We start from the raw sequence: 57,671 nt of genomic DNA, 5'->3' as shown, positions 1-57,671 counted from the left end.
TAATTGTTGTTGAGCATTTAACCAAATCGCACGTTTAGGATCATCACCTGTTTGACCATCGACACGTTTATAATCGTGGGTACTGAAGAATCCACCCAGTTTATATTCACCAGATAAGCCATTCAGCTTTTTGGTTTTCCACGCCAGTTCGACTGGAATAAGTGTACCTTTGGCATCACTTAAATCCATATTGAAGTTCTGTTTACGATATTCACCCGTGGTTTTTAAGTTTTCTGGATTATTTTCATAAACCCCTGCACCAATCGTCCACTCTGGCAAAAACTGGTATTTGGCATTCATTGCCCAGCCACTCACAGGGCCGTTATACCACACATCGCCTTGGCTTTTACCGACTTGTCCACCACATAAAATCAAGCTTTGAAACTCACATTGAGAACCATTAAAGTCCTCTGACATGCCCATCCGACCTGCTTTAACTTGTAAGGTATTATCGAATAATCCCGTTTTCACCCAAGCTTGCGTTAAGCGCCAGATGTTGCCACGGCCATAAATTTCTGTTGGGCTACCCTGCATGCCAATATCATTGGCAAGATTACGACCATCTCGCTTGGTTACACTTAAAGCCGCTGTTGTATTTTTCCAGCCTAAAATACGGTTTAAGTCAAAATTTGTACCCAAGGTCACTTGGTTGGCGTTACGGGTTTGATGGTTATCATTTTTTCCACCATCGAGTACCGTAGCCGTTTGGTTCATCACACTAAAATTGAACTTATAGCCTAACTGCTCAAGTTGTTGGCGTTCACCATTCCAGTCACCCAATAACCATTGGCGATCCTGTGACCAGAATTCGTTTGCCATTGCCCCTTGGCTCATTAAAATTGCGAGCGAAACTGCGCCCATTTGCATTAAATTACATCTTTTCATCTTGCCTTTCCTTAGCCTAATAAATTAAGCGACGCAACTTTATACTAAAGTCTATATATTTCACTATTTAAATTGTGCTGATTGGCTAAGTTCTGAACTAGCGCCAACGTGATTGGTGATATTTGCGGTGTAATTGGCAAATTTGATGTTTGGCTTCCACGTTAGACGTGCCTCTCCTTGCGCATTGGTCGCTACAGTTTCTGCACCAATAAACTGTTCTGCCTCATTAGAACGTGCGTTGTGGTTACCAAAAAATTCTACTCGGTAACGCTGATTCGCTTCGCCTTTAAAGCTCACAACCAACTGTCCCTGACGTGCTTCAAGTTTTGGTGGCTGAATCCATTGGTTTGGCTGAGCATTACACCCTTGCTGATTCGTCGTCGTACAAGTTTTTTGCAAATTTTTCGGATCAATCACAACACCACCACCACGAGAACCCACAAATCCTTCATGTTCTAACGCTGGTACGCCAAAAACGATAGCCCCCAATTTTTGATTTGGCACGCAAGAACCACCCGCTTCACAGCGTTTAATATCTTTACTGTTATCCCAGATTTGGTTTTTGGTGATGGTAATGTGTGCATTGGCATCTTTTTCTGAACGCAAGGCAATCCCGATACGGTTGCCGTGTATTTTATTACTGTCGAGGATATTGCCATCCCCCGTAATATTTAAGCCAATCGAGTTGGCAGTTAATTCGTTATACGCGATGTAATTACGTTTTCCCCAGTTAATTTGTAATCCATCAGAATAATTTTCAAATTTGTTACCCACCACTGCATTATCATTCCCCCACAAAACCTCAATCCCCTGAGAGGGTTCAGGATTGGCTTTGGTGTTGGTAAACAGGTTATTGGCAATCAGGTTAAAGGCTGCGCCACGCGTCAACTCTAAACCATCGCCATTATCCTGAAGAATATTGTCCAGAAATTTATTATTGTTGGTTGTGGTTGCAGTCGGATTACCCTTGCCGTCATCACCTGTAAACATCACACCTGCACCACCATAGTTATTACTAATACGGTTATGCTGAATCAGGTTGTTACTCGAACGATTGACCAAAATACCAATACAGAAGCGATGAATATCTAAGCCTTTAAGTACAACATGATGCGTGTCTCGTAGTACTAAGCCTGGCAGTGTCATGGTACGAACATTGGTGCCATATTGCCCTTCAACTGCGCCAGGACAAGCTTTTGCACCTTCCCCCTTTATATAATTTGAACCGTCAATGGTAATAAACTCACCTGTTTTATCCCATTGTGTGCCCATAATTTTCACAGGCCCTTTAATTTCAGGCAAAGGCGAATTGACCTTGATTTGATAAGGTGCTTTTCCAACTGCTTGAATTAGAATTTCATTATCATCAGATGGATTTGTATTGGACTGTTCAATAGCCCAGCGTAATGATCCTTTATTTTGATCATCCTGATAACGATCAACGACATAAGTGGCCGCAGCCGTCCACCCAGATGCCATTACGCTTAAAGCCAAAACGCTTACTTTTAATGAAGTCACTTTCATTTTAAATTCCTTTTTTCGGTTTTTTTATTATGGTGTCGGTTGAATTGCTTTTAGGAACTGGTGAAGCTGCGTTACATCAATTTGTCCTGGCGCAGACGCTTGACCAATCATTCCGAAACTTAAACTTCCACCCGCACTCGCAGTCGCAACACGGGAAATTGCACCTAAACGTCCCATCGACATGGTAAGTAATGGTTTTTTGCTTTGCTGACTCACTTTTAAAGTCGCATTCATTAAGGTAAATACATCTGCTTTCGACTGTGGCATCACCGCAATCTTAAGAATATCTGCCCCCATTTGATCTTGCTTTAACAACCGATTGACAATTTCCTGTTCGTTTGGTGTTTTAGCAAAATCATGATTCGACATTACCACCAATACATTCTTTTTATGGGCTAAGTCTGTCAGTTTACGCACGACTTTGGCATCACGAAACATTTCAATATCAAGCAATTGCATAAATGGTTTTTGTAAATATGCAGTGTAAAGTTTTTCGTATTCTGCATCACTCACCGCAAGTTTTCCGCCTTCATTTGCAGTACGAATCGTGGCAATGATTGGTTTATCTTTTAAGATTTGATTGAGCTGTTGACCGAGTGCAATCACTTGTTTGCTATCCGCAGCAAAGTTCAATAGATCTATACGAAACTCTGCTAAATCTGCATCTGGATTTGCAGCAATGACTTTTGCCTGCTGAATCGCTTCTTCAGCCGTTTTTGCTGTAATCGGAACGATTGTTTTTACAGGCATTTCCCCAATATCAACATTTTTTACAACGTAGTGATGAGATGCTGGCTGTGCTGCCAATACCATAGACGTAGTCGTCAGCATCGAACATGCCAATGCAATTTGAAGTGCTTTGTGTCTGATTTTCATCATTACCATTCCTTGTGTAATGTGCTGTATGGCAAAAACCATACAGCGTGTTGTGTTACAAAATTAAATATCAAAAAATACGGTTTCGTTTTCGCCTTGAACACGGACATCAAAACGATAAACGACTTGACCATCACGTTCTTCACGTTTAGCCACTAAAGTTTGACGACGAGGTGCCCATTCTATCCCTTTTAAAACAGGATCTTGTGCATTTGCTTCGGCTTCATCTTCAAAATAAACCCGCGTATTTAATCCTATATTGATTCCACGAGCAAAAATAATTAACGCAATATGTGGCGCTTGAGTCGTCCCTTTACGCCCCGGAACTGCACCCGGCTTGATGGTATCGAAATGCCATACACCTGTTTCAAAGTCTGCACCCGCACGGCCCCAGCCCTGAAAATGTGGATCAACCGCTTTACCTTGAATATCGGCCTGACTTGGATAAACACCATTGGCATCTGCTTGCCAGATTTCAACCAATACATCACGTAATGGCAATCCTAGACCATCAAAAACCTGACCTTCTAAACGGATACGTTCGCCTTGGGTTTGTTCCTGCACAAGATTGTTATGAAAGTTATGTTCAAACACTTGAATATTGGCTTGTTTAGGTAATAACCCAATATGAACATACGGCCCACCAGTTTGAGATGGGGTTTCTTTTAATTCCTGAAAATTCCAACCATTCATTTTTATTACTCCATCCATCAAGTTAAATCATTTTCGAAGTAAGTTGCACGACGACCACGCAAAGTAATGTCGAAACGATAACAACGACTATCTGCTTCAATAAAGTTGCTCTTGTCTTCTAAGGCAATCAGCGCACGACGTTGTTCTTCTAAAGGAATCGTTTTAATGATCGGGCATGAATCAATCAGCGTATCACCTTCAAAATAAAGCTGTGAGATCAGACGTTGTGCCCATCCATCTGCAATTAATGAGAAATGGATATGTGCAGGACGCCACTCATTGATACGGTTACGCCATGGATATGGCCCTGGTTTAATGGTGCGGAAAACAAAATAGCCGTTTGCATCTGTTAACATACGACCACAGCCGCCAAAGTTTGGATCAATTGCACCAATAAATTGATCGTTTGGATGACGATAACGACCAGAAGCATTGGCTTGCCATACTTCTAACAAAGCATTTTTAACAGGGCGACCAAATTGATCACGGACATAACCATGTACAATGACACGTTCGCCAATCGGTAAACCATCTTTGGCATAGTTTAAAATCAGGTCGTTATCTTTCGGACCAAACTGATCAGCACTAAAATGTGGTGCTGTGACTTCAGTTAATGTTTCATTAATTGAAATCAACGCATTTTTGGGTGAACGTAATACACTGGTTTTATAACCTGATGTATACGCTGGTGGATGATGGTCTGTATTGCGCTGTGCATATGCACCCCAAATAATCTGAGACATCATATTTCTCCTTCAATTTTTTTTAACATTGCATCCATTACGTTTCTTGACTTGGTGAGATTCCAAGCTCTTTAAATACTTCCTCTGCCATATGCATTGCAGCATTTGCTGCGGGTAAACCTGCATATAATGAGCAGTGAAGAAATAATTCCTTTAAGTCATCGGTCGTTACACCATTGTTAAAACATGCGCGAATATGCATTCGCAATTCATCTTCACGACCAAGTGCTAAAAGGACAGCCATCGTGACGAGGCTTCGGGTATGGCGTGGCATACCCGGGCGCGACCACACCTCCCCCCAAGCAAAACGACTAATAAAGTTTTGAAAATCAGCATTAAAGTCATTCAGGTTTTCTAGTGAACGATTTACGTGTTTTTCACCTAAAACTTCAGTACGGACTTTAATTCCCTGTTTATAGCGTTCTTCATCATTCATAAGAAAACCCTCCATCAGGTTGCATCGGTATGTGCAACAATAGATTTAACAAAAATAGCGACAGCAGCAGCAGCGGCAGGAATAAATAACATGCTGAGAATCATGGTAAATGACCAGTTATTTCCCAAAAGCACCGCACCAATCCACGCTCCAAACACTGCACCAAAACGACCAATACCAGACATCCATGCCACACCTGTTGCACGACATTGGGTTGGATAAAAACGTGCACTTAATACAGGCATTGAAGATTGAGCACCATTCACGGCAACCCCTGCACATAAGATGAATAGCGCCAGTAAAGTTGGGTTAGACAAGCTTTGTCCAACAATCACAGCAAAAATTCCCGCAGCCAGATAGAACCCAGCAATAATGCGGTTTGGATTAAAACGGTCCATCGCCCAGCCAATAAACAACGCACTGAGTACACCACCAAATTGGAACAGACCACCCAAGAATGCTGCACGTCCTAAAGATGCACCCGTCTCACACATTAAGGTCGGCAACCAACTGGTCAATAAATAAATTACGACCAACCCCATAAAATATGTCAGCCAAAGTAACACTGTGCCTTTGATATATTTAGGTGAAAACAGCATGCCAAACACATTGTTCTTTGCGCCTTCCACTTTTTCTTCAGGCACGTGAAACTCTGTAACACCTTGCACTTGTTGTGGTGCTATACGAGCTAAAATTTGACGGACTTTTTCTGTATTTTTACCTTTTACAATCAAGAAGCGATAAGACTCTGGCAAACAAAAGACCACTAAAAGCATTAGGATCAGTGGTGACCAACCACCCAATAAAAATAGGCTGTGCCATCCAAAAGCAGGAATCAACCAACTACTGATAAAACCACCGATTGCCATGCCCAAGTTATAACCGCAGAACATGCAGGTCACGAGCAATGAGCGCATACGTGTCGGACAATATTCTGAAAATAGTGTCGTTGCATTTGGCATTGCCGCGCCAAGTCCAATTCCCGTCAGGAATCGGAAAACAACCAGACTATCAAGATGATTTGCATAGGCGCAGGCTAAGGTAAAACCACCAAAAATCAACATTGATACAGACAAAACAATTTTGCGACCAAAACGGTCTGCGGTTGGACCTGAAACTAAGGCTCCAATAATCATTCCACCTAATGCCGCACTCATCACAGGCCCCAATTGAGAACGATCAATTCCCCAATCCTGTGCTAATGCTGGAGCAATAAACCCCATTGCTGCGGTGTCAATTCCATCTACAAAAACAATAAAAAAACAAACGATTGCAATCAGCCATTGAAACTTACTGAGCGGTGCATTATTAATCAATGCCTGTGCATCTAAACTCGTTTTTTGAGCAGCGTAATCCTGAGACGCCATATCTGCCTCCTTAGGCGAAATTCCTTTTAAAAACAGCTTTTACGAAATCGCTTCGATAAACCGCTGTAGAGCCTGAGTGAATTCGGCTGGTTGTTCAATATTGGATAGATGAGATGCATCAATCACAAAAAGATCACTCCCCTGTATCTTTTGTTGCATAAACTCACCATCTGCTACGGTTGTTACAGGATCAGCAGACCCTGCAATAATGAGGGTTGGGATAGAAATAGACGAGATTTGTTCTCTCAAGTCGGCATTGGCTAAGGCACGACATGCATTGGCGTAACCTTGTGCAGGTGTATTGGCAAGACTTTGAATCGTTTGTTGTGCCAATGCATCATGTTGATAATCAAATTTTTCGCTAAACCAGCGTGTATGCGTTGATACTACTAGATCAGCTAAACCATTTTTTTCGACTACTTCAGCGCGCGCATTCCAGCCTTCAACTGTCCAAATTTTTGCAGCGGAGTTGGCAACCGTAATACTTTGAAAACGTGATGGATGAAAAACACCTAAATACAGTGCTGTTTGCCCACCCATCGAAATACCACAAAAATGCGCTTTTTCAATTTTAAGCGCATCCAAAATATCAATGACATCTTCACCTAAATTTTGCAGTGTTGAGTTTGCAATGACAGCACTTTCCCCATGTCCACGCGTATCATAAGTCACCACTTTGAACTTAGCTTTCAATTGTTCAACTTGCGACTGCCACATCTTGTGGTCAGTCCCCAAAGAATTTGAAAATACAATGGTCGGCGCATGTTCGAGGCCTTCGACATATACCGCTAAATGCTTTCCTTGACGGTTGGTAATTGTGATATTCACTTTGCCTCTCCTATCTTTGCTTCCTGCAAAACTGCATCAATTTGGTCTTGAATATTGCCTAAATATGATTCTGGTTTAAAAATTTCATCAAGTTGTACTGGATTAAAATATGCTGTTACTTCATCTAAATGTTGAATGACTTCTTTTAAATGGCATTGTTCTGCCACTGCGGTTTTACAAGCAGCTTCAACTACATGATGTGCATTTAAACGGCCTATTTTCGGTGCTAAAGCCATCATTACCGCTTCAGCCATAATCAGCCCATGTGTACATTCAATATTGCGCTGCATGTTTTCAACATTGACTTCCATGCCCTGCAACACATCTAAAGTGCGCTCTAATGCACCTGCACAGAGTTGAAAAATTTCAGGAATCGATAACCACTCTGCATGCCATCCACCCAAACTTCTTTCATGCTCTTGCACCATACTTTGATAAATACTAGACATTAATGCAGGCACACGATTGGCAGCCGCCAGTACCGATGCAGCCGCAACTGGGTTTCGTTTATGCGGCATAGTAGATGAACCACCACGACCTTTCGCTGTCGGTTCAAACACTTCTGCAACTTCGGTTTGCATCATCAACGACCAGTCACGAGCCATCTTGCCTAAATTACCCGTGATGATGGCAAGCACACTGGCAATTTCGACTATTCGATCTCGCTCACCATGCCATGTGCAACTTGGAACAGATAAATTGAGTTGTTGAGCAAATGCTGTAACAACTTGCGAGCCTTGATCTTGTAACGATGCCAATGAACCCACTGCACCACCAAGTTGCGCAGTAAAAACTCGTGCTTTCATGGCATTCAAACGATCTAAATCTCGCTTAAAAGCAGATGCCCAACGTGCCAATTTATGTCCTAAAGTAATAGGTAAGGCTTGTTGCAGCCATGTCCGTCCCATCATGACATGGTTGCGGTAGGCCTGAGCCTGAGCAAGGGCAACGTCATAACACTGCTGAACTTGTTTTTGCACAACATCAAGTGCATCACGACACTGTAAAATACAAGCTGTATCTAAAATATCCTGACTGGTTGCTCCCCAATGCACATATCGCGCAGCAGTTTCATCATGATCTTTTACAATTGCAGTGAATCGTTTTACAAAAGGAATCGCAATATTTCCAGCCAAGCCCGTGGCCGTTGCTAAAGCATCAAAATCAAATTGAGACAACGCATGTTCAGCAACTGTTTCAATAATTTTAGCAGCCGTTTCAGGAATAACACCAACACTGACCTGTGCCTTTGCCAAAGCCACTTCTGTTTGAATCATATACGTGATCAAAGAAGCATCGCTAAAAATAGCGGTCACATCTTCTTGATAAAATAAGCTGGCATATAACTGGCTCATATTGAATGCACTCGATCCTTGTTGTACAAATTAATCATTCTGAATTGCATCTGCCAATTGTCGTTTGAATGCGTTCCAGAATGATTAAACCTTTTATATCTTTACTCGTAACAACCCAAATTTACGAAGGTTCACGTTCAATAATCAGCGCAATTCCCTGCCCCACACCAATACACATTGAACATAAACCATAACGTCCTCCACTTTGTTCAAGCTGGTTTAAGGCTGTCGTCACCAGTCGGGCACCTGAGGCTCCCAGTGGATGTCCCAAAGCAATTGCCCCACCATTTGGATTAACTTTGTCACTGTCATCCGGCAAACCTAAATCACGAGTGACTGCTAAAGCTTGTGCTGCAAAGGCTTCGTTTAGTTCGATTACATCCATCTGTTCTAAAGTCAGATGGGCTTGTTTCAATAGTTTTTTTATCGCAGGTGCTGGTGCAAATCCCATAATGCGGGGTTCTACACCTATTGCTGTCGAAGCTATGATTTTAGCGCGTGGTTTTAAGCCATAGCTTTGCACGGCTTCTTCAGATGCAATCAGTAAAGCTGCTGCACCATCGTTAATGCCTGAGGCATTTCCAGCAGTCACCGTACCATCTGCTTTCACCACTGGTTTGAGTTTGGTGAGGGCTTCAAGTGTAGTTGAGGCACGTGGATGTTCATCGGTATCAACTACTATTGAGTCACCTTTGCGTTGTGGGATTTCAACTGCAATGATTTCTTTTTGAAAGAAGCCTTTGGCTTGTGCTGCTGCTGTGCGTTGTTGGCTGTTTAGTGCAAACTGGTCTTGATCGGCACGGTTCACCTTAAATTGTTCTGCTACGTTCTCAGCCGTTTGCGGCATGGTGTCTACACCATACATTTCTTTGAGTTTTGGATTAATAAAGCGCCATCCCATAGTGGTGTCTTCAATTTTTTGGCTGCGACTATAAGCTGTTTCTGATTTTCCCATCACAAAAGGCGCACGGCTCATGCTTTCCACCCCACCTGCAATGATCAGGTTGGCTTCACCAGCTTTAATAGCTCGAGCTGCAATTGCAATCGCATCGAGTGATGAACCACATAAACGGTTAATCGTGGTGGCTGGTACTTGATATGGTAAACCTGCAAGTAAAGCTGACATGCGTCCGACGTTACGGTTGTCTTCACCTGCTTGGTTGGCACAACCATAGATTACGTCATCGATATGTTCCCAATTTACAGTTGGGTTGCGTTGCATCAAGGCTTTTATCGGCAATGCACCTAAATCGTCTGCACGGACAGGTGCAAGACCTCCTGCGTAGCGACCAAAGGGAGTTCGAATGGCATCAATGATATATGCATTTTTCATATTCTTACTTTTCCATTTCTCTAAATTTGTTGCTGTGACTTTCTTAATCACGACGGAGTCTTACAGTATTCGATCAATTGCCAACAGTTAATTCTTATTACTTTTTTAAAAAGTAATCAAAAGCCTTGTCATCAACAATTGCCAACCTAGACTTTAAAACCGAATTTACTATCGCGGTGGCGACATGGATGTCGCCTCGTTGGACGGATGGTATATGGATATACCATCCGTCCAACAAAGGATTGTTGTTACTTTTTATCCCTAAAAAGTAAAGTATTGCCTATACAACAAACTTTTGCTTTAGCCCCTAATTTGTGGCTGTATAAACTTAACCTTGTGTTGCATCAATCAACTTAGCACCTGTCAAATCTTGTAACTCGTCAAACGATAGTCCATCAACCTTCTCTATCACCTTCAATCCATCCTTGGTCACATCAATCACACAAAGGTCAGTATAAATTCGGTCTACACAATGTTTTCCCGTCACTGGATAGCTCAGTTCAGTCACAATCTTCGGTTCACCTTGTTTTGTAACATGGTCTGTGGTGATAAAGACTTTCTTCGCACCTACCGCCAAGTCCATCGCACCGCCAACAGCGGGTATCGCATCCGCTGCACCTGTATGCCAGTTGGCTAAGTCTCCATTGGCTGCAACTTGAAAAGCACCAAGTACCGCAATATCAAGATGACCGCCTCGCATCATGGCAAATGAGTCACCATGATGGAAAAAAGCACCGCCTTGTAACATGGTCACAAATTCTTTGCCTGCATTGATCAGCTCTGGGTCTTCTTCTCCTTTGGATGGTGGTGGGCCAAAAGCCAAGAGACCATTTTCTGAGTGTAAGAATACTTCTTTGTCTTTGGGTAAGTAGCTCGCTATTTTTGTCGGTAAGCCAATCCCTAGGTTTACGTATGCGCCATCTGGAATGTCTTGTGCCACACGTTCGGCAATCTGGTCACGGCTGAGTTTTTGGTAGCTCATGTTCATTTCCTTATGTTGTTATTGCGCTGGTTGTACTTGAATAACGTGTTGTACAAAGATGCCCGGAGTGATGATGTGTTCTGGGTCAAGTGCACCGAGTTCTACTACGTCAGTGACCTGTGCAATTGTAATGTCCGCTGCCATCGCCATAATCGGACCAAAGTTTCGCGCAGATTTTCGGTAGACCAGATTGCCCCAGCGGTCGCCTTGTTGGGCTTTGATTAAGGCGATATCTGCTTTGATTGGATATTCTAAAACGTAGTCTTTTCCATCTATGTGACGGGTTTCTTTGCCTTCTGCAAGCAAAGTACCAAAACCTGTAGGGGTAAATACTGCACCTAAGCCCATGCCTGCCGCCTGAATCCGACAGGCCAAGTTGCCTTGTGGAACAAGTTCCAGTTCGATTTTTCCAGCTCGGTATAATTCGTCAAATACCCATGAGTCAGACTGGCGTGGGAATGAACAAATAACTTTTTTAACCGAACCTGCTTTAAGTAGCTTTGCTAGACCATAGTCCCCATTGCCTGCATTGTTGCTTACAATGGTTAGGTCTTTTATGCCAAGTTCAATTAAACCATCAATCAGTTCTGCTGGTTGTCCGGCTGTACCAAAACCTCCGATCATAATCGTCATCCCATCTCGAATTTGAGATACAGCCTCTATGAGTGACGTCGAAATTTTGTTTACCATTTAACAACTCTCCTGTACAGAATAGACGGATAGATAAATGCTAAAAAATCAGAAGAGAAATTGTTTTCTTGAACTCAATACTCAATCCCGAGTAATTTAATTAGCATTCCTTTACCTGTCCATTCTTGATAATTTTTAAACAAACATCTACATATATTTAAGAGAAGTGTTCGATATACAAAAATCCTGTTCGACTATCGAACAATAGTTCATATCTGTAATACATGTTTAAATATTACTCAATAGATAAATAAGGGAAATGAAATGGATCAGGAAGTTTATCCGTCAGGAGAAAAAATATTACAGAACACCGAAAATAAAAAAATTATTCGGCATGAGGATTTCATTGCTGGTTTAGGAAAAGGGCTGTCCATTCTAGAAAGTTTCGGAAATGGGCGACACCGTTTAAATATTTCTATGGCAGCAGAAAAAACAGGCTTGACCCGTGCAGCAGTCCGTCGCCATTTACTCACATTAGAGTATTTAGGCTACGTAGAACATGATGGAAATTATTTTTATCTTTCACCCAAAGTGCTCAAATTTTCAGGTGCATATCTCAGTGGTGCGCCCTTGCCTAAAATTTCACAGCCATTACTCAACCTTTTGACCAATCAAACCTCGCTCATTTTTTCTGTCATGGTATTAGATGGTTCAGATGCCGTGACTGTAGCGCGAAGCGCAGCACACCAACAAACAGACCGCGTAAATCCCTATGGTTTACATTTAGGTAACCGCCTGCCAGCACACGCAACCTCCTCTGGAAAAATTTTACTGGCACATTTGACAACCGACCAGCGTATTGCATGGTTAGAAAAATATCCACTCAAACAAATGACCAAATATACCCATAGTGAAAATCAGCTTTTTTTACAGCTATTACAAGAAATCAAAGAACAAGACTGGTGTTATTCATCTGAAGAACATGAACTTGGTGTTCATGCTTTAGCAGTACCTATTTACGATGGCTATGCAAAAGTCGTTGCGGCATTAAATATTGTTTCTCCAACCGCAAGAACCACTCAAGATTATTTAATTAAGCAAATTTTACCTTTACTCCAAGAAACAGCGCGCGAATTAAGAAATGTATTGTAATTCTTCTTTTTTATTCAAAATTAACAAAAACATACAACAAAAAACTTCACCCCAAAATTAGATCACACATCCAATTTCAAGGCGAAGTTCAAAAACATGCTATGCAGAGATTAATCTCCTGCATATCCTTTTAGCTTTAAACGTGCTGCATGTAACAGTGGTTCTGTATAACCCGAAGGTTGTTCTGCACCTTTGAAAATTAGATCAGATGCAGCTTGAAATGCATAACCATCAAAGCTTGGCGCCATTGGCGTATATTCTGAGTCATTGGCATTTTGCTCATCAACAATCGCTGCCATACGTTTTAATACTTCTTCAACTTGTGATTTAGTCACAATATTATGGCGCAACCAGTTTGCAACGTGTTGCGAAGAAATACGTAAAGTCGCACGGTCTTCCATTAACCCAACATTATTAATATCAGGTACTTTAGAACAGCCAACTCCTAAATCGACCCAACGAACCACATAACCCAAAATACCTTGACAGTTATTTTCAAGTTCTTTGGTGATTTCTTCTTCAGACCAATTGGTTTCTGCCGCAAGTGGTGGTGTTAATAAGTCATCCAATGGCAACATTTTTTCATTCAAAAGTTCTTGTTGGCGCTTAGAAACATTGCACTGATGATAGTGAATTGCATGAATAACCGCACCAGATGGAGACGGCACCCATGCACAAGATGCACCCGCCTGTGGATGTTCAATCTTGGTTTTATACATATCTAAAAGCATATCTGGTTTAGGCCACATTCCCTTACCAATCTGCGCTTTACCACGCAATCCACATGCCAAACCAATGCCAACATTACGATTTTCATAAGCTGCAAACCATTTCTGATTTTTCACTTCGCCCTTGCGAACCATCGGGCCTGCTTCCATAAAGGTATGAATTTCATCGCCCGTGCGGTCCATAAACCCAGTATTGATGAAAATTGTACGGTCTTTTGCCTGAGCAATAGATGCCTTCAAGTTCACAGAGGTACGACGTTCCTCATCCATAATCCCAATTTTAAGGCTTTTTGGCGGTAATCCGATCAGTTGTTCAGCACGTTCAAATAATTCAACTGCAAATGCAACTTCCTCAGGGCCGTGCATTTTAGGTTTTACGATGTACATCGAACCTGTACGAGAATTCTTAATTTCATTTTGACCTAGAATATCCACCTTAGAAAGTAAAGATGTAATCAACGCATCCATAATTCCTTCGTAGATTTCTTCGCCATCCACCAAAATTGCAGGATTGGTCATTAAATGTCCCACATTACGCAATAACATGAGTGAACGGCCATGAACAGCAGTGGTACTACCTGTTAAGTTTGTATATGTTTTATCTTTATTCAAGGTACGTTTAACGGTTTTACCACCTTTGTCAAACGAGTCTTCCAGAGTACCTTGCATCAACCCTAACCAGTTACGATACCCTTCAACCTTCTCTTCAGCATCTACCGCAGCAACTGAGTCTTCCAAATCCTGAATCGTTGTTACAGCAGCTTCTAGAACAATATCTTTTACACCCGCTTGATCTGTTTGACCAATTGGATTTGTTTTGTCAACTTGAACAATGACATGCAACCCATTACTTTTTAAAACAATTTCATTTGGTGCTTGTGGTTCGCCATTATAACCAACAAATAAAGCCTCTGTTGCTAACCCTGTCTGGTTACCATCCACCAATTCAACGACCAGTTGATTATGCTCAACACTGTATGCTTTGGCATCAGCATGTGAACCTTGTTTGAGAGGGAAATTTTCATCCAAAAAGGCTTTAGCAAAAGCAACCACTTTTGCACCACGTACAGGGTTATACCCTTTGCCTTTTTCTGCACCATCTGTTTCAGGAATAACGTCAAAACCATATAAGGCATCGTATAAAGAACCCCAACGTGCATTTGCTGCATTTAGGCTATAACGTGCATTACGAACAGGAACCACCAATTGTGGACCTGCGATCAATGCAATTTCACTGTCTACATTTTCAGTCGTAATCTGGAAATCTTCTCCTTCAGGTAACAAATAGCCAATTTCGATTAAAAATGCTTTATATGCTTCTAATTCAAATTTATTATTGCGATGCCATTCATCAATTTTTGCCTGAAGTTCATCACGTTTTTTCAATAATGCCTTATTCTTAGGGCTTAGATCGACAACGACTTGTTCAAATCCTTTCCAATAACTGTCACTGTCCAAACCAGAGTTTGGAAGTGCTTCATTTTCAATAAAATCATATAATCCTTTAGCAATCGCCAACTTACCTTTTTGAATACGTATAGTCATTGTCTTTCCTGATAGCGCCACTTATTGTTTATCCAAAAGGAATAAAAAGCTTCATCGCATGATATATGCGTAGAACTATATTTCTTCTATTCCTCAACTGTCTGATTACTATGCTAAATTTATGCCAAGTTTAAAATAAACATCTCATCTTAACGCTGTGCTTTTTTAAACTTTAAGAATAGATTTGCAAAATATCATAAAAAGACTTTATGACAGTTTATAAAGTTTGAACAGTCTAGAAATTAGACCAAAGTGAGAGCAATGAAAAATGACTCATACGTTCAACCACTTATAAAAACTAAGTTATTGATTTTAATAAATTTAAAATTAAGATAAATTTCAAAAAACAACATATAATTTTTAAAATTGTACATTATTTTTTAGATAAATGGTTCTAATTTGCTTGTACTCTCATCTCACAAATGCCTGTTACTTGAACCATATACGACATAACATAATAACTTTAAGTAGTTGAAATAATATTAAATTTTATTGATTTTTAAAAGTGATGATCAACAAAGTGCGGTTAAGACTCACCTGTATCAGCTAAATTATCATTAGAATTTCATGATGATGCTGAACAGGAAAAATATCATTGTTTCAGCGTCAAATTTGGCTGAAGTTATTTTAATCGACAGCACAAATTTTGGATAAAATCCAAACACACTCTAAATTAACCAACTAATAATCACATTCAAATGTAAGAAGACTAAAAGACACGATTTTGTAAATCGTGCCTTTTAATCATCAACTTAACTTATTTACGCAATCGCTTGATCAATTTGGCGATGTTCGGCATTTAGATAATCATCCGACTGCATTTCTAATAATCTTGAACGTGTCCGCTCTATTTCAAATGCCAATCTCTCACCCTGATAAATTTCAATAATCGAGTCTTGTGAAGTTAACAACAACTTGACTCCACGATCATAAAACTCATCAACCAAATAAATAAAACGTCGGGTTGCATCATTAATTTGATCAGTCAAATGAGGCACGCCACTTACAAGAACCGTATTATAGGTATTTGCAATTTCAATAAAGTCTGATGGGCTACGAGGCTTTAAACATAGCTCTTTAAATTCACACCATAGAACATCACTGCTATGCCCTAAATTTTCAATTTGTCGATGATTGATTTCAATCGCTTCATCTGAAATTTGCTGTGATTGTGTCAAGGCAATAAAACGCTCGGAAATCCACTGTTCAGCTTCTGCATTCAAAGGTGTCTTAAACAATTGTGCTTGTTTCAATACGCGTAACCGATAATCCACACCTGCATCAACATTTAACACTTCACAACACTTCTTCACCATTTCGATGGTGGGAATAAAGCGATCACGATGAATCCCGTTTTTATACAAACCATCTGGTGCAATGTTTGAAGTGGCAACTAAGGTAACACCACGATGAAAAAGTTTTTGGAATAAATCGCTTAGAATCATCGCATCTGTGACATTTGATACAAAAAATTCATCAAAACAAATCACAACAGCATTCTTATAAATTTGATCTGCAACCAGATCTAGCGGATCTTGCTTACCCGCTAATTTATTTAACTCTTTATGAACATATTGCATAAAGTGGTGGAAATGCATTCGCATTTTTCGACGAAATGGAATCGACTCAAAAAATTGATCCATTAACCAAGTCTTACCACGACCTACTCCACCCCACATATACACACCACGTGGCGCAGGTTGTTTACGAAAACGTCCTAAAAAAGATTGTGATGCTTTGTAACGCTCGGATAATTCTTGCCATGTTCTATTTAATTCATGCACTGCTTTTGCCTGTGCATCATCGGCAATAAAATGTCCAGAAGCCAAAGCCTGCTCATAACGCTGTGCAGGTGATAAGTGATTTAAATCCGTCATATTCTCTTTGCATCTACAATCTAAAAACAATAATTTTTGTGGTTCGGATCATAAAATGAAACACCCGAAGGTGATCAAATTATTACCTATTAGACAACCTAAGTCATTTAAGCTGACCAACTTTCCATGTCACTTATTCAAAATCTGAACAAACTATTATTCTCTTAAGTCACTCAAAAATTCAAGCATTCATTCTTAAGCGAATAAAATTTGATTGAGAACATGTACATAACAGCATTCTCAATCAATCAATTTTAAGACAATGTAGCTAAAATTTCTTGTAATGTCTGACGTGGATTTTCAGACTTCGTAATTGGGCGACCAATCACAAGATGTGTTGAACCATCTAACATTGCCTGTTTTGGTGTCACAATACGCTTTTGATCATCAGCACTCGAACCTGCTGGGCGAATTCCTGGTGTAACCAAAGAAAAATCTTGTCCAATCAATTGACGTAAAATTTTTGCTTCCTGAGCAGAACAGACAACACCATCCAAACCACTGTCTTTGGTTAATTTCGCCAGACGTTTAACTTGTTCAACAGGTTCAATATCTAAACCAATATCTGCTAAGTCTTCACGCCCCATTGACGTCAGTACTGTAACAGCAATCAATTGCGTCTGATAGTTACCTGCTTTTAAGCGCTCAACACATGTTTCCATCATTTTACGACCGCCAGAAGCATGAACATTAACCATCCATACGCCTAAATCTGCTGCCGCACATACTGCTTGAGCTGTTGTATTTGGAATATCATGAAATTTTAAGTCAAGAAAAACCTCGAAACCCAAAGAATGCAAGGCTTTCACAACCTGTGGCCCTTCATGGGTAAAAAGTTCTTTTCCCACTTTTACACGGCATAACTTCGGATCCAATTGCTCTGCAATTGTTAAAGCGTCATTCTGACTCTTCGCATCTAATGCAACAATAATACTCAAGACGTTTTCCCAACTCAAAAATAAAGCCCATTATAATGGGCTTTTATCTTCTGGGCTAATATCCATAATAGTTTTTTCATGTCTGACATTAGCAGCAGCTTCGGCAGCAGCCGATTGAGCTTGTTGAATCTGTTCTTTTCGTAATCGGTCAATCTCTTTTTGCAAGCGACTAATTTCCCAATGGTTTTGAAAAACACGGAAAACCTGAACACCTAACAGTAAACCGACTAAAATACCTAATGCTAAGGTAATTAAGACCAATAGACCTACTCTCATTTCTGGTACATGATTGAACCATAGATCTACAGATACAGGCGTTCCATTTAATAATACTAATGCCAGTGAATAGACAAATAATACAATGAGTAAAAGAGTTAATATAAAGCGCATAAACCCCCCATGCGAACACGACTTAAGTATTTAATGATTCGTTCACAGCATCACGAAGTGCTTTACCCGGTTTGAAATGCGGCACTGCCTTCGCAGCAACTTCAACAGATCTTCCTGTTTTAGGGTTGCGTCCAACACGTGGTTCACGGTGATGCAATGAAAAACTACCAAATCCACGAATCTCAATACGGTTATCGGAAGATAATGCTTCAATCATTTGATCGATCATTATTTTAACTGCTTCTTCCACCAAAGGTTCCGCTAAGTGTGGATTTTTAAGTGCAATTCGTTGAATTAAATCAGACTTATTTAGAGCTTCGATTGTAGTCATCTATGACCTCATTGATTTATAGCAATTTATCACTATTTTGATAATAACCCGTTTAAATACAAAACGGTAGCGTAATATACGAATACTACGCTACCGTTTACAGTAATTACATATAAAGTATCAATTAGTTACACTAATTTTTACTTTCTGTTATTACTTCATTTGAGCTTTGATCAAATCACCAATAGTCTTAGGACCATTGTCTTGAGAAGCAGATGCTGTACGAAGGTTTGCAACAGCTTCTTTCTCTTCAGCTTCGTCTTTCGCTTTGATAGACAAGTTAATAGAGCGAGATTTACGATCAACATTGATGATCTTCGCTTCAACTTCTTGACCAACTTCTAAGAATTTAGTCGCATCTTCAACGCGATCACGGTTGATTTCAGAAGCTTTAAGTGTTGCTTCGATGTCATCACCCAACTTAACAGTAGCGCCTTTCGCATCAACTGCAGTTACAGTACCTTTAACTAAAGCACCACGTTCATTCGCAGCCAAGAAGTCATTGAATGGATCGCTGTTTAATTGTTTGATACCAAGGCTGATACGGTTGCCTTCAGCGTCTACAGACAAGATAACCGCTTCAACAGTGTCACCTTTCTTGTAACGACGAATTGCTTCTTCGCCTTGTTCGTTCCAAGAAATATCAGACAAGTGAACTAGACCGTCAATACCGCCTGGTAAACCGATGAAGATACCGAAATCAGTAATTGATTTAATCGTACCTGAAACTTTTTCGCCTTTCTCATGCGCTTTAGCAAACTCTTCCCATGGGTTAGCACGAGTTTGTTTGATACCAAGAGAAATACGACGACGTTCTTCGTCAACTTCAAGAACCATAACATCAACTTCATCACCAATCTGAACAACTTTAGATGGGTGGATGTTTTTGTTTGTATGATCCATTTCAGAAACGTGAACAAGACCTTCAACGCCTTCAGCGATTTCAGCGAAACAACCGTAGTCAGTTAAGTTTGTTACACGTGCTTTAACGATAGAACCTTTAGGGTAACGGCTCATGATCGCTAACCATGGATCTTCACCAAGTTGTTTAAGACCTAATGATACACGGTTACGTTCACGGTCAAATTTAAGTACTTTAACAGTAACTTCTTGACCCACTTCAACAACTTCTGAAGGGTGTTTGATACGTTTCCAAGCCATATCTGTGATATGTAGAAGACCATCAATACCACCAAGATCAACGAATGCACCGTAATCTGTAAGGTTCTTGATTGTACCTGTAACTGTTTGACCTTCTTCAAGCTGAGCAAGAAGCGCTTCACGGTCAGCAGAAGATTCAGCTTCCATAACAGCACGACGAGATACAACAACGTTGTTACGTTTAGCATCAAGTTTGATTACTTTAAATTCTAACTCTTTACCTTCAAGGTGAGTTGTATCACGGATAGGGCGAGTATCTACTAAAGAACCTGGAAGGAACGCACGAACTGGACCGATGTCAACAGTGAAACCGCCTTTAACTTTACCAGAGATAACACCAGTAACGATTTCGCCATCTTCAAAGATTTTTTCAAGTTTAGTCCAAGTTTCAGCACGTTTTGCTTTTTCACGTGATAAAACTGTTTGACCCATACCGTTGTCAAGTGCTTCAACAACAACATCAACAGTATCGCCAACTTGAACTTCTAGTTCACGTTGGTCATTTAAGAATTCAGCACGGTCAACAACGCCTTCAGATTTAAGGCCAGTGTCAACAGTTACCCAGTCGTCATCGATGCTTACTACAACACCTTGGATGACTGCACCCTTTTCAACGTTTAGATTTAATTCGCTTTCTTCAAAGAGGGCTGCAAAAGATTCGGTCATGTTATACCTGATAGAGTCTGCGGTCTTGGATCAGACAAGGCCTGTTTAGTTAAGTTTTCATATCGTCTTTAGTTAATCTGATCAAGCGATACGTCAACTGAAAATCTAAGTTTATGCTAATTTTGAATCGATATATTGAACCATCATTTGGAACACCTGATCGATATTCATCTCTGAACTATCAATCAAGAAAGCATCTTCTGCTGGCTTCAATGGCGCTATAGATCGCTCCATATCGCGCTGATCTCGATCTTGTATATTAGCTAAAATGCTATCCATTTTAGCATTCATCCCCATAGCCTGCAACTGTTTTACACGACGTTCAGCTCGGGATTGTGCAGAAGCTGTTAAATAAATTTTAGCAGGTGCTTCAGGGAATACCACTGTTCCCATATCGCGACCATCAGCAATTAGACCTGGTATCTGAGCAAAATCACGTTGTCGCTGCAAAAGCGCTTCTCTTAATTCAGGAATAGCCGCAACTTGCGAGGCACAAGCACCAATTTCTTCTGTTCGAATAACTTGAGTAACATCTTCCCCTTCTAGGAAAACCTGTATTCCCAAATGATCTGCGTCAGAAGTAAATTCAATTTCTAAATGAAGTGCAATATCAACACATTCTGCTAATTTTGTATCAAGTTGTGTCAAAAGCTGTCTTTTCTTTAAAGAAAGCCCTAAAAGACGATATAAAGCTCCAGAATCCAATAAATGGTATCCATAGTGCTTCGCTATTTTTGAAGCTAATGTTCCCTTCCCAGAGCCACTTGGGCCATCAATTGTAATTACATGAATACTCATAAATCATCCAAATTTCGCTTTTTCACCTTTAAGGTGAATAAAAATTGCGAGTAGTCTGCATTCTGGGTAAAAGAAATTCAATAACCTTTCTATAGCTTTTATTAAAATGATGCAGAATATTTCTGTTCAATTGACTTTTATCCAAAATAATTCAGGCAAATACAAGCTTAAATATTTTAATCACAAGAAATTATTATCTTAAATTTTATAAAAAATTATTTTTTAAGGCTCATAAAATACGAACCAATATTAATAAAGAACCTGAAATAAAAATGATTCAGCAAGATGTACCTTACTGAATCATGAGATCTCTTACAGAATCAAACCACAATAGGTTTAATTTTTCAGCATTTGTCGTATTAAATCATACCAACCAGAATACTTTTCCAAGTAATCACAGTAAATGATTAGTTCCCAGCATCTGTTGGACGAGCACGCAACATTCTATTGGCTTTATTTAATTCCATATTTAATGAAACATTGTGGGGTTGAATCGGAGACAAGAACCATTTTTTGTAAAGTTGGTCCATTTTCCCAGAACGCCATAAATTTGTTACAACTTTATCCGCAACGGCTTTCATTTTAGAGTCATTATTTGGCAATAAAATCGCATAAGGGTCAGTCGATAATACTTCACCTACGATTTTATAGTCTTGTGGATGACCAGATGTTGCAATTAGACCTGCCAATGTCGAATCTGCGCCTACAAAAGCATCTGCTTTACCTGTTGCCAGTAAGCTAAACGATTCAGCGTGATCACGCCCATATAACTTATGAACATTTAAATCATGCCCACGCACAGTGCGTTTTAAATATTTATCAGCAATTACACCCGCTGTTGTAACAACTCTGCGATTGTCTAAGTCATCAATATCTTTAATATTAGATGTTTTTTTAACCGCCATGCGGATTTCAGCCATATAATAATTGGTTGAAAAATCCACTTCATTATTACGCAAAACCGAATGTGTTGATGTACCACACTCCATATCAATTTGGCCTGACTTTAACAGGGCAAAACGATCTGTTGGTGTTACTGCTTTATAAACGATTCGTAAATTTGGTAAATGCAGCTCTTTTTTTATTTCAGTTGCGACATCATTACAAATATCAATCGCATATCCAACTGGATGCCCATTTACAACATAAGAAATCGGCTGTGATGATGTACGATGACCAATCACAATCGTGCCTGTTTTCTGAATTTTCGCCAATGTATCAGCAGCAAAAGCTGAAGTTGCTGATAAAAAACAAATTGTCCCCGATACACAAATCTTAATAAGACTCATTTAATATTTTCCCTTTTTCTAACCCCAATATTTCTAAATTTCAATAATGGGATTCACATTCCAACACAATTTATGAGTGCGAAAATATATCCCATTTTCAATGAATTAGCAGTAGAATTTTAAATCAAATGCACAAAAATAAAGCATTCTTAATTTAGCGAATCTAAACAGGACTTTTATTGCTTTTTTTGGGCTCGACGCATTTTAAAAAATGCACTAAGTACAGCAGCAGCTTCGTCTTGTAAACAACCTGATTGATATTCAAAGATATGATTATAATAGCCATTATTATTTAATAATTGTCTGGCACTTAAGAGTGAACCAGACTTCGGCTCACTTGCAGCAAAAATAACTTTTTGAACACGTGCATGTACCAATGCACCAACACACATCGTACATGGCTCTAAAGTGACATACAATGTCGCGTCATGAGGTAGACGGTAATTACCCAAATTTGCACAAGCATCTCTTAAAGCCATTACTTCTGCATGGGCTGTTGGATCATTTAAAGTAATTGGCGCATTATACCCCACCCCAATTACTTTATCTTGACTCACAATAACAGCACCAACCGGAATTTCTCCCTGACTTGCAGCAAAGCTCGCTTGCTCTAAAGCAAGCCGCATCCAGTGTTCATCTTGCAAACTAAATGTTGGTTTTACAATTAAATCATATGACATTGTATTGCTTTAAAACTTCATTCCAGCTTTCAATTGTGGTTATCGGTGGACAATTTCCTAAAATACCTTTTAATGTCAGTTCATTATATTGCTGCCATTCTGGTGATAAGTCTTTGTCCACGAGACGTGCACGAACGCCTTCAACAAAGTCTGGATGACGAATTTTCCATGCTGAAATTTGCATTTCCAAATCAAAAACATCATTCCATGAACGAACGGTTCGTCCCCATTGCCATAACAACCATGTCAACGCTGCTGTAACAGGTGAACCTTTTTGCAAGTTTTCACTTGCCTGACGCAACCAATCACTACGGGCATCGCTTAAACCCACAATTGCTTCATAGTCATATTCAAAGTGGACGCCTCGACAAACACTATGCAGAACATCGAGTGAGTTTTGTAAAGGACCTGCACCCACAGGACGATGCAAACTATTTAAAGTATCATCGATTGCTCTAAAAGCTCCTGCTGGATAATCTGACCAGTCGATTGCAATTACTTTTTCTAGGACAACATCTCGCTGTGTATCACAAATATGTGTCGCCCAGCCAATGGCATACGCTCCCGCAGCAGTCATAATTGACCCTGTAAGACCTGTAAATAAACCAACAGCGCCTCGATCTGCTAAAAAGCGTGTCGCACCCACATCTGGGTATAAACCAATATTGATTTCAGGCATCGCTAGACGTGAATGAGGTGTCACCAACCTAAATGGCGCAGCCATAAATAGACCTAACCCACCACCCATGACATAACCTTCACCCCAAACGACAATAGGTTTCGCATAGTTATGCAATAGTAAATCTAAAAGGTATTCCTGTTTAAAAAATTCATCTGCGACACCAGATTCATTTTCAATCACCAACTGGCGAAGCTTGCGTACATCTCCACCTGCGCAGAATGCTTTAGATGTTGTTGAATCTAGCCAAATTGCTTTGACTGTATCGTCTTGATGAAAATCCTGAAAAACTTCATACAATGCTGTAACGATGGATAAATCTAAGGCATGAAGTGATTTTGGCCGATTTAAACGAATAATTCTCCATCCATTGTCTGCATGTTCGATCATCAGATCCGGATGATAATTTTTAGATATTTGTGTCATGCGTCCAGCTGCCAGTTAATAGGCTCTATGCCATGTTGTTTCAGATAATGATTTGTTTTTGAAAATACCTTGCAACCAAAAAAACCACCACGGTTTGCTGCCAGTGGAGATGGATGAGCAGCCGTTAAGACCAGATGTCGATCACGGTCGATACGTCGTCCTTTACGCTGAGCATACGCACCCCATAAAATAAATACAAGATGCTCACGTTGTTCGTTGAGAACATCAATAACATAGTCCGTAAAGGCTTCCCAACCCTGATTTTGATGTGAGGTTGGCTGACCTGCTTCCACTGTCAGCACACTATTTAATAATAAAACACCCTGTGCGGCCCATTGGCTTAAATCGCCATGTCGAGGAGGCATTATTCCTAAATCAGAGTGCAGTTCATGAAAGATATTACGCAAAGAAGGCGGTAATGCAACACCTTTTTGCACAGAAAAACTCAAACCATGTGCCTGATTTGGTCCATGGTATGGATCTTGCCCCAAAATAACCACTTTGACTTGCGAAAGTGGTGTTGTATTAAGTGCATTAAAGATTAAATGCCCTGGTGGATAAACAGTTTTATTTTGCTGTTTTTGATCTTTTAGGAATGTACGTAATTGCTCCATTTGAGCACCTACCAAAAACTCCTGTAATCCATTTTTCCAAGAAGACTCTAATTGTACTTTATCCAACTTTTGTTGCTGTTGTTCAGTCAATAGCATACTTTTCTCAAACATTTTTAAAATTTAGGAAGGTACTTTCACTTGTAATTCAACATTTGGATTATGAAAGAATTCACCCCGTTTCAGTTTGTCATACATCATCATGTCTGACCATTCTTGCTGAATTTGAGCAGAAAATTCCATGCTATCCAATGTAAGCATCCCCATTTGCTCATTTTGAATATCTTCAGAAAAACTTTGTGCATACCCTGTGTCAGTTTCATGCACAATCACTGAATACACATCTACATCACCCTCACCATTTTGGGTTTTGGTCGACTTTAGAACTTGTTGTGCAAGAAAGAAAAATATTCTGGAAAATTGCTCGGCTGATGGCGATACTGGAAGGCTAATCCAACGCGCACTAAATTTTTTACACGCTTGAATATATTCAGCATCATCTTGGTTCCAAAAACAGATGGCATGATCAAAGCTATCGAATAACTCTTTAATCACACCTTTTAATAAACCAAAATCATAAACCATCTGTCCATGATCAAGTTTCGATGCTTTTAAAATAAGCTCGACTTTATAGCTATGGCCATGAATTGAACGCTTGCAACGATCGGATGTGCAATTTCTTACAACATGAGCATTTTCAAACTTAAATAACTTTCGAATCAGCATGGGTCTGGAATAACAACAAATTTAGGGAATCTGAAATTATAAATCAAAAGTCAATTTTTGAGGAATTTTTTTGTTTCACACTGCAAAGGAAAAATGATTACTCAGAAATCTGAACTTGACGATGCTGTATGGCATAAGGCATGGCAAGTGCCTGTTGAATATAAGTCATACGCAGCGAATCTCTTGAGCCTAAGTAACGCTGGTAGAAGCTCGAATTTAACATCATGGCTGCACCCTGTGTTAAAGACCAAATCCCTGCCAAATAGTCACGAACACTCATGGTACTTTGAATTTGTAGGAGATATTCCTCGACCATTTGAATCAGGATTCTTAATCTCTGACGACGTATCTGATACAAATTTGTAAATAAACGCTGCAACCCTACCCCAGACATCGAAAGTCGTTCTTCTAATGTATGAAACAATACAGTGCGTTCAGGATGGTGCAGATGATGTAACATAAAGAAGGTCAGCATTTCATTAAAGTTCTGATGCCGTTGCTTCATCATTTCCAAAAGCATGTTTTCATTTCTGATAATCAAGAGCATATATAGCTCATCTTTACTTTGGAAATGCTTGTACAATGTCCCTTTCGCCAGATCGAGTTCGGCTGCCAAAGCATCGAGCGTCATTCCTGTATCGCCATTTTCTAGCAATAGACGCTCCGCAACCTGAAAAATTAACTGCTCTCTTTCTCGAAATTGTGTTTGTCGATCCATTCCATTTCATCTCTAGGCTTGAGCAATTATGAATGTGGGTTTTGTAACAACATTTCAAAATTACGTGTGGTAATTTGTCCGATTTCTTCTGTTGTTTTACCATACACATGTGCCAAGGCTTCAGCTACAAATGGTACATATTTTGGCTCATTGCTTTTACCACGATATGGAACAGGCGCGAGATAAGGGCTATCCGTTTCAATCAGCAAACGATCCAACGGAACCATTTTTGCGACATCTCTTAAACTTTGTGCATTTTTAAATGACACAATGCCAGAAAATGAAATGTAATAACCACAATCCAAAACTGCTTTTGCTGTTTCTAAATCTTCAGTAAAGCAATGCAAAATACCATGATGTGATGCTTCTGCACGAATCAGTTCTATTGTGTCTTTTTTAGCTGATCGGGTATGGACAACAACTGGTTTTTTTATACGTTTAGAGGCTTCAATATGTCGAGCAAAACAGGCTTTTTGCTCAGAGATATAGTCGGTACTGTGGTAATAATCTAGCCCAGTTTCACCAAGTGCCCAGACTTTCTCTGGTTGCGCAAGTTCAACCAGATAGTCAACGGTCGCGCGTTGCATTACAGCAGGATCTTCGCACGGATGCACCCCAACACTATAGCCAATATTTTCATATTGTTCAGCGATTTTGGCGAGTGCAAGATGATCATCTAGGTCAACCGAAATTCCCATCATTTTTGTCACACCAGCATCTTGCGCCTGCTGTAATGCCAAATCCAGATTCCCATCATAGGGGGTTAAATCAAGCATCGTTAAATGGCAATGTGTATCGGTAAACACGCTTTTTCCTCAAATTTAATACGTTATTACATTGTATAGTTCGGACGGTAGGATGACATTACACCTGCAAGAAGCTTTTCGGCTTCGATTCGATAATATGTTCCTTTATCTCCGCTCAGTTGAATTGCAAAGCCTTGAGGTTTTACACCTGCTTGCTTATAGTTAATCCAAACGACTTTTCCTGTTAATGGAATTTTTTGCGTTTGTTCAGGAAGTGTTGCCAAAACAAAAATTTCCTGACCTAACTTAACAGGCTGTTGAGAAGGAATAAATAAACCTCCTCCACTTACAAAAGGCATATAACTTGCCTGTAATGCTGCACGATCTGCAACATTTACCTGAAGAATTCCACCCATTTGTGGTTGCATAACATATCCCCTTATTTTTACGCATCCATCAACTGTACAAAAAGTTGATCTAGGATTAACTGTGTTTGTACGTTTTGCCCCAACATCACTTTACTTTCTTGCAAATGTGTAAGGATTCCAAACAATGTTTCTAATTCATACACTTCAGCAAGAGATGTAAAGTCAATATCTATATTTTTTATTGATTGATTCAGTTTGACACAAATGACATCGGATAACAAATACTCAAACATTTGCATAAAATCATGAAATGCAAATGCTTTAGCCCATTTGCTTGCATAACTCATGGGCAAGCGTTTTTGTATCACCAAATCCTGCCAATCCGAAATAAATTCAGCACGTTTTGACAACCAGACCTGATCATTCAAAGCAACTGCCTGTAAAGGCATATCACTCGATAAATTAAGCAATAAGCACACCTGTTGCTCATTGAGCTCAGGTAATGCCTGTTTGACATAGGTCATTGCTTGTTGTGAACTCAGCCGATCTAATGCATAGCGTTGTAAACGACTACGTATCGTTGCAGGAAGCTTTAGAAAATGATCTGTAACCAGAATGATCATCACTCGTTCACCTGGTTCTTCCAGCGTTTTGAGCAAGGCATTAGCAGCAGCTACATTTAAAGCGTCAGCAGGCTCAATCACAATAACCCGCCATCCATCAACCGTTTGCTGAACAAATGGCAAAAGCTCTCGTATTTGCTCAATCTTGATTTGTGGATTGGCTTTCTTCGCTTCATCGTCTGTACTGATACGCACATAGTTAGGATGCGTATCAGATTTCAGCCACAGACAGCTTCCACATTGCCCACAAGCACCTTGAGGCGTTTTATTTGCACAGAGCACCCATGCTAAAAATTGCTGGACAAATACATCCTTTCCACAGCCTTGTTTCCCGTAAAACAATAAACCATGTCCAATTTCAGGAAATCGTTGTGTAAGCATGTCCCAAACAGATTGTTGCCAAACAAACACAGGGTGCGCAGATGCAGGAGGTGTGAGTATCATTGGAAGTTTGAGATATCCATTGCATTGAGACGATCTAAATCGGCCTGTGTATCAACACCTGGTGGCAGATTTGCTTCTGCAACCGCTATCGCAATCCGATGACCATTTTCAAGTACACGTAATTGTTCCAGACTCTCTAGGCGCTCTAATTGCCCGATATCCCATGTCACATATTCTTGTAATAATTTCACACGATATGCGTATAACCCTAAATGACGATAAGCCATGTTATGTAATGTTTCAGACTGGTGTTTAGCGGCATCACGGTCATAAGGAATGGTTGCGCGACTAAAATATAAGGCTTCGTTATATTTTGACATCACAACCTTAACAATACTGTCACGTCGAAACTCGTCTAAATGATGAATCGGCTCGCATAATGTCGACATTGAACACTGTGGTCGATCAACCAATAACTGACTTACCTGTTGCACCAACCGAGCAGGCAATAATGGCTCATCACCCTGAACATTGACAATAATATCGTCTGCATCCCAACCCTTAATACGTGCAACTTCACTTAAGCGATCAGTTCCCGATGGATGCTCAGCCTGTGTTAAAACAACGTCAATGCCTTCTGCCCGACAAACCGCAGCAATACGTTCGTCATCCGTTGCAACACATAAGTCATCAAAACCTTCTACCTTTTTTGCCTGATCGACCACACGTAAAATCATGGCTCTACCATGAATCTCAAGCAATGGCTTAGCGGGTAATCGGGAACTTGCATAGCGCGCAGGGATAACGATATGTTTCATAAAAAACCTAATCTATATGAATATGAAATTGCTGGAGCTGTTGTTTTAGCAATGTATAACATGCATCTGAAAGAGAAGCTTCGACTGGCAACACCCAGATCTGATTTTTAATTTGCGGATGTTGCGCTAAAACTGCCTTAATTTTAACAGCATCTTTTTCTGTGGTGATAATCGGAAGATCATCATCAAAAATTAAGTCATCTATACGATAAGCATAATGATCTGCAAACGCATGATGTTCAACATCTACCACACCAATCTCTGCCAGACTACGATAAAAGCGTTGTGGATAGCCTATTCCTACCACAGCATGAAATCTTTGTTTGGGGTCAAATACCAAAGAAGTATTGTGTGTTTTATTCAACAAATAAGGATCTGCAACTTTTAGCATCATTGAATATGCTGTATCAGGATGCGCAGTATGCTCAATCACACTCACCTGTTGCAAACGTGTTTTAGGTTCTCTCAAGTACCCTTCGGGCAGTAGTTTCTCATTGCCTAAACCACGTGTTTTATCTAGAACGACCCATTCAATTTGCCGACCCAATGCCCAGTGTTGTAAGCCATCATCACTTAAGATTAAATCAAGTGAATATTTTTCCAATAATAATTCAATCGATTGCTGTCTATTTGGGCCAACTGCCATTGGAACTTGAGTTCTTTGTACAATTAAAGCAGGTTCATCACCCACTTCTTCGGCAGTTGTATCCAAGTCAACGATTTTAGGAAAAGGGCCCGCCCCGCCATAACCCCGACTAATCACACCAACCCGAACCTGATGCTGTTGTAAATATCGCACCAGTTGAATCAGTAAAGGCGTTTTCCCACTACCACCTACGGTAATGTTTCCAATCACCATTACAGGTATCGGTGCATGGTAGGTTTTTTTAAACCCTGATTGATATAGCGCCTTATTTAGGCTAAACGCACAACCATACAAACACGATAAAGGTCTAAGCAGAACTAACCATTTTGCCTGTTTATTCCATGCATTTTGTATGGTGTGTGCCAATGACATCCTTATTCCTCAAAATTACGTTGATGTAATTGGAAATAAGCACCTCGTTTCTCTAACAATTCGATGTGTGTGCCTTGTTCAATAATTCGACCACGATCCATCACTACAATCTGGTCGGCATTTTCAATTGTAGATAATCGGTGTGCGATAACAATAGTCGTTCTTTCTTGCATGGCATGATCAAAGGCTTGCTGAATAAAATGCTCTGACTCATTATCCAAAGCACTGGTTGCTTCATCCAGAATCAGAATAGGTGCATTCTTTAAAATAGCTCGCGCAATGGCCACACGCTGACGTTGACCGCCCGACAGATTTAAGCCCTGAGCACCTAAAACCGTATCGTAACCTTGTGGTAACTGCATAATAAAATCATGTGCATATGCAGCCTTAGCCGCAGCAACAACATCTTCATCGGTTGCATTTTGCAATTGTCCATAAGCAATATTATCTCGAACACTTCGGTCAAATAAAAAGACTTGCTGATTGACCATCGCAATCTGGTTACGCAAACAATTTAATTCAATGTCATGAATATCAAGATTATCCAGCAATATTTGCCCAGAGCTCATATCCTGAAAACGAACCAATAAATTAACTAACGAGGTTTTACCTGCACCAGACCGCCCGACCAAAGCAACGGTTTGACCAGATTTTATATCCAAAGAAAAGTCTTTAATTGCATGTGAACCATCTTCATAGACCAGATTCACTTGATTAAAGTTAATATTACCTTTCAAAGCTGGTGTAAGCGTCCCTTTATTTGGCTCATCTTCCATATCCAGCAAATCAAATACAGAGTAAGCCGCTGCCAAACCACGTTGTAATTTTTCATTGACACTGGTCAGGTTTTTAAGCGGTTTACTTAGCATCCCTGCTGCCGTGATAAATGCCACAAACTCTGCAGGAGAAGTATTACCTAAAATTTCTGGACGTAACGCAATCCACATGATAATCGCCATCGCAATTGACATGATCAACTGCACAATTGGCGTATTTAAAACATTGATAATATGGAGTTTTAAACCACGTTTTAAGTTCTCACTCGAACGATCATACAAACGCTGATATTCGATATCCTGCCCACCAAAACCTTTGACAACCGTTTGCCCCAAAATCGACTCTTGCACGACATGGTTCACTTCTCCCATGGTATCCTGCATTTGGGTCGAAAGTTTTCGCATTCGTTTCGCTGCTTTTCGAACAGCGTAACCAATAATTGGCGCAAAAACTAAAATAATGATTGATAATCGCCAGTTTTGATAAAACAAATACCCAAGCAAGCCAATAACAGTCAAACCCTCTTTAAGCAAGATTTGCACTGATTCGGAAGATGCCGCAGTCACTTGCTCAATGTTATATAAAATTTTAGAGGTGATTTGTCCACTTGAGTTTTTTAAATAATAATTGGATGGTAAGCGTAAAAGTCTACCAAATACTTGTTGTCGAATACTAAAAATCAGATGTCTTGAGATAACGGCTGAGTAATAGTCACCCAAAAATGAACCAACACCACGAACAAAGATAAGTAAAACCACTAAAAATGGGAATAGTGAGGTTTCATGTACGTTTTGCTTTTGAATGGCATTAATAATGAATTCAAGTAATTTTGCGATAGAGACTTCTGTTGCTGCACTTAAAGTGAAGCCTATCAATACCAAAATTGCATAGCCCCAATAAGGTTTTAAATAAGCAAGTAATCGAAAATAAACTTTTATATCTTGTTTCACTCATAACCTCGAGTTGGCGCTTTGGTACTAATATTGATATTGACAAAACCAAGTTGTCCAGCCACATCCATCACACGAATCACATCTTGATGGGTCGCCTTTGCATCTGCTGCAATCACAAACATCAGATCACGATGACCATCGGTTGCCTGTTTAATTGCTGTCGATAAGTCCGAAACATCCTGACTCGATAAAGCCTGACCATTTACGGCATAGTGACCTGTGGAGTCTACCATAACTTCTATTTTACGATCGTATTGTTTTGGTGGTACGCCTTGCGCATCTGGCAAAGTAATATTGATCCGACTTTGTTGATAAAACGTCGTTGATAACAATAAAAAGACCAAAATAAAAAGTAGACAGTCAATCATTGGAGTCAGGTTGATATGAATATCTTCAACCTGACGTTTTTGACGAAACTTCATCGCAAAGCCCTCGTCAATTAACGCTGCTGATTTGAAGATTGCTGAAAAAACAGCTTGGCATGAAACAATGTCGCCTGCTGTTCTAATTCTGCAATATATTCCTGAACAACACGCTGTAAATAGCGATATGCAATTAGCGCAGGAATCGCAACCACCATCCCCATTGCTGTTGTAATCAGTGCTTTTGATATACCAGGAATCATCAAGGTCGGGCTTACATTTGAACCAACATCGATCATTAAAAAGGATTCAATAATCCCGATTACTGTTCCCAGCAATCCGAGTAAAGGTGCAATAGCACTCATCGTACCCAAAAAATTAATATTTTTTTCCAAATAATGAATTTCTTGAGACGCAGCTACTTCCATCTGGGCACGTGTGAATTGCTCACCTTCTGCACGGCTTGACCACGCAACAGATAGAATTTGCCCTAACGCACTTTGTTGAAGCTGGGCATTTTGCTGTAACTGCTGCACAATTTTGGCAAGATCTTCCTGAGGTGTTACCACAATTTCTGCAGGAAGGACTTCTTTTCGTCTTAATCGAATTATACGCTCTAGCGTAATTGCCACCGTAAAAACAGAACAGAGCAAAAGTGGTAGCATAAGCCACCCCCCTGCTTTAAACAGTTCCCACATGATGTTACCCCAATAATAAAAAGTTAATTTTATTCAGATTCAGATAAGCAAATATTTAAGATTCCATCCAGTTCATCAAGTGAATGATAATGAATCACTAATTTTCCCTTACCTTGTTTATTATGATCAATTTTTACATTTGCATTAAAGCGTTCTGATAAGCGTTGCGTCAACTGCTCTAAATCAGGAGAAGCTGCCGTTTTTGCTTTGTCTGCTTTAGGTTCACTTAATTCTCTAACCAATTGCTCGGTTTGACGTACAGACAGACCTTTTTCAATCACAATTTGTGCGATTTTTTCCTGATCTTTTGGCTTTAATGTCAAAATTGCACGTGCATGCCCCATATCTAGAGCACCCTCTTGCATCAACATTTTAACAGAATCAACCAGACTGAGTAATCGCAATAAATTGCTAATCGTCGCCCGTGCTTTGCCTACAGTATCTGCAATTTCCTGATGGCTTAAACCGAATTCTTCATGAAAACGCTGTAAAGCCATTGCCTGATCAATTGGGTTTAAGTCTTGGCGTTGAATGTTTTCAATTAATGCCAGTGCAATGGCAACCTGATCATTTAATTGACGTACAATTGCAGGGATTTCAACCAAACCTGCCAATTGTGCAGCGCGCCAACGACGCTCACCTGCAATAATTTCATAAGGGTGTTGTTCGTCATCTACAGGACGCACCACAATCGGCTGCATTACGCCATGTTTTTTAATCGATGCTGCAAGCTCTTGAAGATCTTCTTCATTAATGAAGCGTCGTGGCTGATAAACACCACGTTTGAGCAAGGCCACATCAATATTTTTGAGTTGACCTTGATCATGCTCCTGTTCTTCAATTTTCAATTTTTCTTTTTGAATTGATCCAAGTAAAGCATCCAAACCACGCCCTTTTGCTAATCCGCGTTTTTTAATGCTCATGACACTTGTCCTTTTTTCACTTTACTCTTTTTCAACATTTCAGCTGCCAAGTTTAAATAGGCGATTGCCCCTTTTGAACTTTTTTCAAAATAAATGACAGGCAAACCATGTGCTGGCGCTTCAGCTAAGCGCACATTACGCGGAATCACTGTTTCATATAATTTAGAACCAAAGAACTGTTCTAACTCAGCAGAAACATCACGTGTTAATGCGTTACGCGCATCATACATGGTACGCAATACACCAATAATTTGTAGCTGTGGATTTAAAGCTTGCTGAATACGATCAATGGTCTGTGTCAAATCTGCCAAACCTTCAAGCGCATAGTATTCACATTGCATCGGGATAATCACAGCATCAACAGCAGCCAGTGCATTCACTGTAATTAAACTTAAACTTGGTGCACAATCGACAATGATAAAATCAAAAGATTGCTGAACATCTTGAAGTGCCTTACGTAAAATAAACTCACGCCCTTCCTGCTCTGCAATCGCCAGTTCAACCCCAGCCAAATCGCGGTTCGCGCCTAAAACTTTATAACCAACCTCAGCCTTGATAATCGCTGTTTCAATTGGTGTTTCACCCAGCAATACATCTGTAATAGAATACAACAAGTCATTTTTTTGAATACCCGACCCCATCGTTGCATTCCCTTGCGGATCCATATCCACAAGCAGAACACGTTTCTTTAGCACAGCCAAAGAAGCAGCCAAGTTTACTGCGGTTGTAGTTTTACCGACCCCACCTTTTTGATTTGCTATTGCAATTATTTGAGCCATGAAAACCCCAATCCTTTAAATCTTTTTCAACACTATTAAATGACGTTGTTCATTCAGATGTGGCACATGCAATTCGACAATCTGGCTTGAATAGCTTGATTTTAAAACCTCAAGCTCTTCTGTTGGTACGACACCTTTCATTGCACAAATTTGCGTATTTGAATGCATATAAGGTTCAGATGCCGTAACAAAATCAGTTAAAGAAGCAAATGCCCGGCTTGTAATTACATCAAACTGTCCAAGTTCACGAATAGTATCTTCGTTCTCTACACGTGTTTGTACAGCAATAACATTTTGCAATTTCAAGTCAGCAATAAACTGCTTCAAAAAACGGATTTTTTTACCATTTGAATCAAGCAATACACACTGGCGCTCAGGTTGACATAATGCAATGATCATTCCCGGCATGCCACCTCCTGTCCCGATATCCAGTATTCTACCTTCAGGTAAATGAGGCAAAACACTCAAACTATCCAACAGGTGTTTGATCAACATTTCTTTTGGTTCACGAATAGCTGTTAGGTTATAGGCTTTATTCCATAACACTAAAGCATCTTGATATTTCAACAACAGTTGCAAAGCATCATCACTGAGCGTTAAGCCTAATTTTTGGCTGCCTTGTTTTAATTCTTGAAAAAAAAGATGCATGCTCATACTCGTTCATTAAAATCAGGTTGAAGTATACTGAATTATCCGCTCAATCATAGCGTTCGATGATTAGCGAATATTCATTTAAGCGTATTCGCCTAAACGAATTTGCTGATCTAGTGCCAATAATCGCTCTGGTGTTCCGACATCGACCCAAGGTGCTGTCATTTTTTCCGCAGACACACGCCCCTGCAACATGGCATGTTTTAACAATGGTGCAAGTGGTCGTTTACCATCTTCTAGACCATCAAACAGCTGAGGAGAATACAATCCAATACCACTATAGGTCAGAGCTTCACCTGCCTGCAGCTGTTCAAAGCAATAAGCACGCCCATCCGCTAAAATAAAATCGCCATCTGGGTGCTGCACTGGATTTTCGACTAACATCAGATGTGCCAAATCATTACCAAGATTGACCTCTCGTAATGATTTGAAATCATATCCTGTCCAGACATCACCATTGACGAGCATAAAAGGTTCATTTCCCAAAAGTGGCAACGCACGAATAATCCCGCCTGCCGTTTCTAGACCTTCACCTTCATTTGACCATAAAATCTGCACACCAAACTGCTGACCATCACCCAGTTCTAGCCATAATTTTTCGGCAAGCCACGCAGTATTGATCACGATTTCTGTTATACCAATTTGGCGTAACTTTTCAATATGCCAAACGATGAGCGGTTTCCCACCCACTTCCAGCAATGGTTTTGGTTTATGCAATGTCAATGGCCGCATGCGGTTTCCTAAACCCGCAGCAAGAATCATCGCCTTCATGCTACTACCTCATACACACCATATTTCTGATTAAACTCAGGCAATACGCGTTGTTGCATAAATTCAATGAATGGCGTTAATTCGTCATAACTTTGACTTTCTGTTAATACATACCACATGACACGCGGTAGGTCTTTTAGATAGCCCGATTTTCCATCTCGTTCAAACAAACGTACAAAAATACCCAATATTTTAATATGGCGTTGCAATGCCATATAGTCAGCATCTTGTTTAAACTGTTCTAAGTTACGCTCTTGTTTTGCTGATGGAGGTAATAAGTGATAGAACTGCTCAAACCACTCATTGACTTTTTCAGGCGACCACTGCACATAAGCATCACGTGTAATCGAGATTAAATCGTAAGTATCTGCCCCAATCACAGCATCTTGAAAATCAATAATCCCTAATGTCTTTTCACCTTCTAATTGCATCAGATTTCGACTATGAAAATCGCGATGCACGATGACTTGTGGCTGTGCCAATGCACGTTTTGCCAAGACGTCAAATGTATGCTGAATCATCGATGTTTCTGTTTCATTTAACTGAATTTTCAAGGCAGGCAATAACCAGTCTGTCAACAATTGCATTTCTGAGATTAATTTTTCATATTTATAGTCAGGCAACTGTTCACAACCATCGATCTTTTGTAATTCGATTAACTGCTGAAAACTCTGTAAATAATATTGATCAACTGTCTGTTCATTCAATAAGTTAGACAACAACACATCACCAAAATCTTCAAGCAACAAAAATCCCGCCTGCAAATCTTTGGCAATAATTTGTGGCACTCTGACTTTATTTCTGCTTAAAAACTCATCAATACTCACAAAAGGTACACAATCTTCTTTATCGGGTGGTGCATCCATTAGCATAAATGTTTTATTATTTTGGATAACTCGCGCATAGCGACGGAAGCTAGCATCGCCTGCTAAATATTTGATTTCGAATTGATCAGAATGAAGAACATCTGTTAACCATGTTTGTATCAATTGTTCACGTTGTGTATTCATTTGCAAATTTATCTAATACAGGCTGAGTTTTTGAAGTGCTAAGTGTAGCTACTTATCGACTTTTTCTCTATGATGCAACAATAATTAATTGCAAAAAGCATACTTGGTTAATGAGACAAATGAAGCAACAGTTTAAATTTAATCCGCTGGCAACTGCAATTTTGACACTTTTATGTGGTGGCTCGCTACAATCAAGTTATGCAGCATCTTCTGAGGTTGTATCAACTATTGATAACAACCAATTAAAGCAAAACCTTTCAGATAGTTATGATGGGCAGTCTTTCTTTGAACAATATTATGTAGACAAAAATAGTCCTCAAGCAAAACAACGCGAAAATAACGAAAAATATGCGTCTTTTTGTCAGGGTGTATGGATTACACCAATTGACCCGAACACGCCTGCTCCCGACGCAGCGAAAACAACCACATATGCCGATGCAGACTATGCAGTTTACAACCCAAATGGTGATTCTGAATTAACAGGTAATGTGGTCATTAATCAAGAAGGACGCCAGTTAAAGGCCAACAAAGTTATCTTAGATAAGACTCAAACCTATGCACACGCTCAAGGCAATGTACAAATTGCACAAGATGGCTTGGTTTCTCAGAGTCAGGACGTAAACTACAATTTAAAACAGCAAAGTGGTGATTTGAGCGATAGCTATTATATTAGTGAAGCTTCTCATGCACATGGTCATGCCGACAGCATTATCCGCACATCTCCTGCAAAAACTGAGCTGAGAAACGCCACCTATACAACATGTGAACCGGGTAAAGCACCGGGGTGGAAAATTACGGCTAAGAAAATTATTCTGGATCAGGATACAGGTCGTGGTACAACACGTGATACACGTTTATATATCAAAAATGTACCCGTTATGGCACTGCCGTATTATAACTTCCCGATTGATGACCGGAGAACAACAGGTTTACTCACCCCAAGTTTCGGATGGACAAGTGATGGTGGACTTCAGTTCTCTCTTCCAGTTTATCTCAATCTGGCACCAAACTATGACATGACATTAACGCCTCGTTACTTAGATAGTCATGGCGCAATGTTAGAAGGTGACTTTAGATATAAAACTGAGCATTTTGGTGAAGGTGAGATTTCTGGCGGATACTTACCAAACGACAAGGACTACAATAACCAAGATCGTAAATCACTCAAAATTATTCATGACTGGACGATTAACAAGTATTTTTCCAGTAATTTTGAATACAACTATTTGTCAGATATCGACTATATCTACGACATTAAAAACGACCCCAATATTTCAACCGATTTAAACCAAAAGCGTTTAGCTCAACTGAATTTTGCAAATGCAGTTCCTGGGCTAAATGCGACACTAAAAGTTGAAACTTATCAAACACTGGACAAAACATTAGCAGACGTAGATAAGCCATACTATCGCTTACCACAGTTCTTGCTGAATTATACATCGACCAATCCACAAGGTTGGCAATTTGAATATCATAACGATACAGCCTACTTCAAAAAGGATACATCAGATAATGCAGTTATCGAAAATGGTACTCGACTCTATAATTCATTTGCGACTCGCTATAATTTCCGTACCCCGTGGGCTTTTGTCATTCCTGAAGCCTCAATACGTTCTCTAAACTACTTTTACGATAAAGAAGCAAGACAAGGTGGTAAAACAAATAAATCCCTTGTTGTGCCTCAGTTTACTTTAGATACGGGCTTAAATTTTGAGAAAGAAGGTAAATACCTTCAAACCATTACGCCACGTTTATTTTATGCGTATGCGCCTTATAAAAACCAAAATGACTACCCTAACTTTGATACCACATCGGCATCGGTTAGCTATGACCAATTATTTAGCCCATATCGTTTTTATGGACATGACCGCCTAGACGACAACAATTTTATGTCTTTAGGTTTAAGTTATAGCTTATTTGACCAACAAGGTTTAGAGCGATTAAAAGCTGCTGTCGGTCAAAGTTTCTATTTCTCCGACCGAAGAGTTTTACTTGATCCTACAACTGACCACGTTGAAACCAAGGCAAATTCGGGTCCTGTTTTTTCGGTTTCTAGCCAGTTAAGCAATAATTTTACCATTGCTTCAAACCTTGCCTTGGACAACGGTTCTGCTTCTCAAGCCAATTTCCAAACCTATTACACCTCTGCTAAAGGTCGAATCTATAACCTTGGTTATTACAAACGTAAAGACACAGATAATGGTCAGCTGACTTATGATCAAATTGTTGCATCATTCATACAACCCGTAAATGACAATTGGCGTATTATGGGGCATGTTCAATATGACCTTGATCACAGCCTTGCACGTGAATATTTATTAGGTGTGAATTATGAATCGTGCTGTTGGACTGTTTCTGTCTATGGTCGCTCTTATTTCAACGATTTAGATGATGTTACTCAAGCTGGTGTGAAACGTAAAAATGCAATTATGGCAGAATTTACATTAAAAGGACTTGGCTCTTTCAGTAACCGACTTTCATCGCTACTTGAGCAACGCATTATCGGTTTTAACAAATCTAACCAATCTTGGACTCAACCTTAATGAAGAATCTACAACTTAAACAATATTTGAAAGCAGCCACGCTTGCGCTTTTAATTTCAAGTTCTATGCCTGTCTTTGCTGCAACTAATGATGAGGTTGTAGCCGTTGTTGGGGATAGCGCTATTTTACGTAGTGATTTAGATCAGATGACTGCTGAACTTGCACACCAAATGCAAGCACAAAAACGAACTCTACCGCCACAACAAATTTTACAACAACAAGCTTTAGAGCAAATGATTATTCGTCAAGCTCAATTAGAATTAGTTAAGCGCTATAGTGTTAAACCTGACGAAGCAACGCTAAACGAAGAAGTTGCAAAATACGCCAAGCAAAATGGTTTTAGCAGCTTAGAAAGTTTCCAGAAACAACTTGATGCACAATCTCCTGGCACTTATGAAGCTGTCCGTAATCGAATTGGACAAGAAATTGCTATTTCTCGCTTACGCCAACAACAAATTATGTCGCGGATCAAAATTACAGACCAAGACGTTGATAACTTCCTAAAAACACCACAGGGTCAGGCAGCAATTGGCAGCCAAGCCCACATCTTACATGTGCGTGTTTCCTCAACAGGCAAAGATACAACACAATTATTAAGTACTGCACAACTTGTAAAACAAGACTTAAGCCAGTCTGATGACTTACAAGCGATCAGTAAAAAATACTCAACAGCAGATATTAAAGTTGTTGGTGCAGACATGGGGTATAAAAGTCTGGCAGACATTCCTGCTGAACTTGCCGCACGTGTAAGCGCCTTACAAACAGGTCAAACATCTGAAACAATTCCTGCACAAGACGGGATTCATATCTTAAAATTACTTGATCGTAAAGCGAGCGATCAAAAAATGATTGTTACACAATATCATGTTCGTCATATTCTTATTCAACCAAACGAAGTTCTGAATGACGCACAAGCCAAACAACGTATAGACAGTATCTATAATCGATTGAAAGCAGGTGAAAATTTCTCCACACTTGCAACTATTTTCTCTAATGATCCAGGTTCTGCTGCCAATGGCGGTGATTTAGGTTGGGTGAGTTTAGGCAGCATGGTTCCTGAATTTGAAGACACCATGAAAACTACACCTGTAGGACAAATTAGCGCACCATTTAAAACACAATATGGTTGGCATGTTCTACAAGTACAAGACACCCGCCAGCAAGATATGACCAAAGAATATCAACAGCGCTTAGCTCGTCAATTCCTAGGTGAACAACAGTTTAACACCGAAGTCGATGGCTGGTTACGTGAACTACGTGCCAACACTTATGTCGACATTAAAGACCCTAGCTTAGATAAGGCTAAGAATAAAGCATCTCAAGTACAATAAAAGTTGTTAACCTGCGCTCTAGAAATCAGATGGTTCTTCTATTCTGAAAAGCGCAGGTTATCTCAATAAGCTAAAATCTATCGACGGCATTTCATGCCAAATTTATATTGTGACCAAATAAGTAAGCCAATTAAAAAATATCAAAATCCATAAAAAAAGAAAAAAGCCAGCATATTGCTGGCTTTAAACTATAACAAACGATTAACGGTTATTATTTGAATCATCTTCTTGAGAGTCTTCAAATTTTGATTCATTTTCAAAATTTGACGATTGACCACCGAAGCCACTTTGACCGCCAAAACCGCCTTGATTACCAAAACCGCCTTGACCACCGAAGCCACCTTGACCACCGAAGCCACCTTGACCACCGAAGCCACCTTGACCACCGAAGCCGCCTTGACCACCGAAGCCACCTTGTTGACCACCGAAGCCACCTTGTTGACCACCGAAGCCGCCTTGCTGACCGCCAAAGCCACTTTGTGGAGCACCAGCAGGAGCACCAGCAGGACGTGGGTTACGTGCTGGAACAACTGTAGAAATGGCATGTTTATAAACCATTTGACTTACTGTGTTTTTTAATAAAACAACGTATTGGTCAAAAGACTCAATGTGACCTTGTAATTTGATCCCGTTTACCAAGAAAATCGATACAGGAATACGCTCTTTGCGTAAAGAGTTTAAGAAGGGATCTTGTAAAGTTTGGCCTTTAGACATGTGTTTACTCCAAAAATAAAAAATTAATCAGCGCAAAAAAACTGCCTTTAATTTTTTAAAAATTTATAAAAAAGGCAGTATGCAAATTTTGCTTTATCTGTAACAGTTTCGCAAGTATCCTTGCGCCTGTTCTATGGTTTCAAATGTTGTAAATTGATGATTTTCTCGTAATGATCTTAACCATGTATATTGACGCTTTGCTAATTGTCTTGTAGCGAACAATGCTTTATCCTCCATTTCTTGCTTATTTTCGTGATTTAAGTCACCATTTTTTAAGAATTCATAAGCCTGACGATAACCAACAGCACGCATTGAAGGTAAATCGGCATTTAAATCGTATTTATCAATTAGATATTCAACCTCATTTAAAAAACCAATATCCCACATTTTTTGAAGTCGTTGTTCTATTCTTTGATGTAATTCTAACCGATTTGGCATTAAAGCATAATTATGAAAAATGTAACGATATGCTAACTGTTTTGGTTGCTCCGCCTGTAATGCGGTAATGGGTCTTCCTGTGATACGAAAAACTTCTAAAGCACGTATAATTCTCTGCTTATCACTAACCTTAAATTTTTCTCCAGCAATCGGGTCTACCCGTACCAATTCAGCATGAATCGCTTCCCATCCTTGCTGTTCAGCTTGTTGCATAATCTGGTCACGAATAGATTGATCTGCACTTGGCAAATGCCCCGAAAGTCCTTCTAATAATGCCTTGAAGTACAGCATCGTTCCACCCACCAAAATTGGAATCTTGCCCTTTTGGTGAATTTCATCAATAAGCCGACATGCATCTTCAACAAATTCAGCAGCAGAATACACTTGCTCTGGCGTAATAAGATCAATCAGATGATGTGGATATTGTAACTGTTCCTCCTGACTAGGCTTTGCTGTTCCAATATTCATATCCTGAAAAACCAATGCAGAATCAACAGAAATCAGTTCAAAATTTCCTTGTTCATACAGCTCACACGCCAAAGCGGTTTTCCCGCTTGCAGTCGGTCCCATTAAATTGATGACAGGCAATGTATTTGGCATGTAATGCTATTCTCCTCGGGCAAATAATTTATCAAGTTGGGTTAATGGAAAAGCGCGCCATGTTGGGCGGCCATGATTACACTGGCTTGCAAACTCAGTTTGTTCCATCTGGCGCAATAACGCATTCATTTCAGATAAACTCAGTTGACGGTGGGCACGTACTGCACCATGACAGGCCATCCCCGCCAAGAGTTGATCTCGTTTTTGCAACAAAGCATGTGCTTCATCATTGGGGTCTAAATCATTCAATAATTCAGGAATTAATTTTGAGAAATCCGCCTTTTGTAAAATAGCGGGTACACCTCTTAAAATCACCTGCTCATCGCCATATTGGTCAATTTCCAGCCCTAGACGTTCCAATTGCGGTTTTAACTCTTCAACTCGACTGGCTTGCATACGACTAATTGATACAACTTTAGGAATCAGGAGTTGCTGGGATTGCCAAAATTCTGGTTTATCCCATGCCATTTTCATTTGTTGCAACAAAATTCGCTCATGTGCCGCATGCATATCAACAATAATCAGCCCTTGCGTATTTTGAGCCAAAATATAAATGCCGTGTAATTGCGCAATTGCAATCCCTAAAGGATATTCATTCTGACTGACCTGAGCGTCACTGACATCAATAGATGAACTTTCTCTTAAAGGTGCTAAGTATTCTTTTAGACTATTATTAACCTGCTGTAAATTATCCCGTGGTGTGCTTGAAATCACCCTTCGATAATCTACAGGCTGCACCTGAGCCGACTGAAAATCGGTCAACAAATCCGTTGATTCAGTCGGCTGAGATTCAACTTCATTTTGAGTATTTGAAATAGGTTGATATTCACGATACTGATGTAACGAGAGTGTTTCTTGTACTTTGGGTTGTGGCATTTGCTGTTCTGGGCTTAGTGCTTCTGATAAATCTGCACTTGCCGTCTGGAACTGACTCAATGTCGATTTGGCATAATGTCTAACAAACTCATGTATTTCCCGTTGATTCAAAAAACGGATTTCATGCTTGGTTGGATGCACATTCACATCGACATTTTCAGGATCAACTTCTAAAAACAGTAAATATGCCGAATATTGATGGCCATGCAAAATACCATCGTATGCCATACGCAAAGCATGGGCAATGGTCTTATCTTTGACAATTCGACCATTCACATAAATATATTGTAAATCCGCCTGCGCCCTTGCATCTGACGGATGCCCAAGCCAACCACTCATGCGCATTGAGACACTTTGCGCATCTATCCAATAGGCATTTTCTGTAAACTGTTTTCCTAGTAGTTGTTGAACCCGTTGAAAACGTAATTCGCCACTGTCAGCAACTGGCAGATTTAAGCGAATCTGATCATTGTGTTCCAAAACAAAACGTATATCAAAATGGGTTAATGCCAAACGGCGAACAATTTCTTCAATATGTCCAAACTCTGTCGTTGGTTTTTTTAAAAATTTACGACGCGCGGGGACATTAAAAAATAAATCCTGAACACGGATTTGCGTGCCTTTACTGCTTGCGACTGGCAAAACTTCCTGATGATCAAATGCAGTACCATTGACCTCAATCTGATATCCAACTCCTGAAGTATCCTGACTACTGACCAGCGTTAAACGAGAGACTGCCGCAATCGATGCCAATGCTTCTCCACGAAATCCTAGACTCACAATAGCGTGTAAGTCTTCTGCTGTCTGGATTTTACTGGTTGCATGACGCATCACCGCCAAAGGCAAATCATCAGGATGGATACCTGAACCATTATCACTAATTTCAATCAGGGTGCTACCACCTTGACTCAGACGAATAATCAGTTCAGTTGCACCTGCATCAATTGCATTTTCAAGCAATTCTTTAACCACCGAAGCAGGACGTTCAATCACCTCACCTGCGGCAATCTGGTTTGCCAAAGCTGGATTTAAATGATGAATCCGACGCAATGAAGAAGCATTCGACATTAGTTTAAAGCACCATTCAATTGTTCAAGCACATGCACATGTGAAGAAGAAATAATCACTTTACGTTGCATTTCATCCTCTGTTTTTAAAATTTCAATGGTCAGATCAGGTTTTGGAATTTCATCTCCGCCCTGACTTGGCCATTCAAATAAAAATAAAGCATTTGGCGTTTCCAGATAATCCCGTATTCCCATTAATTCCAATTCATATGGGTCATTCAAACGATATAAATCGAAATGATAAATAGTTTTATCTGTAATGTTATACGGCTCAACCAAAGTATAGGTTGGGCTTTTCACTGCGCCTTTATGCCCTAACGCTTGCAATAAATAACGAGTAAATGTGGTCTTCCCTGCACCTAAATCGCCAATCAGATAAATAACGCCCTGTTGAAAATATTGAGCCACAGCTTGAGCGAATTGCTGTGTATCTGTTTCAGAATAAAGATCTACTGTGAGGGAGTCGCGCATAGCATCAAAAATTAGAATAGAACACCAGCATTATGATAGCATTGCCCCCATTGAAAACCTACCACCTACATTTTGTTTGTCTATTTTCAAATAAGCTGACATAACCTATGCCTCATCATGAACCTTTGACTCCAATGCGAAATGGGGTCAGTGCCAGCAAAGTCCATTTGCCACAGCAAAAAAAAGCCACTTCAATTTATACATTCTTATGCCAAAAATTTCCGCATATTTCGGCGGCAGAATGGCAACAACGCTTTCAGGATGGACTCATTTTAGATGCGCATGGGCAAACTTTAGCCATTGATCATCAATATCAAATCCAGCAACATATTTACTATTATCGTTTTTTAACAACCGAAGTTGCTGTACCTTTTGAACATGAAATTATGTTTGAAAATGAGCATTTTATTGCCGTTGATAAACCTCATTTTTTAACTATGACGCCAACAGGTCAATACGTTCAGGAAACACTGTTAGTTCGTCTAAAAAAACAAACCAACAATCCTTTTTTAACTCCGATTCATCGACTTGATCGGGAAACGGCAGGAATTGTACTTTTTTCAAAACAGCCCGAAACTCGAGGACTGTACCAAAACTTATTTGCCAGTCGTCAGGTGAATAAAGTTTATCATGCCATTGCGGCTTATAATTCAACACTTACCCTTCCATGTATAACGCAATTTAGAATGGAAAAAGGACAGCCTTTTTACACTATGCGCATTGTTGATGGTGAGCCAAATAGTGAAACCAAGATTGAACTGTTACAGCACAATGAACATTGGGCGAAATATCAGCTTAGCCCCAAAACAGGAAAACAACACCAATTACGTGTCCACCTTAATGCACTGGGTATTCCTATTTTACATGACCCTTTTTATCCACATGTCTGCCATAAAGCAGAAGACGATTTCAGTCAGCCGTTGCAGTTATTAGCCAAAACGATTTCGTTTGTTGATCCTATCACCAAACAACAAATGCAATTTTTTTCAACAAAAGATTTAGTGTTACCCTGACAATGTAATGACAATGCATAGATAAAAAACGATCAATCCCATTGAAATTACATTTCCTTTCGCTACAATTGATCCAATGACTTTATTTGGGTCTTCCCATCAATGAGAAAAACAGAAGTTTATCAAATACGGCTTGATTCACAGGAAAAGAAACTCGCCTTTGCCGTTTTTAAACAACTTGGCATTACGCCTGCCCAAGCCGTTCGCCTATTTTTTAAGCAGGTTGTTTTAACCAAATCAATTCCTTTTGCAATTGAAAACCAGAATATTGATATGGATCAATTATTCAAATTACGTCAAAAAAACCGAGTTCAAGCCACACCCCATGAAAATAATGAGCAACCAACAAATGGTCTAGCATTTGACCAAGAGCATGATGATTTATTTGATGAATTAAACGCTTTATTGGGTGAAAGTGAAAAACATTAAGCTTACATTTTTCTAAAAAATCATTGCACGTTGTACGCTATTTTTTGTTAGGCTAAATATGCAAATTTAGACAACAACAATAGGCACAACAATGATTGTTAGAAAAGCCATCCTTGAAGATCTTCCTCAACTTGCCATTTTATTTGATGAATACCGCCAATTTTATGGCGCATCTTCTAATCTGGATTTATCCTTGAACTTTCTAAAACAACGCTTTGAAAATAAAGAAAGTGTCATTTTTATTCATATCAAAGATGAAGTTTTCACAGGTTTTGTCTTGTTATATCGAGGTTTTTCCTCCGTCACTTGTTCAACCTACTATATTTTAGATGATGTGTATGTCACCCCACTGTACCGTAAACAAGGTTCGGCACAACAACTCATCGACACCGCCATTTTATTTGCTCGCTATGAAAATGCATTACGTATTTCACTCGAAACACACAAAACCAATCTTATTTCACATCAGTTATATGAAAAAATGGGTTTTGTTGCCGATGATGAGTTCAGAACTTTCCACTGTTTTTTAAAGTAAGCTTGGGTTAACTGTCTTGTGTTTTTGCTTGTTCAACTTCTTGAGCAGTTAAATAATACCATTCCGATTCTGCCAAATCTTCAGACAATGAGAACTGTCCAACTTGTTGACGATGCAAATGCTCAACTTTATTACCCACCGCAGCAATCATTCGTTTTACTTGGTGATATAAGCCCTGATGAATGGTCATTTGTAATTGATTTTCTGCTAACTGGGCCACTTCTGTCGCTTGATAAATTCCCTTCTCATTGCGTAACTCTACGCCTGTTTCCAATAAAGTAAGCTGTTCTGGCTGAACGGGATCTGCCGTTACCACCCGATATACTTTTGCGACATGTTTTCGAGGATGGGTCAATGCCTGTAAAAATTGACCATCGTCTGTGAATAACAGTAATCCTGTAGTGTCCTGATCTAATCGCCCCACACACTGTACATTGCGCTGAATTAAGATTTCAGGAAGTAATGAGAATACACTTTGATGATGTTGTGGCTGATGCGAGCATTCAAAGCCTTGCGGTTTATTCAATGCAATATAAACTTTTTCTCGATATTGATAGCATTCATCAAACACTTGAAAAGTTAAATTTTCAACTTGAACCTGCTGTTTCGGATTGTCACAAATTTCGCCTTCGATACGGACAAAACCTTTTTTAATCAATAACTGACATTCTTTTCTTGATCCAAAACCTTGTGACTGCAACATTTTTTCCAGCAGCATTCAAAAACCTATTTGTTCTCGCTATACAGAACTAAAGTTTAACTGAAATCCTCCATATAATTGCAGAAAATCATCTATTCAAACCTCATTTCAATCATTTTTCTCATATATCGCTAAAATAATATACAATCCATAATTTATAGATATTGCGATGTTCTCCCAATCATGTTCGCTCAGCTTGATGTTAATTTAATCGTTCTTCTTGTGTTACTCGCCTGTGGCATTCTGAGCCAAAATGCGGCAGTAACCATTGCCTCGGGTGTTTTGATTATTTTTAAACTCACACCTCTAAATCAATTTTTCCCTTATTTACAACAATATGGTTTACACATTGGGATTATCATCCTCACCATTGGCGTTTTAACCCCGATTGCTAGCGGGAAACTCAGTGGCGATAGTATTTTAAAATCATTTCTCAGCTTTAACTCAATTTTAGCTATTGCAGTTGGATTATTGGTGGCATGGCTTGGCGGACGTGGCGTTAAATTGATGAGTAACCAGCCTGATGTCGTTGCAGGATTGCTGATCGGTACTGTTGCAGGTGTGGCTTTTTTACGGGGTGTTCCTGTTGGCCCTCTTATTGCGGCAGGGATTTTATCGCTTTTTATTGGCCATTCCTGATTTAAATCTTCTAAATCAACAGGGCATCGCCGATAGACAATGCCCTGTTTTCACTATTAATTTGAATAATATTGCGTTCTTTGCTTAGAAAAACGCTCTAACTGTTTTAAAAATCCTTCAAAATAATTTTTGTCTTTATCTTCTACTCTAAAGCCTGCATATAAGGTACGGCGCAAACCTTGAGGCGAGACACAGTCTAAACGACGACTGGTCACCCATCCCTTTTGTTCATATTCTTTGACGACCCAATCGGGCAATGCTGCGATTCCTCGTCCGCTTGCAACCAATTGAATAAGCATTTGGGTTAAATCGGTTGTGCGGATGGATTTCGGCTGAATATTCGCAGGAATAAATAGATGCGCCATAATATCCAGACGGTGTTTATCAACAGGATAGGTAATCAGCGTTTCCTCTGCTAACTCTTGCACAGTAATTCGTTCTGTTCGAACTAAAGGATGCGTATTGGATAGCACCAAACGCGACTCATACTCAAATATAGGAAAATATTCAATTCCTTTTAGTGCAATTGGGTCAGCCGTGATCAGTAAATCAAATTCTCCATTTTGCAGTAGTTCATGTGGATTGGCTTCAAATGCAGAAGCAAAATCCAAATCTACATCAGGATATTGCTGGCGATATTGATTTAACAACGGCATAAGCCAATCGAAACAACTATGGCATTCTGAAGAGAAAATAATACGTCCTGTTTGCCCATGAATAATACGGGTAATGTCGCTTTGTGCGATCTGAATTTGCGGCAAAATATCATCTGCTAATTTGAGTAAACGCTGCCCAACATTTGAAAATTGTAATGGTCGACTTCTTCTATTCACTACTTCTACCCCAAACCAAGAATCCAACTCTTTTAACTGATGTGAAATTGCCGAAGGCGTTAAACATAGATCTTGAGCTGCGGCAACCAAAGAGCCATGCTCTCGAAGTGCAATTAATGTTTTTAAGTGTCGAATCTCTAACATAGCATCAAATTCATAATGAATTAATTTCACTATATCATAAAATAGGTTAACAAACCTCAACATTAATTATATTTTATTATTTTTGTATTAAATGAATATTTCTAATAAAGGTTCAAACCAATGACACATACGATGTGTTAGGCATCTATGATATTCATCCCCATTCCCCAACTACAAATAATATGAGAACAGTCTTCAATCGTTCTTTACAAATAATTTTCAGCAAAACATCTATGAATGAGCTGATATTGGTTTAAAAACGCGTAATTGGAAAGAAACTCGTGCAGCTTTAGAACAATTGGTTCAAATGGCTAAAGACGTACCCAAACAATTAGTGGCATAATAATAACAAGAAAGCGTTTAACTCCAAGTGTCTAAGGTCAAACTTAGGCACTTTTTTTATATCTGAATGATTCAATTTGAGTCATGGTCAAAATTACGTCATATCTCTTATCAATATTTAAACCATGCTAAATTATCCCGAATATAAGATGCCTCTTACCCAATCGCTTTGAAAAACTAGAACTTGATGTGCAATACCACACTATTTCCAGATCACATCTGTTATCTATAAACCGAGAACATAAAATCAAGGAAAAACGATAAAGCTACTGTTATTTATCCTCAAAATAAGCAGGTTGTTGTACGCGATATAATCCACAATTGCCTGAAAATAAATAAGCAAATAAACAGGTTATTACGGCATAAATTGTTATTGATGTTCCAAACAACTCTATCGCGAGCATGATTGAGGTAAGTGGTGCTTTACTTGCACCTGAAAAAATACTGACCAAACCCAAGCCTGCCAACAATGAAATAGGGAGTGGTAAGATTTGACCTAATGCATTACCCACAGTTGTTCCCACAAAAAATAATGGCGTAATTTCACCGCCTTTAAATCCTGAACCTAATGTAACTGCTGTAAATAATGTTTTATTCAAAAAATCATACATAGGCAGTGGATGTTGAAACGAAGCAATAATAGTTGAAATACCCAATCCATTGTAATATTGGCTTCCGACCAATAGTGTCAACAACATAATCACAATACCACCAACCATTGGACGAAATGGCGCATGTGGAATGAATCTGACAAACATGTCACTCAAAAAATGTATAGAGAAAATAAATAATCGTGCAGCAAAGCCGAAAATCAACCCAGCAATTACCAAGTTAAAAAGGACGGTTGTGTTGACCATTGGAATTTGAGTAATTTTATAAAATACATGCGGATGGAATACACCAAACCATTCAGGAATACTCGAAGCAACAAGCGCAGAAACAAAGCATGGAAAAACGGCTGAATAACGTAATTTCCCTAAGGATGTAATCTCTAAACCATACATTGCCCCGGCTAAAGGCAAACCAAAAATAGCAGCAAAACCAGAACCAATGCTCGCAATTAAAAAAATTTTTCGATTTGAACGAGACACTCTCATAACTTGAGTAATGTGATCGGTCAATGCCCCTGAAAGCTGTACTGCTGGGGCTTCACGCCCTGCTGACCCACCAAAAAATTGGGTTAAGACAGCTGTAAAAAAAATAAGTGGACTCATTCTTTTAGGAATAAAAGAGCGGGACTCATGAATTTCATCTAATAAAAGATGTGTACCTTTCTCAATCGGTGTTCCATAACGATAAAACAGAAAACCAATGCCAAGCCCCACAAAAGGTAAAAAATAAATCAGCCAGGGATAAAGCGTTCTGATCCGTGTTGCCAAATCAAAACAGGTAAAAATTAAGGTCGATGCTAACCCAGAAACCATACCAATAATTACTGAGGCAACGAACCAATACAATGTATAGCGAATAATCTGCGCATATTCAGATGAGGGGAGAATTTTCATACAGAGATGCTTTTAAAAACGATCTAGAATCTAAGATAGTCTTCAATGAAGATAAAAGAATTTTGTTAGTTTAACACGAGCTATTTTTAAACTGATTTGCTTTTTATTTCTTATTCGCTAAAAAAGACCTAAACACATTGCATATTTAGGCCTTTTAGTAAAACGAATAACTAATTAGATGTCAAAGCTACGTACCGCTTCAACAATGGCATCTGTTGTGATACCAAAGAATTTAAACAAATCTTTCGCTGGAGCAGATTCGCCATACGTTGTCATACCAATGACTTTGCCGTCTAAACCTACAAATTTCCACCAGTAATCTGCATGTGCAGCTTCAACTGCAACACGCGCACGGATATTTGTCGGTAAAACTGCTTCACGATATGCAGCATCTTGTTTCATAAATTCTTCAGCACATGGCATAGACACAACACGCACACCTTCAAGCTGAGCATGCGCTTCCATTGCTAAAGCAACTTCTGAACCCGTTGCAATGATAATTGCTTTTAACTCACCTTTTTCTTCAGCAAGGACATAACCACCTTTTTCAGCATTGGCAATTTGCGCTGCTGTACGGTTTTGGAATGCCAAGTTTTGACGAGAAAGAATCAGTGCAGTTGGGCCATCTTTACGTGCCAAACCTGATTTCCATGCAATCGCTGTTTCAATAGTATCCGCAGGACGCCAAGTGTTTAAGTTTGGTGTAGAACGAAGAGAAGCAATTTGTTCAATTGGTTGATGTGTAGGACCATCTTCACCCAAACCAATAGAGTCATGCGTATAAACATGGATCACACGTTGCTTCATTAAAGCAGACATGCGTACAGCGTTACGCGCATATTCCATAAACATTAAGAATGTTGCAACGTAAGGAATAAAGCCACCATGTAAAGCAACACCATTGGCGATTGCAGTCATACCAAACTCACGGACACCATAATACACATAGTTTCCTGCTGGGTTTTCCTGCACACCTTGACAACCTTTCCAAAGCGTTAAGTTTGAACCTGCCAAGTCTGCTGAACCACCCAAAAATTCAGGAAGCAACGGGCCAAATGCCTGCAAAGTATTTTGACTTGCTTTACGTGTTGCAATGGTTTCTGCTTTTTCATTGGTTTGAGCAATAAATTCATCTGCTTTCGCCAAGAAATCTGCTGGCAAATCACCATTTAAGCGGCGTAGTAATTCTGCTGCTTCTGTTGGATATTTCGCTTGATACTGTGCAAAAACAGCATTCCATGCAGCTTCAGCCTGTTGACCTTTTTCTTTAGCATCCCATGCAGCATAAACATCCGCTGGAATAACAAAGGCGTCTTCGTTCCAACCTAAAGCTTCACGAGTTAGAGTAATTTCATCTTTACCTAGTGGTGCACCATGACAGTCTTCTTTACCCTGTTTGTTTGGTGAACCTAGACCAATAATGGTTTTACAGATAATGATTGTTGGTTTTTGAGTTTCTGCTTTCGCTTCAACAGTTGCCTGACGAATCGCATCTGCATCATGACCATCTACACGAAGCACTTGCCAACCGTAAGCTTTAAAACGTTGTTCTGTGTCATCATTGAACCAGCCTTCTACCTCACCATCGATAGAAATGCCATTGTCGTCATAATACGCAATCAATTTACCTAACTTTAAAGTTCCTGCTAAAGAACAAACCTCATGTGAGATCCCTTCCATTAAGCAGCCATCACCCAAGAAACAGTAAGTAAAGTGATCGACAACACTTAAATCTGCTTTGTTAAACTGAGCAGCTAATGTTCTTTCTGCAAGTGCAAAACCTACCGCATTGGCAATCCCCTGACCAAGAGGACCAGTTGTGGTTTCTACACCTGGTGCATAACCCAATTCAGGGTGTCCTGGTGTTTTTGAATGAAGCTGACGGAACTGCTTTAAGTCATCAATTGACAAAGCATAACCTGTTAAATGTAATAGTGCATATTGCAACATTGAGCCATGACCATTTGAAAGTACAAAGCGGTCACGGTTTGCCCATTGTGGATTAGTTGGATTGTGGTTTAAAAATTCACGCCAAACCACATCGGCGATATCTGCCATCCCCATCGGCGCGCCAGGATGTCCTGAATTGGCTTGCTGTACAGCATCCATAGCGAGTACACGAATTGCGTTTGCAATACGACGTTCGTTTAAAGGGGTCGTCATAGGTCAGGATCCAAATTTCGAAGGTTTAAGAAAATGAATAAAAATTCAAACGTATATATTGTCTTAAAAAAATGAAGATGGGTAAAGCTTATTTTCCTTTAGATTTGCATAAATTCATACTGAATCCATAAACATTAAGGATCTCGACCATTTATATAAAAGAAATCTAATCATGATGAATCAAAATTTATTACAATTAGGCTCTAACTTTATCGACAAGACCGTAATAAAACATTTCATCCAAATCAATAAAAACCATCAAAATAAAACACTATTTTATTTAATTTCAAAAACTTAATTCAAAAACCACCCAATATATCAATTTTATACATGCTGAATATCAGTAAAAAGAAAGCTCTTTTGCAAGAAATTTATTCAATTTATTCAGGTTTTACTAGTCCTAAAAGCCGAGAAGAGGTAACATATTGCGTCTTTAGAATTACTGTGATAGGACTTTCATGCGCGAGTACGCTGTTTTTACTTCGGAATCTGTAAGCGAAGGTCATCCAGATAAGATGGCTGACCAAATCAGTGACGCTATTTTGGATGCGATTTTAAAAGAAGACCCTTATGCGCGGGTTGCTTGTGAAACATTAGTAAAAACAGGTGCAGTTGTACTTGCAGGTGAAATCACAACAACCGCAAATGTTGATGTTGAAGCAATTGTGCGTCAAACGGTAAATGGTATTGGTTATCATCATTCAGACTTAGGTTTTGATGGTTCAACTTGTGCTGTAATCAATATGATTGGTAAACAATCACCTGAGATTGCTCAGGGTGTTGACCGCCAAAAACCTGAAGATCAAGGTGCAGGCGACCAAGGCTTAATGTTTGGTTACGCAAGTCGTGAAACTGATGTCTTAATGCCAGCTCCAATTTCATATGCACATCGTCTTATGGAACGCCAAGCTGAGTTACGTCGTTCAGGTGCTTTACCTTGGTTACGCCCAGATGCAAAAAGCCAAGTAACTTTTGCCTATGAAAATGGCAAACCTGTACGCTTAGATGCTGTAGTGTTGTCTACACAACATGACCCAGAGATTACACAGGCTCAGCTCAAAGAGGCTGTGATTGAAGAAATCATTAAACCTGTTATTCCAAGCGACATGTTCCATGCTGCAACCAAATTCCACATCAACCCAACGGGGATGTTTGTGATTGGTGGTCCAGTAGGTGACTGTGGTTTAACTGGTCGTAAAATTATTGTTGATACTTACGGCGGTATGGCACGTCACGGCGGTGGTGCTTTCTCTGGTAAAGACCCATCAAAAGTTGACCGTTCAGCAGCTTATGCTGGTCGTTATGTTGCCAAAAACATTGTGGCAGCAGGTTTGGCAGATAAGTGTGAAATTCAGGTGAGTTATGCCATTGGCGTTGCAGAGCCAACTTCTATTTCAATCAATACATTCAATACTGCAAAAATTGATGATGAATTGATTATTGCTTTAGTACGTGAACACTTCGATTTACGTCCATTTGGTATTACACGTATGCTAAATCTTTTACAACCAATGTATAAGCAAACAGCTGCTTATGGACATTTTGGTCGTCAAGGTTCAGATACTGCTTTCACATGGGAAAAAACGGACAAGGTTGAGGCGCTACGCCAATCAAGCGGTTTGTAATTTTTCTCATATAAAAAAGCCTGCGATTTAAAGCAGGCTTTTTTTATATATTATAATTTTTAATTTTTTCCCGACTGCATTAAATCTGTAATCACCTTTTTCGGTGTTACAGCATCCTGATTCTGTTTGAAATACAATTTGCCCGCCATGACCCCGACAGCCATAACCAAGCACGTAATAATACAGAAAAACCAAAAACCGAAAGGGCTCCGAATATAATGCGAACCACAATTTGGACAGGATTTATCTGCTGAAGATAATACCTGATTGCAGCAAGCACAACGATATTGATACATTACGCCTCCTCACCTTTATCTTCTATGAGTTTTTCACTCTGTTGGTATATTCTCTTTTATCAAGATTAAAAAGTCATGACAAGCCCATCAATCATTTTCTATTTTCTCTAAAAAGGATTTTTTTGTTATCACTTTTATTTGCTACACTCTATTTATATATAATGAATTGCTAAAAGATATGGAAAAATTAATTGTAAAAGGCGGTTTCCGTGAACGTGCAAATCGAAATCGCAAATATCAACATTCCGAAAATCAACAAACAAAGCTTGATCCACATCGTTATTCTAAATCGGTTCAAGAACATGTTTCCGTAGCAGAGCAAAACTCTAACCCTGAAACATTTGAGAAAAAGCAACCATAAAAAAAACAGAATCATCAGATTCTGTTTTTTAGTACCTAAAATTTAGTTTTTCTTAACGTCTTTTAACTCGATCTTTTTATAATCTGGCTGCACTTCTCGTGCTTCACCATCAATAATACTTGAGTCCCGTGTACCTGTTTGTTGCTGCATTTGACGCATTAAATCTTCAAAAGGATTTTTTCCGCCCAAATCAGCTCCCATTCCGCCCATCATTTTACTCATCATGGCTTGTTGGCGTTTTGCCATTGCCGACATCAACGCACGTACCACCATTTTTTGCACTGGTGGCAACAAGATCAGTACCGCAAGAACATCCGAAATCAATCCAGGAATAATTAATAATATGCCTGAAATGGCAAGTGCAATTTTATGTGTCACCGTACTATCCGCAGACAACTGCCCTGTCATTTGCATTTGTTGCAACTGAGGCATAATTGTTGCTGTGCTTGAACGTAATAATTTGAATCCAATCACTGCAGCGAGAATGAACCAAAAAAATACATACCACCCACTAATGAATTGTGCGACACCAATCCACACTGCAATCTCTAGTATTGCCCCAATGACGACCATTAAAACGACGTTCATGAAAACTTATCTACCCTTTAATCATGTAAATTGTGCCACTATTTCTGAACTCAAAAATAATTGCGCTTTAAAATATATAGGGATGATCTTAAACTTTTAAAGGGCTATCTCATTAAAAAGAATTGTTCAATTCAATTGAGTATCTTTTTTTCCACCAAACTTCTAATTCCTGAGGATTCATTGCCTTGGCAAATAAATGACCTTGTACAATATTATATCCCTGATTACATAGAAATTTATTTTGTGCTTCAGTTTCAATACCTTCTGCTACAACGTCTAAATTTAAATTTTTACCAATATCTAAAATCGCACCACTCAAAGCACGTGCAATTTCATCAGTTTCTAAACAAGCAACAAAACTTCGGTCTAATTTTAATTCATTTACAGATAAACGGTGTAAACAACTCAAACTCGCATATCCAGTTCCAAAATCATCCATCGACAAACGAACACCAAGCTGATGAATCTGAGCTAAGGTTGTCACGGTATTTTGGTTTGTATCCAGCAAAATCGTTTCGGTTAGTTCTAAAGTTAGAACCTGAGGCTTCAAATTAAATCTTTTGAGCAGGTTAGTAATAATTGCTGGCAAGCTTAAATCATGAAAACTGATTGCGGATAAATTGACAGACATTTTAGGAATATTCATGCCCTGTGCACGCCATTTTGACAATTGGGAGCAGGCCTCTTCTAAAGCCCAATAACCAATTGTCATCACCAACCCACACTCTTCTGCAATCGGTATAAAAACAGAAGGTAGAATATGTCCGAGTTTTGAATGATTCCAACGTGCTAATGCTTCTACACCATAAAGGCGGTTAGAATTTAAATCGAATTGAGGTTGATAATATAATTCTAATTGGTTTTCAATGACTGCTTGTCTTAATGCATTTTCAAGTATCAGTTTTTCTTGTGCTTTCTGGTTCATCTCCACACTAAAGAAACAAAAATTACCCTGACCTTTTTTCTTTGCCTGATACATGGCCATATCTGCACGGCTGAGTAGCGTATCAATATCACGACCATCCATTGGAAACATTGCAATTCCGACACTGGCACTAATAGCAATCGAAGTTTTTTCAATAAGCATCGGCTCAGATAAAATTGCTTGTAAATGTTCCACTCGGGCAGTGACTTGATCTGTGCCACAATGCGGCAAGATCACCACAAACTCATCTCCAGAAAGCCGACCGACCACTTCTGTGGATTTTAA

Annotated in this window: 58 protein-coding genes (2 of these 58 cut by a window edge); 9 read left to right on the top strand and 49 right to left on the bottom strand. The window is 39.5% G+C overall.

The genetic code is table 11. The features are described from left to right. From ABDV70_RS05750 to ABDV70_RS05695, 12 genes are all read right to left on the bottom strand, one after another. Positions 1-885: the 5' portion of a carbohydrate porin gene (locus tag ABDV70_RS05750; protein ID WP_343596151.1), read on the bottom strand. Its footprint begins 357 nt before the window's first position; 885 of the gene's 1,242 nt are visible here — the first part of the coding sequence; the start codon lies at positions 883-885; the stop codon falls past the left edge of the window. Between the two features lie 63 nt (positions 886-948). Then, the gene (locus ABDV70_RS05745; protein ID WP_343596434.1) at positions 949-2,403 is read right to left on the bottom strand and encodes a right-handed parallel beta-helix repeat-containing protein; all 1,455 of its coding nucleotides are present in this window, start codon (positions 2,401-2,403) and stop codon (positions 949-951) included. A 33-nt stretch (positions 2,404-2,436) separates the two neighbouring features. After that, positions 2,437-3,288 (bottom strand): type I 3-dehydroquinate dehydratase, encoded by an 852-nt coding sequence (gene aroD / locus ABDV70_RS05740; protein WP_343596149.1) that lies wholly within the window; start codon positions 3,286-3,288, stop codon positions 2,437-2,439. 60 nt (positions 3,289-3,348) lie between these two features. Next, positions 3,349-3,978, bottom strand: coding sequence for a protocatechuate 3,4-dioxygenase subunit alpha (pcaG, locus tag ABDV70_RS05735; RefSeq protein WP_343596148.1), 630 nt, complete (start codon positions 3,976-3,978; stop codon positions 3,349-3,351). Between the two features lie 17 nt (positions 3,979-3,995). After that, complete coding sequence (gene pcaH, locus ABDV70_RS05730) at positions 3,996-4,721, bottom strand: protocatechuate 3,4-dioxygenase subunit beta (RefSeq protein WP_343596432.1); 726 nt, start codon at positions 4,719-4,721, stop codon at positions 3,996-3,998. A gap of 37 nt (positions 4,722-4,758) precedes the next feature. Further along, positions 4,759-5,157 carry a 4-carboxymuconolactone decarboxylase gene (gene pcaC, locus ABDV70_RS05725; RefSeq protein WP_343596147.1) on the bottom strand — a complete coding sequence of 133 codons (399 nt, stop codon included), beginning with the start codon at positions 5,155-5,157 and terminating at the stop codon, positions 4,759-4,761. 14 nt (positions 5,158-5,171) lie between these two features. After that, on the bottom strand, positions 5,172-6,524 hold the full coding sequence (locus tag ABDV70_RS05720; RefSeq protein WP_343596145.1) for an MFS transporter: 1,353 nt from the start codon (positions 6,522-6,524) through the stop codon (positions 5,172-5,174). Positions 6,525-6,563: 39 nt separating this feature from the next. Further along, positions 6,564-7,352, bottom strand: a complete 789-nt coding sequence (gene pcaD, locus ABDV70_RS05715) for a 3-oxoadipate enol-lactonase (RefSeq protein WP_343596143.1) — start codon at positions 7,350-7,352, stop codon at positions 6,564-6,566. Then, complete coding sequence (pcaB, locus tag ABDV70_RS05710) at positions 7,349-8,707, bottom strand: 3-carboxy-cis,cis-muconate cycloisomerase (RefSeq protein ID WP_343596141.1); 1,359 nt, start codon at positions 8,705-8,707, stop codon at positions 7,349-7,351. The genes pcaD and pcaB overlap by 4 nt, the downstream gene beginning before the upstream one ends. 121 nt (positions 8,708-8,828) lie before the next feature. Then, positions 8,829-10,040: a 3-oxoadipyl-CoA thiolase gene (gene pcaF / locus ABDV70_RS05705; RefSeq protein WP_343596139.1), complete on the bottom strand. Its 1,212-nt coding sequence runs from the start codon at positions 10,038-10,040 to the stop codon at positions 8,829-8,831. Positions 10,041-10,368: 328 nt separating this feature from the next. Continuing rightward, positions 10,369-11,022: a 3-oxoacid CoA-transferase subunit B gene (locus tag ABDV70_RS05700; RefSeq protein WP_343596137.1), complete on the bottom strand. Its 654-nt coding sequence runs from the start codon at positions 11,020-11,022 to the stop codon at positions 10,369-10,371. An 18-nt stretch (positions 11,023-11,040) separates the two neighbouring features. Continuing rightward, positions 11,041-11,712 carry a 3-oxoacid CoA-transferase subunit A gene (locus tag ABDV70_RS05695; protein ID WP_343596135.1) on the bottom strand — a complete coding sequence of 224 codons (672 nt, stop codon included), beginning with the start codon at positions 11,710-11,712 and terminating at the stop codon, positions 11,041-11,043. 264 nt (positions 11,713-11,976) lie between these two features. Here ABDV70_RS05695 and pcaU point away from each other — a divergent pair, with 264 nt between their 5' ends. Continuing rightward, positions 11,977-12,804 (top strand): IclR family transcriptional regulator PcaU, encoded by an 828-nt coding sequence (pcaU, locus tag ABDV70_RS05690; RefSeq protein ID WP_343596133.1) that lies wholly within the window; start codon positions 11,977-11,979, stop codon positions 12,802-12,804. A gap of 110 nt (positions 12,805-12,914) precedes the next feature. Here pcaU and ABDV70_RS05685 read toward each other — a convergent pair whose 3' ends face one another. From ABDV70_RS05685 to ABDV70_RS05560, 26 genes are all read right to left on the bottom strand, one after another. Beyond that, positions 12,915-15,077, bottom strand: coding sequence for a malate synthase G (locus tag ABDV70_RS05685; RefSeq protein ID WP_343596131.1), 2,163 nt, complete (start codon positions 15,075-15,077; stop codon positions 12,915-12,917). Between the two features lie 761 nt (positions 15,078-15,838). Further along, positions 15,839-16,954 (bottom strand): cell division protein ZapE, encoded by a 1,116-nt coding sequence (zapE, locus tag ABDV70_RS05680; RefSeq protein WP_343596129.1) that lies wholly within the window; start codon positions 16,952-16,954, stop codon positions 15,839-15,841. A gap of 254 nt (positions 16,955-17,208) precedes the next feature. Then, positions 17,209-17,910 (bottom strand): orotidine-5'-phosphate decarboxylase, encoded by a 702-nt coding sequence (pyrF, locus tag ABDV70_RS05675; protein WP_343596127.1) that lies wholly within the window; start codon positions 17,908-17,910, stop codon positions 17,209-17,211. Positions 17,911-17,922: 12 nt separating this feature from the next. Further along, positions 17,923-18,282 (bottom strand): lipopolysaccharide assembly protein LapA domain-containing protein, encoded by a 360-nt coding sequence (locus ABDV70_RS05670; protein WP_343596125.1) that lies wholly within the window; start codon positions 18,280-18,282, stop codon positions 17,923-17,925. A 22-nt stretch (positions 18,283-18,304) separates the two neighbouring features. Continuing rightward, positions 18,305-18,613, bottom strand: coding sequence for an integration host factor subunit beta (locus ABDV70_RS05665; protein ID WP_343596123.1), 309 nt, complete (start codon positions 18,611-18,613; stop codon positions 18,305-18,307). Between the two features lie 153 nt (positions 18,614-18,766). Next, positions 18,767-20,440, bottom strand: a complete 1,674-nt coding sequence (rpsA, locus tag ABDV70_RS05660) for a 30S ribosomal protein S1 (RefSeq protein WP_343596122.1) — start codon at positions 20,438-20,440, stop codon at positions 18,767-18,769. A 111-nt stretch (positions 20,441-20,551) separates the two neighbouring features. Beyond that, positions 20,552-21,238, bottom strand: coding sequence for a (d)CMP kinase (gene cmk / locus ABDV70_RS05655; protein ID WP_343596121.1), 687 nt, complete (start codon positions 21,236-21,238; stop codon positions 20,552-20,554). A gap of 407 nt (positions 21,239-21,645) precedes the next feature. Next, positions 21,646-22,527: an amino acid ABC transporter substrate-binding protein gene (locus tag ABDV70_RS05650; protein ID WP_343596120.1), complete on the bottom strand. Its 882-nt coding sequence runs from the start codon at positions 22,525-22,527 to the stop codon at positions 21,646-21,648. Between the two features lie 176 nt (positions 22,528-22,703). Further along, complete coding sequence (tadA, locus tag ABDV70_RS05645) at positions 22,704-23,207, bottom strand: tRNA adenosine(34) deaminase TadA (RefSeq protein ID WP_343596119.1); 504 nt, start codon at positions 23,205-23,207, stop codon at positions 22,704-22,706. Continuing rightward, positions 23,197-24,312: an enoyl-CoA hydratase/isomerase family protein gene (locus ABDV70_RS05640; protein WP_343596117.1), complete on the bottom strand. Its 1,116-nt coding sequence runs from the start codon at positions 24,310-24,312 to the stop codon at positions 23,197-23,199. Before ABDV70_RS05640 ends, tadA begins: the two co-directional genes overlap by 11 nt. Further along, on the bottom strand, positions 24,309-25,022 hold the full coding sequence (gene ung / locus ABDV70_RS05635; RefSeq protein ID WP_343596115.1) for a uracil-DNA glycosylase: 714 nt from the start codon (positions 25,020-25,022) through the stop codon (positions 24,309-24,311). Before ung ends, ABDV70_RS05640 begins: the two co-directional genes overlap by 4 nt. A 24-nt stretch (positions 25,023-25,046) precedes the next feature. Continuing rightward, positions 25,047-25,649, bottom strand: coding sequence for a 6-carboxytetrahydropterin synthase (locus ABDV70_RS05630; RefSeq protein ID WP_343596113.1), 603 nt, complete (start codon positions 25,647-25,649; stop codon positions 25,047-25,049). A gap of 97 nt (positions 25,650-25,746) precedes the next feature. Then, positions 25,747-26,367, bottom strand: coding sequence for a TetR/AcrR family transcriptional regulator (locus tag ABDV70_RS05625; RefSeq protein ID WP_343596111.1), 621 nt, complete (start codon positions 26,365-26,367; stop codon positions 25,747-25,749). A 26-nt stretch (positions 26,368-26,393) separates the two neighbouring features. Continuing rightward, positions 26,394-27,173 carry a TatD family hydrolase gene (locus ABDV70_RS05620; protein WP_343596107.1) on the bottom strand — a complete coding sequence of 260 codons (780 nt, stop codon included), beginning with the start codon at positions 27,171-27,173 and terminating at the stop codon, positions 26,394-26,396. Between the two features lie 26 nt (positions 27,174-27,199). After that, positions 27,200-27,541: a PilZ domain-containing protein gene (locus ABDV70_RS05615; RefSeq protein WP_343596105.1), complete on the bottom strand. Its 342-nt coding sequence runs from the start codon at positions 27,539-27,541 to the stop codon at positions 27,200-27,202. A gap of 17 nt (positions 27,542-27,558) precedes the next feature. Continuing rightward, entirely contained in the window at positions 27,559-28,548 is a 990-nt protein-coding gene (locus ABDV70_RS05610) for a DNA polymerase III subunit delta' (RefSeq protein WP_343596103.1), read from the bottom strand. Next, on the bottom strand, positions 28,545-29,306 hold the full coding sequence (kdsB, locus tag ABDV70_RS05605) for a 3-deoxy-manno-octulosonate cytidylyltransferase (RefSeq protein WP_343596101.1): 762 nt from the start codon (positions 29,304-29,306) through the stop codon (positions 28,545-28,547). The genes ABDV70_RS05610 and kdsB overlap by 4 nt, the downstream gene beginning before the upstream one ends. Positions 29,307-29,313: 7 nt before the next feature. Further along, complete coding sequence (lpxK, locus tag ABDV70_RS05600; protein WP_343596099.1) at positions 29,314-30,324, bottom strand: tetraacyldisaccharide 4'-kinase; 1,011 nt, start codon at positions 30,322-30,324, stop codon at positions 29,314-29,316. Positions 30,325-30,326: 2 nt separating this feature from the next. Then, positions 30,327-32,051, bottom strand: a complete 1,725-nt coding sequence (gene msbA, locus ABDV70_RS05595) for a lipid A export permease/ATP-binding protein MsbA (RefSeq protein ID WP_343596097.1) — start codon at positions 32,049-32,051, stop codon at positions 30,327-30,329. Beyond that, positions 32,048-32,476: a biopolymer transporter ExbD gene (locus ABDV70_RS05590; protein ID WP_343596095.1), complete on the bottom strand. Its 429-nt coding sequence runs from the start codon at positions 32,474-32,476 to the stop codon at positions 32,048-32,050. The genes msbA and ABDV70_RS05590 overlap by 4 nt, the downstream gene beginning before the upstream one ends. A gap of 17 nt (positions 32,477-32,493) precedes the next feature. Continuing rightward, positions 32,494-33,114: a MotA/TolQ/ExbB proton channel family protein gene (locus ABDV70_RS05585; protein ID WP_343596093.1), complete on the bottom strand. Its 621-nt coding sequence runs from the start codon at positions 33,112-33,114 to the stop codon at positions 32,494-32,496. Positions 33,115-33,143: 29 nt separating this feature from the next. Further along, positions 33,144-34,037 (bottom strand): ParB/RepB/Spo0J family partition protein, encoded by an 894-nt coding sequence (locus ABDV70_RS05580; protein ID WP_343596092.1) that lies wholly within the window; start codon positions 34,035-34,037, stop codon positions 33,144-33,146. Next, the gene (locus tag ABDV70_RS05575; protein ID WP_343596091.1) at positions 34,034-34,816 is read right to left on the bottom strand and encodes a ParA family protein; all 783 of its coding nucleotides are present in this window, start codon (positions 34,814-34,816) and stop codon (positions 34,034-34,036) included. Before ABDV70_RS05575 ends, ABDV70_RS05580 begins: the two co-directional genes overlap by 4 nt. Before the next feature lie 15 nt (positions 34,817-34,831). Continuing rightward, positions 34,832-35,464, bottom strand: coding sequence for a 16S rRNA (guanine(527)-N(7))-methyltransferase RsmG (gene rsmG / locus ABDV70_RS05570; protein WP_343596090.1), 633 nt, complete (start codon positions 35,462-35,464; stop codon positions 34,832-34,834). Between the two features lie 84 nt (positions 35,465-35,548). Further along, on the bottom strand, positions 35,549-36,238 hold the full coding sequence (gene murU / locus ABDV70_RS05565; protein WP_343596088.1) for an N-acetylmuramate alpha-1-phosphate uridylyltransferase MurU: 690 nt from the start codon (positions 36,236-36,238) through the stop codon (positions 35,549-35,551). Then, complete coding sequence (locus ABDV70_RS05560) at positions 36,235-37,248, bottom strand: phosphotransferase (protein WP_343596087.1); 1,014 nt, start codon at positions 37,246-37,248, stop codon at positions 36,235-36,237. Before ABDV70_RS05560 ends, murU begins: the two co-directional genes overlap by 4 nt. A 119-nt stretch (positions 37,249-37,367) precedes the next feature. On the opposite strand from ABDV70_RS05560, the gene lptD reads away from it, so the two are divergent. Both lptD and ABDV70_RS05550 read left to right on the top strand, forming a co-directional pair. Next, positions 37,368-39,791 (top strand): LPS assembly protein LptD, encoded by a 2,424-nt coding sequence (lptD, locus tag ABDV70_RS05555; protein WP_343596085.1) that lies wholly within the window; start codon positions 37,368-37,370, stop codon positions 39,789-39,791. Continuing rightward, positions 39,791-41,122 carry a peptidylprolyl isomerase gene (locus ABDV70_RS05550; protein ID WP_343596084.1) on the top strand — a complete coding sequence of 444 codons (1,332 nt, stop codon included), beginning with the start codon at positions 39,791-39,793 and terminating at the stop codon, positions 41,120-41,122. Before lptD ends, ABDV70_RS05550 begins: the two co-directional genes overlap by 1 nt. A 201-nt stretch (positions 41,123-41,323) precedes the next feature. Here ABDV70_RS05550 and hfq read toward each other — a convergent pair whose 3' ends face one another. From hfq to tsaE, 4 genes are all read right to left on the bottom strand, one after another. Then, entirely contained in the window at positions 41,324-41,836 is a 513-nt protein-coding gene (hfq, locus tag ABDV70_RS05545) for an RNA chaperone Hfq (RefSeq protein WP_343596083.1), read from the bottom strand. A 93-nt stretch (positions 41,837-41,929) separates the two neighbouring features. Beyond that, the gene (gene miaA / locus ABDV70_RS05540) at positions 41,930-42,874 is read right to left on the bottom strand and encodes a tRNA (adenosine(37)-N6)-dimethylallyltransferase MiaA (protein ID WP_343596082.1); all 945 of its coding nucleotides are present in this window, start codon (positions 42,872-42,874) and stop codon (positions 41,930-41,932) included. Positions 42,875-42,880: 6 nt separating this feature from the next. After that, the gene (gene mutL / locus ABDV70_RS05535; RefSeq protein WP_343596080.1) at positions 42,881-44,818 is read right to left on the bottom strand and encodes a DNA mismatch repair endonuclease MutL; all 1,938 of its coding nucleotides are present in this window, start codon (positions 44,816-44,818) and stop codon (positions 42,881-42,883) included. Further along, entirely contained in the window at positions 44,818-45,288 is a 471-nt protein-coding gene (tsaE, locus tag ABDV70_RS05530; RefSeq protein ID WP_343596078.1) for a tRNA (adenosine(37)-N6)-threonylcarbamoyltransferase complex ATPase subunit type 1 TsaE, read from the bottom strand. The genes mutL and tsaE overlap by 1 nt, the downstream gene beginning before the upstream one ends. 107 nt (positions 45,289-45,395) lie before the next feature. On the opposite strand from tsaE, the gene ABDV70_RS05525 reads away from it, so the two are divergent. From ABDV70_RS05525 to ABDV70_RS05515, 3 genes are all read left to right on the top strand, one after another. Further along, entirely contained in the window at positions 45,396-46,301 is a 906-nt protein-coding gene (locus ABDV70_RS05525; RefSeq protein WP_343596077.1) for a pseudouridine synthase, read from the top strand. 102 nt (positions 46,302-46,403) lie between these two features. After that, positions 46,404-46,730 (top strand): type II toxin-antitoxin system RelB/DinJ family antitoxin, encoded by a 327-nt coding sequence (locus tag ABDV70_RS05520; RefSeq protein ID WP_343596076.1) that lies wholly within the window; start codon positions 46,404-46,406, stop codon positions 46,728-46,730. Between the two features lie 91 nt (positions 46,731-46,821). Continuing rightward, complete coding sequence (locus ABDV70_RS05515) at positions 46,822-47,265, top strand: GNAT family N-acetyltransferase (RefSeq protein ID WP_343596075.1); 444 nt, start codon at positions 46,822-46,824, stop codon at positions 47,263-47,265. Positions 47,266-47,272: 7 nt separating this feature from the next. Here ABDV70_RS05515 and ABDV70_RS05510 read toward each other — a convergent pair whose 3' ends face one another. Beyond that, positions 47,273-47,983: a 16S rRNA pseudouridine(516) synthase gene (locus ABDV70_RS05510; protein WP_343596073.1), complete on the bottom strand. Its 711-nt coding sequence runs from the start codon at positions 47,981-47,983 to the stop codon at positions 47,273-47,275. A gap of 165 nt (positions 47,984-48,148) precedes the next feature. On the opposite strand from ABDV70_RS05510, the gene ABDV70_RS05505 reads away from it, so the two are divergent. Continuing rightward, positions 48,149-48,604, top strand: a complete 456-nt coding sequence (locus tag ABDV70_RS05505) for a DUF441 domain-containing protein (RefSeq protein ID WP_343596072.1) — start codon at positions 48,149-48,151, stop codon at positions 48,602-48,604. Between the two features lie 56 nt (positions 48,605-48,660). Here ABDV70_RS05505 and ABDV70_RS05500 read toward each other — a convergent pair whose 3' ends face one another. The 3 genes from ABDV70_RS05500 to tkt form a co-directional block, all read right to left on the bottom strand. Then, positions 48,661-49,581 (bottom strand): LysR family transcriptional regulator, encoded by a 921-nt coding sequence (locus ABDV70_RS05500; protein WP_343596071.1) that lies wholly within the window; start codon positions 49,579-49,581, stop codon positions 48,661-48,663. Between the two features lie 614 nt (positions 49,582-50,195). Further along, positions 50,196-51,428: a chloride channel protein gene (locus ABDV70_RS05495; protein ID WP_343596070.1), complete on the bottom strand. Its 1,233-nt coding sequence runs from the start codon at positions 51,426-51,428 to the stop codon at positions 50,196-50,198. Positions 51,429-51,602: 174 nt separating this feature from the next. After that, positions 51,603-53,591, bottom strand: a complete 1,989-nt coding sequence (gene tkt, locus ABDV70_RS05490; protein ID WP_343596069.1) for a transketolase — start codon at positions 53,589-53,591, stop codon at positions 51,603-51,605. A 458-nt stretch (positions 53,592-54,049) separates the two neighbouring features. Here tkt and metK point away from each other — a divergent pair, with 458 nt between their 5' ends. Continuing rightward, the gene (gene metK / locus ABDV70_RS05485) at positions 54,050-55,216 is read left to right on the top strand and encodes a methionine adenosyltransferase (protein ID WP_343596068.1); all 1,167 of its coding nucleotides are present in this window, start codon (positions 54,050-54,052) and stop codon (positions 55,214-55,216) included. 59 nt (positions 55,217-55,275) lie between these two features. Here the strand turns inward: metK and ABDV70_RS05480 are convergent, their stop codons facing one another. Next, positions 55,276-55,512: a hypothetical protein gene (locus ABDV70_RS05480; protein ID WP_343596067.1), complete on the bottom strand. Its 237-nt coding sequence runs from the start codon at positions 55,510-55,512 to the stop codon at positions 55,276-55,278. A 178-nt stretch (positions 55,513-55,690) separates the two neighbouring features. Between ABDV70_RS05480 and ABDV70_RS05475 the strand changes: the two genes are divergently transcribed. Continuing rightward, entirely contained in the window at positions 55,691-55,873 is a 183-nt protein-coding gene (locus ABDV70_RS05475) for a hypothetical protein (RefSeq protein WP_343596066.1), read from the top strand. A 42-nt stretch (positions 55,874-55,915) separates the two neighbouring features. Here ABDV70_RS05475 and ABDV70_RS05470 read toward each other — a convergent pair whose 3' ends face one another. Together ABDV70_RS05470 and ABDV70_RS05465 are read right to left on the bottom strand one after the other, a co-directional pair. Continuing rightward, the gene (locus ABDV70_RS05470; RefSeq protein ID WP_343596065.1) at positions 55,916-56,461 is read right to left on the bottom strand and encodes an FxsA family protein; all 546 of its coding nucleotides are present in this window, start codon (positions 56,459-56,461) and stop codon (positions 55,916-55,918) included. A gap of 112 nt (positions 56,462-56,573) precedes the next feature. Beyond that, positions 56,574-57,671 carry the 3' end of an EAL domain-containing protein gene (locus ABDV70_RS05465; protein WP_343596064.1) on the bottom strand. The gene runs 1,497 nt beyond the window's last position, so 1,098 of the gene's 2,595 nt are visible here — the last part of the coding sequence; its start codon lies off the right edge, out of view — the gene reads right to left on this strand; it ends in the stop codon at positions 56,574-56,576.

The organism is Acinetobacter sp., assembly GCF_039596015.1.
Classification (GTDB): Bacteria; Pseudomonadota; Gammaproteobacteria; order Pseudomonadales; family Moraxellaceae; genus Acinetobacter.
This window is presented reverse-complemented; position numbering and strand designations above follow the sequence as displayed.

Excerpts from the sequence above, each read along its gene's own strand:
- aroD (WP_343596149.1), bottom strand. The coding sequence starts at position 3,288 with ATGATGAAAATCAGACACAAAGCACTTCAAATTGCATTGGCATGTTCG.
- pcaG (WP_343596148.1), bottom strand. The coding sequence starts at position 3,978 with ATGAATGGTTGGAATTTTCAGGAATTAAAAGAAACCCCATCTCAAACT.
- pcaH (WP_343596432.1), bottom strand. The coding sequence starts at position 4,721 with ATGTCTCAGATTATTTGGGGTGCATATGCACAGCGCAATACAGACCAT.
- pcaC (WP_343596147.1), bottom strand. The coding sequence starts at position 5,157 with ATGAATGATGAAGAACGCTATAAACAGGGAATTAAAGTCCGTACTGAA.
- ABDV70_RS05720 (WP_343596145.1), bottom strand. The coding sequence starts at position 6,524 with ATGGCGTCTCAGGATTACGCTGCTCAAAAAACGAGTTTAGATGCACAG.
- pcaB (WP_343596141.1), bottom strand. The coding sequence starts at position 8,707 with ATGAGCCAGTTATATGCCAGCTTATTTTATCAAGAAGATGTGACCGCT.
- pcaF (WP_343596139.1), bottom strand. The coding sequence starts at position 10,040 with ATGAAAAATGCATATATCATTGATGCCATTCGAACTCCCTTTGGTCGC.
- ABDV70_RS05700 (WP_343596137.1), bottom strand. The coding sequence starts at position 11,022 with ATGAGCTACCAAAAACTCAGCCGTGACCAGATTGCCGAACGTGTGGCA.
- ABDV70_RS05695 (WP_343596135.1), bottom strand. The coding sequence starts at position 11,712 with ATGGTAAACAAAATTTCGACGTCACTCATAGAGGCTGTATCTCAAATT.
- pcaU (WP_343596133.1), top strand. The coding sequence starts at position 11,977 with ATGGATCAGGAAGTTTATCCGTCAGGAGAAAAAATATTACAGAACACC.
- ABDV70_RS05685 (WP_343596131.1), bottom strand. The coding sequence starts at position 15,077 with ATGACTATACGTATTCAAAAAGGTAAGTTGGCGATTGCTAAAGGATTA.
- zapE (WP_343596129.1), bottom strand. The coding sequence starts at position 16,954 with ATGACGGATTTAAATCACTTATCACCTGCACAGCGTTATGAGCAGGCT.
- ABDV70_RS05670 (WP_343596125.1), bottom strand. The coding sequence starts at position 18,282 with ATGCGCTTTATATTAACTCTTTTACTCATTGTATTATTTGTCTATTCA.
- ABDV70_RS05665 (WP_343596123.1), bottom strand. The coding sequence starts at position 18,613 with ATGACTACAATCGAAGCTCTAAATAAGTCTGATTTAATTCAACGAATT.
- rpsA (WP_343596122.1), bottom strand. The coding sequence starts at position 20,440 with ATGACCGAATCTTTTGCAGCCCTCTTTGAAGAAAGCGAATTAAATCTA.
- cmk (WP_343596121.1), bottom strand. The coding sequence starts at position 21,238 with ATGAGTATTCATGTAATTACAATTGATGGCCCAAGTGGCTCTGGGAAG.
- ABDV70_RS05650 (WP_343596120.1), bottom strand. The coding sequence starts at position 22,527 with ATGAGTCTTATTAAGATTTGTGTATCGGGGACAATTTGTTTTTTATCA.
- tadA (WP_343596119.1), bottom strand. The coding sequence starts at position 23,207 with ATGTCATATGATTTAATTGTAAAACCAACATTTAGTTTGCAAGATGAA.
- ABDV70_RS05640 (WP_343596117.1), bottom strand. The coding sequence starts at position 24,312 with ATGACACAAATATCTAAAAATTATCATCCGGATCTGATGATCGAACAT.
- ung (WP_343596115.1), bottom strand. The coding sequence starts at position 25,022 with ATGCTATTGACTGAACAACAGCAACAAAAGTTGGATAAAGTACAATTA.
- ABDV70_RS05630 (WP_343596113.1), bottom strand. The coding sequence starts at position 25,649 with ATGCTGATTCGAAAGTTATTTAAGTTTGAAAATGCTCATGTTGTAAGA.
- ABDV70_RS05625 (WP_343596111.1), bottom strand. The coding sequence starts at position 26,367 with ATGGATCGACAAACACAATTTCGAGAAAGAGAGCAGTTAATTTTTCAG.
- ABDV70_RS05615 (WP_343596105.1), bottom strand. The coding sequence starts at position 27,541 with ATGCAACCACAAATGGGTGGAATTCTTCAGGTAAATGTTGCAGATCGT.
- ABDV70_RS05610 (WP_343596103.1), bottom strand. The coding sequence starts at position 28,548 with ATGATACTCACACCTCCTGCATCTGCGCACCCTGTGTTTGTTTGGCAA.
- kdsB (WP_343596101.1), bottom strand. The coding sequence starts at position 29,306 with ATGAAACATATCGTTATCCCTGCGCGCTATGCAAGTTCCCGATTACCC.
- lpxK (WP_343596099.1), bottom strand. The coding sequence starts at position 30,324 with ATGTCATTGGCACACACCATACAAAATGCATGGAATAAACAGGCAAAA.
- ABDV70_RS05590 (WP_343596095.1), bottom strand. The coding sequence starts at position 32,476 with ATGAAGTTTCGTCAAAAACGTCAGGTTGAAGATATTCATATCAACCTG.
- ABDV70_RS05585 (WP_343596093.1), bottom strand. The coding sequence starts at position 33,114 with ATGTGGGAACTGTTTAAAGCAGGGGGGTGGCTTATGCTACCACTTTTG.
- ABDV70_RS05580 (WP_343596092.1), bottom strand. The coding sequence starts at position 34,037 with ATGAGCATTAAAAAACGCGGATTAGCAAAAGGGCGTGGTTTGGATGCT.
- ABDV70_RS05575 (WP_343596091.1), bottom strand. The coding sequence starts at position 34,816 with ATGGCTCAAATAATTGCAATAGCAAATCAAAAAGGTGGGGTCGGTAAA.
- rsmG (WP_343596090.1), bottom strand. The coding sequence starts at position 35,464 with ATGCATCTTTTTTTTCAAGAATTAAAACAAGGCAGCCAAAAATTAGGC.
- murU (WP_343596088.1), bottom strand. The coding sequence starts at position 36,238 with ATGAAGGCGATGATTCTTGCTGCGGGTTTAGGAAACCGCATGCGGCCA.
- ABDV70_RS05560 (WP_343596087.1), bottom strand. The coding sequence starts at position 37,248 with ATGAATACACAACGTGAACAATTGATACAAACATGGTTAACAGATGTT.
- lptD (WP_343596085.1), top strand. The coding sequence starts at position 37,368 with ATGAAGCAACAGTTTAAATTTAATCCGCTGGCAACTGCAATTTTGACA.
- ABDV70_RS05550 (WP_343596084.1), top strand. The coding sequence starts at position 39,791 with ATGAAGAATCTACAACTTAAACAATATTTGAAAGCAGCCACGCTTGCG.
- hfq (WP_343596083.1), bottom strand. The coding sequence starts at position 41,836 with ATGTCTAAAGGCCAAACTTTACAAGATCCCTTCTTAAACTCTTTACGC.
- miaA (WP_343596082.1), bottom strand. The coding sequence starts at position 42,874 with ATGCCAAATACATTGCCTGTCATCAATTTAATGGGACCGACTGCAAGC.
- mutL (WP_343596080.1), bottom strand. The coding sequence starts at position 44,818 with ATGTCGAATGCTTCTTCATTGCGTCGGATTCATCATTTAAATCCAGCT.
- tsaE (WP_343596078.1), bottom strand. The coding sequence starts at position 45,288 with ATGCGCGACTCCCTCACAGTAGATCTTTATTCTGAAACAGATACACAG.
- ABDV70_RS05525 (WP_343596077.1), top strand. The coding sequence starts at position 45,396 with ATGCCTCATCATGAACCTTTGACTCCAATGCGAAATGGGGTCAGTGCC.
- ABDV70_RS05520 (WP_343596076.1), top strand. The coding sequence starts at position 46,404 with ATGAGAAAAACAGAAGTTTATCAAATACGGCTTGATTCACAGGAAAAG.
- ABDV70_RS05515 (WP_343596075.1), top strand. The coding sequence starts at position 46,822 with ATGATTGTTAGAAAAGCCATCCTTGAAGATCTTCCTCAACTTGCCATT.
- ABDV70_RS05510 (WP_343596073.1), bottom strand. The coding sequence starts at position 47,983 with ATGCTGCTGGAAAAAATGTTGCAGTCACAAGGTTTTGGATCAAGAAAA.
- ABDV70_RS05505 (WP_343596072.1), top strand. The coding sequence starts at position 48,149 with ATGTTCGCTCAGCTTGATGTTAATTTAATCGTTCTTCTTGTGTTACTC.
- ABDV70_RS05500 (WP_343596071.1), bottom strand. The coding sequence starts at position 49,581 with ATGTTAGAGATTCGACACTTAAAAACATTAATTGCACTTCGAGAGCAT.
- ABDV70_RS05495 (WP_343596070.1), bottom strand. The coding sequence starts at position 51,428 with ATGAAAATTCTCCCCTCATCTGAATATGCGCAGATTATTCGCTATACA.
- tkt (WP_343596069.1), bottom strand. The coding sequence starts at position 53,591 with ATGACGACCCCTTTAAACGAACGTCGTATTGCAAACGCAATTCGTGTA.
- metK (WP_343596068.1), top strand. The coding sequence starts at position 54,050 with ATGCGCGAGTACGCTGTTTTTACTTCGGAATCTGTAAGCGAAGGTCAT.
- ABDV70_RS05480 (WP_343596067.1), bottom strand. The coding sequence starts at position 55,512 with ATGTATCAATATCGTTGTGCTTGCTGCAATCAGGTATTATCTTCAGCA.
- ABDV70_RS05475 (WP_343596066.1), top strand. The coding sequence starts at position 55,691 with ATGGAAAAATTAATTGTAAAAGGCGGTTTCCGTGAACGTGCAAATCGA.
- ABDV70_RS05470 (WP_343596065.1), bottom strand. The coding sequence starts at position 56,461 with ATGAACGTCGTTTTAATGGTCGTCATTGGGGCAATACTAGAGATTGCA.